This window comes from Kitasatospora sp. NPDC088742, assembly GCF_055584905.1.
In genome coordinates, this window is sequence record NZ_JBVJLD010000012.1 from 1 (window position 1) to 57671 (window position 57671).

Below are 57671 nucleotides of genomic sequence, written 5' to 3' on the forward strand. Positions count from 1 at the left end.
GGCGGTCGAGGTCGGCGGTCGGCTCGTGGCGGGTGAGGGTGACGCTGTCCGTGGTCACGCGGGAGAACAGGTTCACGAGCTGGTCGCCGTCGGCGAGGGGGTGTGGTGGGGCGGGGAGGTGGTCGGCCGTGTCGGCGCCGGGCATCTGGGTGATGGCGACGACGGGGATCTGTGCGGCGTAGCTGGCGGCGATGCCGTTGATGGCGGTGAGGTTGCCGGCGCCGAAGGTGATGGCCAGGGCGGCGGCTCCGCGGATGCGGGCGTAGCCGTCGGCGGCGTGCGCGGCGTCCAGTTCGTTGCAGGTGCCGACCCATGTCATGTCGGGGTGCTGGTGGACCTGGGCGAGGAAGCCAAGGGTGTGGTCGCCGGGGTCGCCGAAGACGTGGGTCACGCCGAGTTCGTTCAGCCGGGCCAGCAGGTAGGTACCGAGGGTGACGAGGGACATGGGGAGTGGAGCCTTCCGCGGGGAGCGAGTTCGGGTGGGTGCGGTGGGTGGCCGTCAGGGCCGGCCGGGGATCCGGACGGGCCGGGCAGCGGGACCGCGGTGGTCGTGCTCGGCGTCGTGCGGCGTCGGCCCGGTCCGGGCGGGCTCGTGGTCGGCGGGTGGCGGGGGCAGCGGTGGGCGGCCGAGTGCGGCCAGGGCGGACTGGACGACGGCCGAGGCGATCATCGGCAGGACAGGCGTCACCGAGAGGCCAGGCAGGGCGGGGCGGTGACCGGTCGCGTCGGTGACGTGGAGCGCGACGGAGTGCGCGGGCCCGCAGAGGGTGGCCAGGTGCTCCAGGCAGGCACCGCTGGGCCGCAGGTGCGGGGTGATGACGTCCAGGCCGATCCTCGGCGCCCGGGCGCGGATCGCCTCGGCGATGGCCCGCAGGATCGCGCTGTCGGTGACGAGGTCGGCCACGATCACCGCGCGGCCCGCCTCGGGCAGTGTCGGTCGGCCGGGATCCAGCGACACCGTGACCCGGTTGCCACCGAGCCGGGTGCCGGTGGCGGCCACGGTCGGGATGCCCAGCGGCTTCGCCAGGGAGCGCACGTGAGAGGTGGAGGTGCGATCGACGGCCACCAGCAGGTCGGGGGGCATCGCGCTCCGGCGAAGGAGCTCCGACTGCACCGGGCGCAGCGGCAGGAGGGTGAGGGAGGACGGGGCGAACGCCGAGTCCAGTTCGTCGCGTCGGTCGCAGGCGAGCGTCGTGAGGTGGCCGATGCCTGCCGTGGCCATCAGGTCGGCGAGCAGGGCCGGCGCCGAGAGGTGCTGTCGGCCCGGCGTCCGGTGGTCCTGCTGGGTGTAGGAGAGGTGGGGGACGAAGGCCGCGACCGGGCCGGCGCCGCGCTCCCGGTAGGTGCGGGCGGTGGCGAGCAGGGCCATCAGGGCCTTGTCGGGATGGGCGCTCGGACCGGCGAGGGACTGGACCACCAGTACAGCGCGGCCGTCCGGGTCCTCCGGCACGTTGACGCCCAATTCGCCGTCGGGGAAGCGCCAGTCGACGCCGGCGTGAAGCTCCGGTGTGCCGCCGGCCCGGCGGACGGCGGCCAGCAGGTGCACGGACTGGTCGGGGAAGTCCTGCTCGAAGGCCTGGCAGGTGGCGATGATGATGCTGGTCATGGTGTCGTCTCTCTGCCGCCGCGCTGCGTCGGCGGGGTGGGGAGGCCGCGGCGGGACGTGCCGTCCGCGCTGCGGTGGGCGCCGTCCGCGGAGGCTCCGGGCGTCGGTGTGTGGGTTCGGTCAGGCGGTGGGGCCGGGCCTGCTCCGTCCGCGGACCGCCTGTTCGGTGTCGGCTCGGCTGCTCACAGCGGGTGCGCCGCCGGGTGGTCGGTGCGCGGCCACAGCAGGTGGGCGAAGACGACGGCGAGCAGGCAGCCGAGCGCGGTGTCGTAGAGCCGGGCGAGGACCAGGGCGCCGTCGGCGGCGGCCGCGGGGGTGGCCAGCACCAGGACGATGACGGTGGCGAGTGCGGTGTGCAGGGCGTAGGAACGGTCGGTCAGGACCGGGGTGAGCGCGCCGACCAAGGCGGCCACCACGATCCGGGCCGCCTCGGTGGGCGCCGTGCCGAGGATGACGCAGGACAGGGCCAGCCCCAGCAGGGTGCCGAGGGCGCGGTCGCGCACGCGCGGCCAGATCGAGGCGTCGTCCACGCGCAGCACCAGGGCCGTGGTGAGCGGCAGCCAGAAGGCGTGCGCGGGGTGCAGCGCGACCGCCAGGGCGGCGGCCAGGCCGATCCCGCCCGCCTGCCGCGCGCTGCTCACCAGCCGGTGGCGGAAGCCGGTCCGACGCCACCACGGCCCGCGGCCCGGCAGGGCGGGCCGTGGGCCCGAGCGGATCCGGTGGACCAGGCGGCCCAGCCCGGTCAGGGCGAGCATGGGTGCGCACCCCGTCAGGAAGAGCAGCGCGCACCGTCCGGGCGCCGCGGCGCCGGCGGTGCCGATGCCGATGGCGGTCATGACGGTGAGGGCCAGGCCCGCGTGCCGTCCGGTCGGGCCGAAGCCGCCGAGCAGGCCGGCCGCCAGCCCCGCAGCGCTCAGGGCGAGGACCTGCCCCCAGCCCAGCGGGTGGACCAGGCGGCCGAGCACCACCCCGCAGGCGCCGGCGGCCATCACCGCCGCGAGTCGCAGGGCGCGGTCGCGGTGCGGGCCGTCGTGGTCGGCGATGATGCCCCACAGCCCGCCCACCACCAGGATCCCGATGCTGCCACCGGTGTGTGGGGCGGCGGCCAGGGCGCAGACCAGCGAGAAGGCCCCCCGCGTGGTGCGGCCCCACAACAGCCGACTCTCCACGGGAATCACCTCATCTGTGTCGATTGCAGTACATCGACCGTACATCATGCATCTAAGCTTGCATCTATCATTGCTGACGAGATGCCCCCGGGCGGGACACAATGGCCCCATGACACGGGGAACACCGGCCGCCGACCGCGCGTACCAGCACGTCAGGACCCAGTTGCTGGACGGCACCCACCCAGGTGGCACCCTGCTCTCCGAAGGCACCGTCGCCGCCGACCTGGGCATCTCGCGCACGCCCGTCCGCGAGGCGTTCCTCCGCCTCCAGGCCGAGGGGTTCCTGCGGCTCTACCCCAAGCGCGGGGCCCTGGTCGTCCCGGTCAGCCTGAGCGCCGGACGGGAGATCATGGAGACCCGGCTGCTCCTGGAGACCTTCGCGCTCGACACCGTCGCCGCCCGCGGCGACACCGCCGTCCGTGAGCTCGGCGACGCCCTGGCCGCCGAGACCACGACACCGCACCCGGAGGAGACCCGGGCCCTCGAAGTGGGCCGCGCCTTCCACACCCGCCTGCTGGCCGCCGCCGGCAACTCGGTGATCAGCGGCATGTACGCCTCGCTCTGGGACCAGCAGCAGCGCCTCTCCGAAGCCTCCGTCAACACACCCGCCCACGCGGCCGAGGACCTCGCCGAGCACGCCGAGATCGCCCAGGTCCTGCAGCACGGCGACGCGCCCGCCGCCCGCGACCTGATCGAGCGTCACATCGTCGCGATCCTGCGCCGCCTCGGGCTCAGCGGCGACGGCCTGCGCCTGCCTCACCCGCCGCGCTGAGGTCCGGTCGTCCCGCCTCTGGCGGGTCGTGGCAGTCGGTACGCGCCGAAGCGCCGCTCGCGAGGGGTGGAGCGGACCTCGGTCGCCGTCCCGCTTGCTGTGCGGTGGCCGTCGCATGGGGGCCTTGGTCCCACGCGGGAGCCGGCCCTCGATCGAATCCCGGACGAGCCGGTGGCCGGCGGGCGGCGGGACGCACCGGGCGCCACAGCCGCCGGGGAGCGCAGTCGGCACTCAGGGTGATGGCATACTCACGCACCGTCATCAATCGCCTGCATGCAAAGGGCTTCGCCATGTCACAGGACCCCCGCCCCAGCCGTCTCCACGAGCGGGCGGCGGCGCTGACCGTCGCCGCCCTGGCGCTCGCCTCGCTGGCCGGGCCGGCCTCCACCGTCGCGAACGCGGCGCCCGCCGCCGCCCCGACGGCCCGCACCCAGGCCGCCGCGCCGAGCGAGAGCCCGCTGACCGGCCCCGGTCTGAGCATCGACCTGGAGCGCGCGCTCGGCCTGGAGGACCAGGGCGTCGCGACGACCGCGGTCAACGGCGCGGCGATGGAGCAGGACGAGGTCCAGCTCAAGGTCGGCAAGGGCAGCAAGCTCACCTACGAGCACGGCAAGCGGGGCGTCGCCGGCAAGATCGTCCTGGCGGGCGGTGTGCAGCTGGCCAAGGGTGGCAAGAAGATCGTGATCTCCAAGGTGACGGTCGACGTCAGGAGCGGTGCCATCACGGCCCAGGTCGGTGCCACGGCCAACGTCAGGATCGGCACGGTCAACGAGCCCGGCACCGCCGAGATCGTCAAGCCCCAGGGCACCACGCTCGCCACCCTCAAGCTCGGCCAGCACGGTGTCCGGCTCAGCCCCGGGCTGCTCGACCGGATCGACTCCGCTCTCGGCACCAACCTCGACCCCGACAACGCCGGCGCCGAGGCCACCTCCAGCCTGGAGGTGGACGTCGACCTGGTCCGGGGCGACAGGGTCGACACCGACCTGGTCTTCGCGCTCGACCTGGACTCCAGCATCGACGCCGACATGGACGCGGACGCCGTACGGGACACCGAGATCTGACGCACCACCAGGGATCGCCCCCTGCTCCCTCGACCCGGCCTCACATCGTGACGCCGGGTCGAAGGGCGTCACGACGGCGATGGTGAGCCGGGCCGGCCCGACTCACCGCCCGCGCGGGGATCCGAGTTGCGGGGCCATCCGGCGGAACTTCCCGACGGATCGTCAACGAACCGGCGATTCCCCGCCCGTCCCCGACGTGGCGTGTGCCCATGCTCTGAGGACACCCCCCTTCGCCGCCGGAGCCACCATGTCCTCGCCCACCAGCCCCGCCCGCGCCGGCCGGCGGCCGTCGCGGATCGTCGCGGCGGTGCTCGTCGTGATCCTCTTCGCCCTCGCCGCGGTCGCCGCGCTCGGGATCGACGAGCCGGTGAACGAGGTGATGCAGCACGGCGGCCGCCTGGCCGTCGTGCTGGTCTGCTCGGTGGTCGGACTCGCCCTGGTGGCCTGGCTGTTGCTGCGCCCGCGCCCCGGCAAGCCGTCCACCCTGGGCTGGTTCAGCGCGAGCGTCAGCCTGCTCTGCCTGCTCGCCACCGTTTTCGTCTGGGGTGTCGTGGCCGCCGACGACACCCTCACCGGCGTCCCCGGCACCGTGGTCACCAGCCAGGAAGCAGCCACCTCCTACCTGCGCGACGAAGGCCACGACGGGATGCGGCAGATCCCCACCGGGATGACGATCCAGACCGCCCAGTTCACCGACGCCAACAACATCCGCCTCACCGGCTACCTCTGGCAACGCCTCCCCGCCGACGCCGACCCCAAGACCGCCGGCGTCGAACTCCCCGCCGCCATCGACGGCGGAGCCACCGAACAGGTCTACCTCCACGCCAACAGCGACAACACCCGGACCGTCGGCTGGAAGCTGCGCACCACCCTGCGCGAACAGTTCGACTACAGCAACTACCCCCTAGACCGGCAGGTCATCTGGTCGACGATGTGGCCCAAGACCCCCGGCACCGTCCTCGTCCCGGACTTCGCCGCCTACCCGCCGTGGGAGCCCGAGCAGAACCTCGGCCTATACGCCGGCATGGTCACCGGTGAGTGGCGCACCCACTTCAGCGCCTTCTCCATGGGCGAATCCACCACCCGCTCCACCCTCGGCCGCACCGACGCCACCACCGACACCACCATCCCCACCCTGCACTTCTCCACCGGCGTCACCCGCGAGTACCTCAGCCCCCTGCTCGACCGACTCGTCCCACTGATCGTCATCACCCTGCTGGTGTTCACCTCACTCTTCGTCGTCACCACCGACAACGACCGCCGCTCCCTGGCCGGCTTCTCCACCTGGACCGTGATCGGCTTCTGCGGCGCCATGATGCTCGTCGTCGCCGTCCAACACAGCTCGCTGCGCTCCACGACCGGCTCCACCGGTGTCGTGTACGCCGAGTACTTCTACTTCATCCTCTACCTGATGATCGCCCTGGTCGCTCTCAACGTCGTCGAGTACACCTCCACCCGCCGCTTCGCCCTCCTCGACTGGAACGGCAACATGGCCGCCCGGCTGCTCTACTGGCCCCTCGTCACCACGTTGCTGCTCGGCACCACGGTCGCCGTCTTCCTGCTGTGACCTGCCGTCAGGCTGGTGGGCCGAGCGCTCGCCCCACCTGACGATCGGTCTCCTCCCAGTAGCAGTACGTCAGTTGTGCTGCGGGGGAGCGGCGCTCCGGGAGGAGTCGAACGGGTGCGCCGGGCCCCGCCCACGATCCGGTGAATGCGGGTGGACTCCACCGGCCGGGGTGTTGGCTGGGGCGGACGCGCCGCCCGTCCGGGCGGCCGGCACCTCCGACGGCCTGCGGGATCCTGCGGGCCGCGGATCGGCGGAAGGGGCTCCCCGTGGGGATTCTGGACAACATGAAGGACCTGCTCAAGGGGCACGAGGACAAGGCCGGCCAGGGCATCGACAAGGCCGGGGACTTCGTCGACGAGAAGACCCAGGGCAAGTACGGCGAGCAGGTCGACGCCGCTCAGCAGAAGCTCAAGGACCAGCTGTCCGAGAAGGCGCCGGAAGCCGGCGAGGACACCCCGCCGCAGGCGTAGGCCCGGCGCCGCCGCAGCGCGACCGCCTGCCGGCCACCTTCCGGACCGGGTGCGCGGTGCCGCGGCACCGCGCACCCGGTCCGGAAGGTTCGCCGGCCGGGTGTTCAGGGGGCGCAGGATCAGCTGGATCCGATCGCGGCGACGCCTGCGGCCATCGGGCACGGCGCGACGCCGCCGTTTCGGGCGAATCGCACGCGAATCCGAGATCCAGGGAGGGGCCGTGCTAGCCACTGCCCGCGTCGCCCGCCCGGAGGCGGCGAGGCCCGTGCCCGCCCGCTGGAGCAGGCTCGACCTCGCCCGGCCGCGCGGTTCAGCGGGTGAGGTTGAAGCGGGCGTTGCGGGAGGTGGCGAGGAGGGTGGCCCCGGAGCCGGGGGGCAGTGCGGTGACGGGGGTCGTGCGGCTCTGGGTGGTGCCGTCGCCGAGCTGGCCGGCGCCGTTGTCGCCCCAGGCCAGGACGGCGCCGTTCTCGGTCAGGGCCGTCGAGTGGCGGTTGCCCGCGGCGAGCGCGCGGACCCGGGCCAGGCCCTGGACGGTGACGGTGACGGGGGCGGCGCGGTCCTCGGTGGTGCCGTCGCCGAGCTGGCCGGCGCCGTTGCCGCCCCAGGCGCGGACGGTGCCGTCAGCAAGGAGGGCCAGGCTGTGGCTGTTGCCTGCAGCCAGGGCGGTGACGCCGGTGAGCGCGGGCCCGGCCACGGGGCTGGTGCGGTTGTCGGTGCTGCCGTCGCCGAGCTGCCCGGCGAGGTTGTAGCCCCAGGCCCTGAGTGTGCCGTCGCCCAGGAGCGCGAGGCAGTGCGCGCCGCCCGCGGTGATGGCCCGCACGTCGGTCAGCCCCGTGACGGTGGCCGGGCTGGAGCGGTCGGTGGTGGTGCCGTTGCCGAGCTGGGCGAGCTGGTTGCGGCCCCAGGACTTGACGGTGCCGTCCCCCAGGAGCGCGTAGGAGCTGCGGCAGCCGGCCGCGACGGCCCGCACGTCGGCAAGCTGCCCGATCACGACGGGGGTGGAGCGGTTGGTGGTGGTGCCGTCGCCGAGTTGGCCGAAGGCGTTGTCGCCCCAGGCGGTCACGGTGCCGTCGGTGTGCAGGGCCAGGGCGTGGTAGCAACCGGCCGCCACCGCACTGACGCCGCTGGTGCCGGCCACGGCGCCCGCGACGGCCTGGCGGGTGGTGGTGCCGTCGCCGAGCTGGCCGAAGGTGTTGTCGCCCCACGCCTCGACGGTGCCCTCGCTGGTCAGCGCGAGCCCGAACCCGTCGGCGGCGAGGCCGCCCGCCTCCAGGGCGGTGATCTCCACCCCCGTCAGGCCCGGCACCGTGCCGGGCGTGCTGCGGTCGGAGCCGGACTGTCCGAGCTGCCAGGTGCCGTTCGCCCCCCACGCTTTGACCCGCAGGTCGATCGCGGTGGCCGTCTGCGGGAACCCGAGCACGCCGACCGTTGCCACGACCACCGAAGCCGCCAGCACACCGAGCCCGACCCGCCCACCGTGAAGCCGTCCCATCGCCTCTCCACCCTCTCCCACGAGGGCGCGGGCGCCCACGGCACGGGCCCGCCCGGGCCCCGTTCAGGGCCCATTCAGACACGGCCCCTGGGGCTGCGCACGACGGCGACCGCCCAATCGGGCGTACACGTAGCTGTTCGGCCGTCCGGCCCTCCTCCCTCCGGGGAGCAGCGCCTTTGCCGGTCCGCGGTTCCTGACGTGTCGTCACCGGTCCCGGTGCACCGCCCCGCACCGCACCGATGCGGCGCGGGGCGCCAGGGCCGGGGCCCGGTCAGGCGGGGATGATGTTCTCGGCCTGGAGGCCCCGCTGGCCCTGGACGACGTCGAAGGACACCTTCTGGCCCTCGTGAAGCTCGCGGAAGCCCTGGGCGGCGATGTTGCTGAAGTGGGCGAAGACGTCGTCGCCCCCGCCGTCCTGCTCGATGAATCCGAAGCCCTTCTCGGCGTTGAACCACTTCACCGTGCCAGTCGCCACAGCGTCTCCTTCTGACTCGCACTCACCCGGGGTGGGGAGCGACGCGAACGGTCGGCCGACGGCCGACCGAGGGCATGCCCACGGCCCCTCGAGGCCGACCCGGACAGCCAAGACGGACGCTAGGCGACCGCACCCTCCACCCGGTGCGAGCATCGCCGCCCGTCACCCGAACGGAGAAGCGCACCGCGGGCCCGGCGCCGTACGTTCCCGGTGTCGGGCCGGTCCCGCGGCCGCCGTGGCCTACTTGCTGTGGTCGACGACGTTGCCGTTGGAGCAGTTGTTGACGTGGTCGCCGACCCAGTCGCCCAGGACGGGGACGACGGCCACCTCCATCAGGCAGACGGCGGCGGCGGTGAAGTTCCAGTTGTTCGCGGCGTTGATGCCGCCGCCGAAGTTGGAGTCGTTGTCGGCGTGCGCGGGAACGGACATGGCGGTTGCGGCGAGGGCCATGACGGCCACGCTGATGATCTTCTTCATGTCGGTGGCAACGAGCCGGGCGCGAGGAGGACACACCGGAGTCGGCCTGTTGGCCGACTCCGTGCCCGTCGGCGTCACCCCTGGGTGGTAGCGGGCCGGTGGCGCCTCACCGCCAGGGGCGGTGTCTGACGTCGATGACGTGCATGCCGGCGGCGGTGGCAGCGGTGACGCCTTCGTCGGTGTCCTCGTGGGCCAGGCACCGGCCCGGTTCGGCGCCTAGCAGCTCGGCGGCGCGCAGGTAGGCGTCGGGGGCGGGTTTGGGGTGGGTGACGTGGTCGCGGGCGACGATGGTCCAGGGGAGGTCGTCGAGTCCGACGACGGCCAGGCCGTGGCGGACGATGTCGCTGTAGTTGGCGGAGACGACGGCGATGGCGGCGTGTTCGGCGGCGGCGCGTGCGGCGGTGGCGGCCGTGGCGATCGGTCGGATCCGGTCGGTGTTCGCGAACCAGTAGGCACGTGCGGCCCGGGCGAAGCTGTCCTCGGGCAGCGCGGCCGCCGGGAGGGCGAGGCGCCGGCGTAACTGCCGGGCGGTGAAGACGGGTTCGGCGGCCACCCAGTCGAGGGTGACGGTGATTCCGTGGGCGGCGAGGGACGCCTGTACGGAGCCGTGGTTGACGTCGGTGGTGTCGGCGAGGGTCCCGTCGAAGTCGAAGGCGTAGGCGGCGTAGCGGACCCGGCCCTCGGCGGGGGCGCTGTGCTGACGGTCGGTCATGGGGTGAAGTCCACGGGGAGGCGGGCCGGGCCGTGGACCACCCGGTGCTGGTGGGTGGGGATCTCGTCCGGGTCGGCGGCCAGGCGCAGATCGGGGAAGCGGCGCAGCGTCGTGGTGAGGACGGTGCGCAGTTCAATGCGGGCGAGTTGGTCGCCGATGCAGTGGTGGGGGCCGTGGCCGAAGCTGAGGTGCTTGGCGGCGTCGGGGCGCCCCGGGTCGAAGTGGTCGGGGTCGGTGAACCGGCCGGGGTCGCGGTTGGCGGCGGGCAGGTGGAGGACGACCCGCTCCCCGGCCGCGATCGGCTGCCCGGCGACGGTGAGGGGTTCGCGGGCCACCCGCAGCAGGCCGAACTGCAGGACGGTGGCGTAGCGCAGGGTCTCCTCGATGACGCCGTCGACGAGTTCGGGCCGTTGGCGCACGGTGTCCCACAGGCGGGGCCGGCGCAGCAGGAGGAGGTGGGCGAGGCCGATGACGTTGGCGGTGGTCTCGTGGCCGGCGATCAGGATGAGCTGCGCCAGGGCGGCGATCTCGTCGTCGGTCAGCGTGGGGTCCGCCGTCTGCGCCTGGAGGAGGCCGGAGAGCAGGTCGTCGGCCGGCTCGGCCCGGCGGAGGCCGATCAGGTGCAGCAGGTAGGACTTCATCTCGGCCTTGCTGGCCAGGAGTTGGTCCCGGGTGCGGTCGAGCGAGAGCAGTTCGGCGGTGAGCCGCTGGTAGCGGTCGCGGTCGGTGAAGGGGACGCCGAGGAGTTCGCTGATCACCAGGGACGGGACGGGCAGTGCGACGGCCGTCATCAGGTCGGCCGGGCGGGGCGCGCCGGCCAGCGCGTCCAGGTGCTGGTCGACGATCGCCTGGATCCGCGCGGTGAGGTGGTTGATCCGCCGGGCGGTGAACTGGCCGGCGACCAGGCGGCGCAGCCGGGTGTGTTCGGGTGGGTCGCTGGTGAGCAGGTCGCTCGGGCGCAGCGTGGCCATCTCCTCGGTGGTGATGAGGCTGGCCCGCACGTGCGAGTTGAGGTGGGGGCGGCGCGAGCTGAGCCGGGGGTCGGCGAGGGCAGCTCGGACGTCCTCGTACCGGGTGACCAGCCAGCCGGGCGGGCCGTCCGGGAAGGCGAGCGGGGCGACGGGCTGGTCGGTGCGCAGGAGTTGGAACTCGACGGGCGGCTCCAGCAGGGAGGGCCGCTCGACGGGCAGCGGCCGCGGCGTGCGGTCGGTGCTCGCCTGCGCCTGAGGCGCGCTCACCGGATCTCGTCACGGTCGAAGCCGGTCAGGGCCAGCAGGACCCAGATGTCGGTGAAGATCGGTGCGTCGAACAGCAGGGGGCGGGGCGCGACCTGGTCGGGCAGCGCGACGAACGAGCCATCCGGCTCCTGACGGGACAGCAGGTGCACCAGGCCCGCCCGCACCACGTCGTCGTCCTGCGGACGCCGGCCCATGGCGGCCAGGGCCATCAGCGAGTAGCAGGTGCTGGCGGTGTCGCTGGCGTCGCCCGGCCGGTAGCCCCAGCCGCCGTCCTCGTTCTGCGCCCCGGCCAGGAACCCGTGGGCGGCGGCGTCCGCGTCGGCGATGCGGGCCTTGAGCGCGGTACGGGTCTCCTCCGGCATCGAGTGCAGCGCCCAGATCGCCCGCCAGATGGTGTTCGCCTCGCTCAGGCTCCAACTGCGCTCGAAGGTACCGTCGTTGTGCTGGGCATCCAGCAGCCAGCGGGCCGCCGCGTCCAGCAGGTCGCCGTGGTCGTTGCCGTTCCACGCCAGCGCGCTGACCGCGCCGCCGGTCATGCCGACCTCGGACGGGTCGCCCTTCATGTAGGTGGGGAAGCCGCCGTCCTGGCCGGCGATTCCCCGGAAGTACCTGCCGGCCCGCAGCAGGGCCTCGCGGTGGCGGACGGGGTCGACGGCGGCCAGGCACGCGGCGGCGTAGGAACTGGCGTCCACGTCGGTGTGCCGCATGTCCTCGCCGAACGCCCAGCCGCCGTCCGGCATCTGCTGGTCGATCAGGTAGTCGCACATGCGGTGCAGCAGCGCGTGGTCCGCGCCCGCCCGGACCAGCGCGAGCCCCGCCGGGCCGGTGCTGAACACGTCCAGGTTCGACATGCTCGGCACCCCGCCGTCCGGGTTGCGGCAGGCCAGCACCGCGGCCACACCGGCATCGACCAACGGGTGGGCGGGGGCGAACTCCTGGACGGCCAGCAGCGCCAGCAGATGGGCAGCGGTGTAGTTCTCCCACACCGGCGCCCGGCTGGAGCCCAGCAGCTCCAGCAGCCGCTCGCGCTCCCCGTCGCCGACCTGCTCGGCCACGCCGAGGCCGTGCGCGACCAGGACCCGCACGCTCAGCAGGATCATCTCGATCCAGGTGACCGTGTTGTCCGCACCGGGATCCGCCGCGTGGGGCGGGCGCAGCATCGACGCCTCGAACGGCACCGCGCCCGCCACGGCCAGGTACACGTCGAACAGGTGCCGCTTGCGCGCCAGCGAGAAGTGGTCGAACCCGGCCAGCAACTCACCGCCGACCACATCCCTGCCGAGCCGGCGGCCGTTCAGGACCGCCTCGGCCAGCGCCGTGTCGAAACCGTCGGTCTGCGCCTGCGGGGTCGCCAGGTACCTCGCGAGCTCGTGCTCCTCCCGGCCATGACCCCCGTGGCGGCGCAGCAGGACGAGCAGCAGCGCCGACTCCAACGCCCGGCTGGTACACGGCCTGCGCACCGCGCCGTCCGGACCGACGGCCGCGCTCAGACCCTCCCGCACCCGCTCCCGGACGGCCGCGAGCCCGTCGGCTATCGGCTCCAGCTCGCGGCGGGGCGCACCCGGGCAGGTCATCTCGATCTCGCCTGTGGTCACCATCAGCTCCTCGTCATCCCCGGCCCGCACGGCTCAGCCCATGCCGAACCGCCGCTCTCCGACAGCCGCAGACCAGCGGCTGTCAGGACCGTGCCAATGAGACCGAGCGAAACCCACACCGGTGCCGGGAGCCCGTGGATCTTCGGAGGTGGCCCCCAGGAGATCAAACGGTATGACCGGCTGAATGAATCGCGACCACCCGCTGCCAGTACATGCCCCACCGCGACCACAGACCGTCCCCGCGGGCGGCCCGTGCCGTGAGGAGCCCCGCGGGATGACCGCACCGCCGGTCTCCCTTTTTCACAAGCGGATCGTCGCAGTTCAGGGCAGCGGCGACGCGATAGGTGGTCGGGTTGTCGCCAGAGCTTGCGGCGTCGACTGTCCGCGCACCCACGCACCGAGCACCTGACGCTCGTGAACCGACAACACCAGCTCGGCCAGCTTCGGCCCCGGACGTCCCGTGCGCCGATCAACGACGGACCAAGGACTCAGGACACTAGGCGCCGGCACCCGCGGACGCTCCGCCACGTGCTCACACACCGTAACCACGGCGGATTTCGCCAACCTCGGCGATGCGTCACTCTCGGTAGCCGTCGGCGTGGGGCTCCGGTGACCCGACCGGCTCCCTGCGCAGCGCAGATGCTGCCAGGGGGCCCGCACTTGAGCGAAGGTCAAGGGATCACCCCAGGCCAGGGCGGGTTTTGGGGGAGTGGTGGTCGGGTTGTGGTCGTCGTCTCTTGGATCACCGCAGCCGGCGGTGCAGGATGCAGGTTGCCGTTCACCGCGCCCGTTGCCTGAAGGTGATCGTCATGCGTGCCCACCTGAGTGTGGGACGTGTCTACCGCCGCTGTGGCTGCCGCGACCAGCAGCGCCACCAGCTCGGCTCGCACTGCCCCCGCCTGAACACCGAGCCCTCCCACGGCACCTGGACGTTCGCCCTCGACCTCTCGCCCGCCACCCACGGCGGTCACAACCGCACCGCGCGCCGCGGCGGCTTCCCCACCGAAGGCGACGCCCGCGACGCCCTGCGCCGCTAGCAGGCCGGCCGCCGCCTCGGCGTCAGCGCGGACCCGAACCAGACGGTGGCCGACTACCTCACCACCTGGCTCGCCGCGAAGAAGCTCACCCTCAAGCCCACCACCTGGGTCCGCAACCGCGACTACGTCACCAAGGACCTCATCCCCGCCCTCGGAGACCTACGCCTGGACGACCTCGCCCACGAACACCTCCTCGCCTACGTCCGCGCCCAACTCGCCGCAGGGAGAGGCCGGTCCACCGTCTGGCACATCCTCGCCACCCTCTCCTCCGCCCTCGGAGAGGCCAAGCGCGCCCACCGCCTGCCGGCGAATGTCGCCCGGCCCACGATCATCCCCCGGCCCCGCTCCGAGGAGCGCGTCATCTGGACGGTGGCCCAGGTCGTCACCTTCCTGCGCTTCTGCCGGGCCGTCGACCCGGAGTTCGCGGACCTGATCGAGCTGATCGTCTGCACCGGCCTGCGCAAGGGCGAAGCCCTCGCCCTCCACTGGAACGACGTCCTCCTCAGGCCCGGGCTCATCTACGTCTGCTGGACCCTGTCCGCGATCGACAACGACCAGCTCTGCATGACCACTCCGAAGACGGCGGCCAGCCGCCAGTGGGTCGCCCTCTCACCCAGGGCCCGCCGTCTCCTGCTCCGGCTGCGCAAGGAAACCGACCGCGCCGCCCCTGACGACTTCGTCTTCCACCACGCCGACGGAACTCCGCTGCACCCCGAGTTCGCCATCAAGCACTTCCACCAACTCGCCCGCGCCGCAGGGCTTCCGGACTGCACGGTCCACGACCTGCGCCACTTCGCCGTCACCACCGCTCTCGACGAGGGCGTTGAGATGACCATCGTCTCCAAGACCGCCCGGCACTCCACCCTGTCCACCACCGCGAACGTCTACGCCCACCTCACCCGCAGGGCCGCCCACCAAGCCGTCGACGCCATCGCCCACGCCCTCGCCCGAGAAGAACACCGCCGTGCCCGCAAGCCGGCCAAGAGAGCGGAGGGCCCGAAACCGACGCAGCATCAGACCGGATACCGGCGAGCGGCATGAACACCCATCAGATCCACCCGACGCGGCCGGCGCCTGAGTACGACCACCAGACGACCACCAACGAGAAAAGGCCGCCCTCGCATTTCTGCGAGAACGACCTCCGACCTGCGTAAACGCTGGTCGGGACGACAGGATTTGAACCTGCGACCCCTTGACCTCCAGGGCGATCTGCGAGGCGGATCGACCGCGTCCAAGTCCTGCTTGCTGCGTGAAAGTTGAGCGTTCGACATGCTGGCCTTCCAGTGTGGTAGCTGACGGAGGCCCAGCTGTTACATTGTCCCATTTTGCGCCCACTCGACGCGACAGGCGGGCCGCAGGCATCCGCCACCAGACAGGAAAGCCGAAACGGCCCGTCGGATGAACCGACGGACCGTCACGAAAGATCGAGGTTAGTACCTCAGCTCACCTGCCAAGATTGTCTGAGATTCGCCTCGACACGATTTCCAGCCATTGCTTGTAGGTCAGGCCGACCGAGGGAGGGTCGAACATCACCGTTCCGTTCTGCTGCCAAAGGGCCCCCATCTCGTCCTCATTGGCATTGTCGGCCTCCAGTAGCTCGACGTCCGCGATAAATCCGGCCAGCGTATCCTCTGTCTCGCGCATCAGGTATTCATCAATTGCTGAGTAGGGCCATCCTTCATCTCGCTCGAGGTCTTGGTGAAAATAAGCCTGAGCAAAGTAGGTGATTTCCGGAAACTCTGACATCACGGCACGAGTGCAGGATAGGAAGTTTCGACGCGGAATCCGTCTGGCATCGTTGGATCCTTTCGGAGCCAGGTTACAACATATTCAGTCTGAACGAACTGCCTAGTGGAATGCTGATAGGCTCGCGATCCGTAAACCGGGCCAGTTTGGGAAACCAGCTTGGTCTTAAATTTTCCACCCGCCAAGAACGCTTCTACCTGTTCGCGATTCTTGCGTATGTTCATCTCGGTTGCAAGTTCGGCGGACTCCCAGTCCGCGAAGGTCGATGCGACAGGGATTTCGGTTCTCGCCCGGAGTTGGTCGTCAGTTTGACCTGCGTGCTTCCTGAGGGTGTGGCCCTCGTCGCCGAGCTCGTGATCGCGAATCTTGAGGTACCAGCAGTCGAAGGAGGCAAGGAATCCGCCGGGGCCGGAATTGTGTACCAGGATGGGCGTCTCGCCAGCCAGCACGTGATATGTATGGAGATCATCTATTGTTAGATTGTAAGCGGGTTGGAGAGATCGTCTGTGCTCGGCCCCAATGATCCTCGCCGTACTCCCTGTCTCAGTGAGGAGGAAGTCGCCTATGGTGAGATCAGCTGCGTTCAGCCACAGCTTCTTGTTCTCAGCCCAGATGGGATGTCCGTCGGTGACGGTGACGGACCCTGTGCCGCCCGTGCTCTGAAGCCTGATTTCGGTGAAATTGTAGTCGTCTGGGGTATAAATGGTGGCGGTCACGGCTCGGGGGCCCTTTGTGCCAGTGAGTGGATCTGCCGCGAAAACCCTGTCGCCGGTGCGTATGGACTCTATGGGGCGGGTGCTTCCGTCTCCCATGAGCACCCTTGTGCCCGCCGGAAAGCTGTTGGCCGCGGTTGGGCAGCCTGCGCGACTTGCGGCAGACCGCCACTTCTCCTTTTCCAACTGATCCGCCATCCCCGGCGGGGTGGCAGGGTCCTTACGCAATGCCTCCAGGACCTCGTCGGTTCCGACGCCGTCCTTGAGGGTCAGGCGGAACTTGGCGATGAGGTCTCCAGTGCCTTTAAGGCCTGCGACAAGCGCCTTGTTTGTCGCTCCTAGCGCCGTTTCAAGTGCAATGGCCGCCTCGGCGACCCCAAGTCCGGTGAGAGTGGCTGCACGAAAGGCTACTATTGCCTCCGCGCTCTTGGTGAGAACGGATGCGGGGAGGAAATTGGCCACCGCGAACGCGCATGCCTCGCTGAGCTTTGGGTGGTCCATGCATTCGATCGTGTCGCCCAATAGGATGTCGGCCAAGGCAACGCCGACGCGTCCTGGAAAGCAGACGAAGAATATGCAGGTGGGAGAGTAGCCGGTGCTCGAATACTCAGCCTCAGTGAGTTCGACCTTGGACTTGATCTCCTTGTGGTCGAGGACCGTGCTGCTGAGCACGACCTTGTCCCAGACGGTGTATTTGCCCTTGCACTGCTCGGCCGTCAGGCCTGCCTCCGGGCAGGTCCACATGACGTAGTCGATGGTGCCGGTGTACTTGGCGGTGACGGAGACTTCGCAGACCTGGCGGCCCGCCTCGTTCCTGTGCCAGTTGCCGCCGCTTCCGATGCCGTGGTCCCAGCCCTTGGAGCACCGGCCGAGGTCGTTGTCGCCCGTCTCCCGGGCCAGGCCGGGCCGTTCGACGACCTCGACGTAGTAGTAGCGCTCGCCTGCGGTTCCGCTGGCAGCAGGGGCAGTGCCGGTAACGACTGCGGCCCGCGCGGCGGCTTCGGCCTGCTCCTTCGCGGCCACGATCGTCTTGGCGTCCCGGGCGGCTTGTGCGGCTTCGTCGCGGCTCTTTCCGGCTGCTACCGCCGCAGCGGCGGCCCGGTAGGCGGCGTCCTTGGCGGTAGCGGCGTACCGGCTGGCCTGCCGGGCGGAGCCGGTGGCCTGGACGGCGAAGGTGGTGGCGGTGTTGGCCGCTCTCTTCGCATTGGTGGCCGCCGTGCGTGCCTGCTTGGCCTGCTCTGCGGCCAGGCCGGCGGATGCCTGGGCCTGGTCGGCGGCGGCCGCAGCCTTGGCGGCCCAGCCGTTTGCTTCGTCGGCGGATGCTTGGGCGCGGCCGGCGGCGGCTGCCGCTTCGTCTGCCAGGTTGCGGGCGGTGGCGTAGGACTCGGCCGCCTGGGCGGCGGACTGGCGGGCCCGGGCGACGTCCGCGTCGATGCCGGCTAGGTAGGAGTCGACGGTGGCGACGTGGGCGGCGGTGACAGCGTCGCGCTCGCGGGCCATCGGCAGCCCGATCGCCAGGAACGCCTCCAGGGCGGCCGATGGTCCGGCCATCGCCGCCTGGGTGGCGGCCTTCACCTCCGGACCGCCGGAGGACATGGCCTGGGTGACCAGGAGCCGCTGATCGGCTTCGCGCGCCGCGTACTGACCCGTCGCCAGGAAGGCGCGCACGTCGGTGTGGCTGCCGAGCATGGCCTTGCCCGCGGTGTCCTTCACGGTCGGGCCACCGGCCGACATGATCTGCGTCAGCAGGAGCCGGTCGTCGCCCTCCTGCCCGGGGTAGGCGCCGGTGGCCAGGAACTCCCGGACCTGCTCCGCGCTTCCGGCGGACGCGGTCTGGGCGGCGAGGCGCTGCTCCAGCTTGGAGCTGCTCTCCGAGATGGCCATCGCGCTGACCCGGTCGTCGTGTGCCCTGGCGAGGGCGAGGTCGCCGCTCAGGAACGCCAGCACGGCGCCGTCGCTGCCCTCCAGGGCCTCCTCGGCCGCGGCCTGGGCCCAGGGGCCGCCGGCGTCCAGCAGCCGGACGGCGGCCTGGCGGCCCTTGGCCACCGCGACCGTCTGGTCCACCCCGGCTGCGGTGGCCTCGGTCAGGAGGCGCTCGGTGTCGGTGGCCAGCTCGCTCTTGTGCCCCGCCTCCCAGGCGCTCTGGCGCTTCTTCAGTTCTTCCTCGCGCCAGGCCTGCTGCGCGGCCGTCACCTCGGCGGCCCGCTGCGCGTCCAGGCGCTCCTGGTCGGAGGCCCGGGCGATGTCTGCCACGTGGTGGGCCTGGGAGGCTGCGTCCGCCGCCGTGGCGGCGGCGCGGTCGGCGCCCTCGGCCGCGGCCTGCGCGAGCTGCGCCGCATTGGCGGCGTGCCCGGCGTGCGCGGCGGCGTCGGCGGCTGCGGCCGCGGCCGCTTCGGCGTGGGCGGCGGCCGACAGTGCGGCCTGGCGGGCATCGCGGGCCGCCGCCGCGGCTTCGTCGGCGATCCTGCCGGTCGCGGTCGCCGCGCGGTCTGCTTCCGCCGCCGCGGCCTGGGCCTTGGCAGCGGCTTGGCGAGCCCGATCGGCGGCAGCGTTGGACACCTTCGTCTGCGAGGCCGCGACGGCCGAGGCCTGGGCGGCGGCAGCGGCGTTGGCGCTCGCGGACTTTGCGGCGGTCGCCGCCTCCTTGGCCCGGTCGCCGGCCTCCTTGGCCCGGTCGCTGGCATCCGCGGCGGTGAGGGCCTGCGCGGCGGCCGTCTTCGCCGCCACCGCCAGACGGGCGGCCTCGGCGCCCTGTCGCTCGTCGGTCGCCGCCCGGCTCGCCGCGCTGAGCGCCTGGCTGGCGGCCTTGCCGGCCTTGGCAGCAGCTGCTGCCGCGTTGGCGGCGGCGGTCGCGGCCTGCCGGGCGGCCTCGTTCGCGGCCTTGCCCGCCGCCGAGGCGGTCTGCGCGGCGGTGGCAGAGCGCTCGGCCGCGTCCGCCGCGCGCCCTGCGGCGTTGGTCGCCGTCGCCGTGTCGGCCTCGGCCGCCCGCGTTTCGTCGGCGGCCCTCTCGGCGGCCTGCTTGGCGAGGTTGGTGGCGTCCAGTGCCTGCGCGGCGGCGTCCTGGGCGGCCTTTGCCTGCTCGCCGGCCTGGTCTGCCGCGTTGCGGGTCAGGTCCGCGAGCCGTGCAATGTCCAGGATCTCCTGGTCGTGGGCGGCAGCGGTCTGGTAGCCGTAGCGCAGGAAGGCCCGGACGTCCTCGGCCGAGCCGAGCATCGCGGTGCCGGCGGCCTTCTTCACCTCCGGTCCGCCGGCTGACATCAGCTGGGTGAGCTTGAGCCGGTCATCTCCCTCTCGGGCCGTGTGCTGGCCCTCGTCGAGGAACTTGTCGACGTCGGCAAGGGAGCCGAGCATCGCCTTGCCCGCGGCTTCCTTCACCGTGGGGCCGCCCGCCGACATGATCTGGGTCAGCAGCAGGCGCCGGTCACCCTCATAGGCCCACTTGAGGGTGTTGTCGACGAAGTTCTTCACGTCGCCTGCGGAGCCGGCCAGAGCGGCCCTCGCGTGCTCACGGACCGTCGGCCCCGAGGTGACGATCAGCTCTTCCAGCTGTGCGCGCAGGTCCTGTTCGGCGGCCGCTGCCTGGCCCGACGTCACGAAGTCGCTCACGTCGGTGTCGGAGCCGGTGAGCGCGGTCTCCGCCGCGCGGCGCAGGGCCGGGCCGCCGTCCTTCCAGGCGGCGACCGCCTTGACCCGGTTCTCGACCGGGCCGGTGGCCGGTGGCGCTTCGGCGGCCACCGCGGGTATCGCCAGCAGCCCGGTGAGCAGGCTGCCGGTCACGACGCCGATGGCTGCCCGCCACCGTGTCGTGCGTGTTGTTCGACTGATCCGCATAGGGGATCTGATGTCCTTTTTAAGTCGGGCGCCGATATGGTGTCGGCGGCATGAGGTGATGGGGCGCGCGCAGTCACGCGCTTGCGACAATCACGTGCGGACCCGCTGGGACGGGGCCGTGCCGTGCGGCGGTACCAAGGCCGGTGTCTGGGCACCGCCGCACTGCGTGTCGGACCGGGCACGTCAAGTGAGCCGAGGCCTGCCCGCGGCTGGGCCGGGTCGGTCCGTCAGGGGGTCACAGGGTGCCGGCGATGACGCTGCCGGTGTGGTCGCCGGGGATGCCGGCCAGGTCGGCCGCCTGTGGCTGGGCCCAGTTCCCGTCGGCGTGACGGGAGGTGACGAGGACTCGGTTGTCACCGGTGGTGACCGCGAACTGGGCGTCCCCGTCGAGCGTCGTGGCGCTGACCGAGGTGGCGCTGACCTGGCCCAGCACACCAGTGAGCGGGCTAACGGGCTGCCAGGTCCCGTCCTGGTGGCGGACGGTGTGGAGCTGGGCACCGGTGTCGTTGACGAGAACGAGGTTCATGTCGCTGCCCTGGCCGGCCATGGCGAGCGAGGTGACGGTACCCATGGCACCGGCGCCCTCGTCGACGGCGCCCCAGGTGCCCCAGTTGCCGTCGGCGTAGCGGGCGGTGTGGTGGACGCGGCCGTTCGCGGTGACGGCGACCTGCAGGTCAGCGCCGGAGCCGGCGGCGGTGACGGCGGTGACGCCGTCCAGGCTGCCGGTGGCGGCGAAGACCGGGCCGAATCCGGTCCAGTTGCCGTCGGCATGGCGGGTGGTGTGGAAGAGCTGCCCGTCGGCGAGGACGACGACCTGGAGGTCGGCTCCGGTGGAGGCGACGGCCACCTGGGTGATCTGGCCGAGGGCGGCGTTCAGGTCACCGAAGTTCTCCCAACTGCCGTCAGGGTGGCGGATGGTGTGGTGCAGGTGGCCGTCACCGCCCAGGGCCACGACGTGCGCGTTGCCGTCGATGCCGGCCGAGCCCACCGCCTTCACGCCGCCGATGTTGCCGACGGCGGCCTGGACGTCCCCGGCCGGGGTCCAGGTTCCGTCGTAGAGCCGGACCGCGTGGAACAGGCCGGTGCCGGACTTCACCAGTGCCTGCGTCTTCCACCCGAAGGCGCGGGACCTTATCTGCTGGATCCAGCCGTTGACGTTGTCGGTGCGGGTGCTGGTCGCCCCGGTGCGGGTCTCATTCTCACCGCGGCAGCCGCCCTGCCAGGAGCGGGAGGCGACGGCGACCAGTTCGGTCCGGCCGGTGCCCGTGCGCAGCAGGGGCGCACCCGAGTCGCCGGCACACAGCGCGGCGGCCCCGGCCAGGGGGGTGGTGTCGAAGGTGGTGGCCGAGACGGTACCGGCGGTGTGGGTCGTGGCGTGGGGCTTGGCAGAGATCCACTCGGTCGAGGTACGGCCGCTGCCGACCGCCAGCAGACTTTCCCCGGCCGACGGCGCGCTGGTGGCGAGCTTGACCGGGTCGAGGTCGGTGACCGGGGTGGCCAGGCGGACCATGGCGAGGTCACGGTCGGCGCGCGGGACGATCTCCGCGACCTCGGCACTCCTGCCGTCGGCCCGGAACGTGGTGCTCACCGCAGGTGCCCCGGCGGTGAGGGTGGTGGGGTTGTCGGTGAAGCAACTTGCGGTGGTGAGTGCCCAGTTGCGGTCGACCAGGGTCGCGGTGCAGGCCCGGCCGTCGGCACGGCCGGGCGTACCCACGGTGAGGCTGCCGACCGGGGGGTAGTCACTGGCCGCCTGCGGATGGGCGGGGCCGCCACCGGCGGTCAGCTCCAGCAGCACGGTGGGAGTGTTGTTGGTGCCCGCGCCGACCGGGGTGAAGTCGTTCCTCGCGATGTCGACGGTGCTGGTGGTGCCACCCGAGGTGAGGGTGGCCTGCACCGTGTGGTCGTCACCCTTGAAGTTGAAGACCTTGGGGATCTCCATCGACAGGTAACCGGTGGGGCCGGTGATCCGGAAGCACGTCCCGTTCGGCGTCGTCGCCGTGCTCCAGACCATGAGCAGGTTCTCCTGCGAGGTGCAGTCCGCGAGCTGGATGTTGCCGTCACCCGACTTCAAGGTCACCTTCTGGTCCGCAAGGATCTTCGCGGCACCGGGATACGCGAAAGTCTCCACCACGAACGGCGACACACCCACCTCCGCAGAGGCCGGAGCAGCTGTAGATACACCGGGAACGGCCAGCATGGCGCCTAGCAACCATATTGGTCGTCGTCGCATTAATTCCTCCAGAAAGTGGCAGGCCGGAGGAGTGTGGGCCCCCCGGACTAGCGAGTCGTGGGTGGGCAGAGCCGCCGACGTCGCGCACTGTGGCACCCATCGACAGTGGCGCACCGTTCACTTGCGTGAGATCGGAACGTGTATGTGCCTGGTGAGGCTATCCAGCGCATTCGATCATGACAACCTCAGACCTGCACGATTCCCTCATATCAGGTATCACGGATGCACGGTCATTTGACTTGACGATCTGTCAGATGCGTTACCGGTCGGCAGGCGGCCCTGATCATCTGGTTGCGGTCATGAATAGACGTGCTGGCCTTCCGTCCCGGGCGGGATCGGCTCAGTGTCGAGCGGCCAGCGATGGCCGGTGTCATGCAACTTGCTCAACGCCGAGTGGTCATTGGCCACCAGCACCTGGGCCAGTCGGGGCGACTACAGCAGACCAGCCAGGCGAGTCCAGGTGTGCCTCGTCCCGAGCCGCGACGCCGACCGAATCCTGTACCGCGCCGTAGGCAGTACCGAGACGTGCCATCAGCTCGACTTCCTCCTCGCTGCGAAGGCACTGCCCAAGCCAAGGCCAAGGGTTGTTCGCATCGCAGAAGTCGTCGAAGAGCACGTGGACGGTGTAGTCGAGGTCCTCGAACTGATCCGGATCGAACCGCACCTCTCGCTGCCATGTCGGGCTGGCCAATGCCATAACCGCGGCACCCAGTTCGCCCACCCTGCTGTGCTGCCCACACCACCTGTCGGTGCGTCAGACTCTCTTGTCGTGCCGACCGAGTGGCACGCCGAGACAGCGCTGCGACGCTTCCTCGAAGGGCGCCGGCTCGGCTTCGACGCCGACCCGCACGAGACGGTGGCCGCCTATCTGACCCGGTGGCTCAGGTCGATGGAGTTCCTGCTCAAGCCCACCACCTACGCCCGCTACCGCACCTACGCACTGGGCGAGTTGATCCCCGTGTTTGGTGAGATCCGGCTGGAGGAGATCGCCCACGACCACATTGCCGCCTACACCCACCAGCAGCTCGCGGCCGGCCGCGGTCGCCAGGCCCTCTACCACTGCCTCGCCACCCTCTCCAGCGCCCTGGGCTCCGCCGTCCGCACCCACCGCCTCTCGCACAACGCCGCTCAGCCCATGCCCCTGCGCAGGCCCCGACCCGACGAGCGGGTGCCCTGGAGCGCCGAACAGGCGGTTGAGTTCCTCACCCACTGCCGGGGCGTTGACCCCGCGTTCGCCGACCTCTTCGAGGTCATCGTCGGCACTGGCCTGCGCAAGGGCGAGGCACTCGGCCTCCAACGCCGGTGTGTCCGGATCGAGGACCGCGTCATGTTCATCCGCCACACGCTGTCCGCGATCGACAACCACGAACTCGTCCTGACCGCCCCCAAGACGAAGAAGAGCCGCAACTGGGTACCCCTGTCCGACCGCGTCGCAGCAGCCCTTGAGCGCGCCATCGCCAGGAACACCTCCACCGACAACGACCACGTCTTCCAGGACGCTGACGGCAACCCGTACCACCCGGCAGCGGTCCGCCGGCGCTTCCACGAACTGCGCAAGCAAGCCGGGCTGCCCCACGTCACCATCCACGACCTGCGGCACCTGGCGGCCACCCTCGCGCTGGAGGGCAACGTCTCCATGGCCGTCATCTCCAAGACCCTGCGCCACTCCACGCTTTCGACCACCGCGAACATCTACAGCCACCTGACCTGGGATGTCGCCATGGCCGCAGTGCACACCATCGAAGCCAGACTTCACCTCGTCGAAGCCCGAGCCTGCTCCAGTGCCGGCGTCCTCGCCCTCGGCGGGCCACCACCGAACCCCCTCTTCAGCCACGCGGCCTGACGGCCGAACAGCTGACGCCGGCTCGGTGCACCGGACCGTTCACACGGACGGGACCGAGCAGCCGGCCTCTCGGCTCGTAGCCGGGCCCGATAAGCGTGCGGCCAATCGATCCAGATGACACCGCAGGTTCCTTCGGAATGCCCGCTTCCCGCAAACCTGAGCCATTTCAGCACCGAAGAGGCGATCAGTCCGCGACCGACGGCGCGGGGATTCCGAATTGGATGAACTGACGCGCCGTCATGACCGCGTCGGAGGGGCTGGAGCTGCGGAGATGTCCCCGGCGAGGCGACGTGAACGAGCGTTCACGACCACATTGCGACCACCAATGGAAAAGGCCGTTCTCATCATTCCGATAAGAACGGCCTCCGACCTGCGAAAACGCTGGTCGGGACGACAGGATTTGAACCTGCGACCCCTTGACCCCCAGTCAAGCGGGTTACGTAGGATGCTTGTTGAGAGGCCACCTGCTAGGCGTATCGTCCGCGCTCAAGTCCTTTTTGCTGCATGCAAGTTGAGTGTTCGACATGCCGACCTTCCAGTGTGGTGGCTGACGGAGGCCCAGCTGTTACATTGTCCCACTTTGTCCAGATCGGCTCAACCGTGCGGAATCCTCACGCGGCGGCGTGGTCCCAAAGTGGTCCCAGGGCTTGTAGCAGGGCGATGTCACTACCAGCGACGACGTCTCGTGCAGGCTCTTGCAGCGGCCCTTCGGGTCCCAAAGCGGAGAGGGCAGTGGCGTGTTGGGTGCCTCCCGACCCCGGATGCTTGACCTGCTGGGGCGGCCGCGTCACGACCCGACACGCGCCTTAGCAGCCGGCACTGACAGTCGCGACCTGCCGGGGTGTCCTTCCAGCCCGTCTCCCGGCCCGCTTCCCGACGGGGTCGGGTGGGGGCGATCGCGGGGTGACGGTCGGTCAGGCCGTGTACGAGGGACCGGCCGTCCTCCCGGATTCGACGGGATTTCGCCGGTCGTGGTCAGCTGGTCCCCACCGGGGGGCCAGGATCTGCACCGGTAGGGGCACAGGGAAGGGGAGGCGTGCGGACGCCAATGATGCACTCGCGGCGGCGGTGGGGGTACTCCTCACCGATCCGAGGCGGGATCCGGGGTTCGAGGTCCGGGACGCTGAGCAGGCGGCCAGAGCGGTGGCCCTGCTCGACGAGGGGCTGCGCTACGGGCTCGGCGTGTTCCGGCTGATGGCCGAGGGCGGGCAGCAGGGGGCCGAGACGCTCTCCTCGGACGGCCTGCAGATCCTGTCCGAGATGGTGCAGAACGCCGACGACACCGGAGCGCGGGAGATCCGCTTCGTCTGGCGGCCGTCCGAACTGCTGATCGCACACGACGGCCATGGTGTACGGCTGGCGGACCTCCTGCTCCTGGGGATGCCCTGGCTGAGCGGCAAGACCCGCGATGCCGAGGCGACCGGACGCTTCGGCGTCGGGCTGGCGACGCTGCGTGCGTTGTCCAGATCCTGGGAGGTGCACTGCCACCCGTTCCACGTCCGCTTCACCGACCTCGAACTCGCAGTGGCGGAGCCGCTGGAGCTGCCGGCCGAGATCGCCGACGAGCGGTGGACGGTGTTCAGGATTCCGCTGGTGGACGACGTCCTCCCGTCGGCCGGACTCGTCCGATGGTTTGAGGGCTGGAGCGACGGTTCGCTGCTCTTCCTCCGTCACCTGGAGCGGATCACCGTGGCGGCGGACGGTGCCGAGGCCGACGGCGGACGGTCGAGCACGGTGCTCCGCCTGTCCTGGCGCGAGCTCAGGCGCAAGCGGCTCGTGGTCGGCGGCGCCGGAGCGGAGGTCGGCGTCCGGGAGGCCGTGACGACCGATGGTTCGGTGTGGCGGGTCTACGACACCCGGGTCGACTCGCCCGCCGGGACTGCTCGCCGGAACAAGGCCTCTGGAGCGACCATGCCGGTCGCCGTGGCACTTCCGCTCCGTCCTGGGACGGAGGGCAGCGTGCACGCGGGCCTGCCGGTCGCGTCGCTGGACGTCGCGGCGCGGGTGCACGCCCAGTTCGACCCCGTTGCCAACCGGGAGGGATTCGCCGCCAGCCGGCTGAACGACGCCCTGGTCCCGCTGGTCGCCGACCTCTGGGAGGCGGCGGTGCTCGACGTCCTCGGCGGGGTGGCACCCTCGGCCTGGCACCTGATCCCGCTGCCCCCGCAGCCCGGGGACCTCGCGCCGGCAGGACTCCCACACACCCTGCGGGCCGAACTGCTGGACCGCGCTCGCGGCACCGTGGCCGGGGCACTCGTCCTGCCGCTCGGGACCGGGGAGTCCGTGCTGCTGACCGATCTGGCGGTGGAGGCCGCCGTCCTGTCGGGGGTGCTCGACTCGGCGGACGTCGCCCGGCTCGGCGGGCTGCCGCACCCGTATCCGGCCACCGCCCGTGACGGCGAAGGGCGTTGGCGGCGGGTACTCACCGACTGGCGGTCCCACGGCGGGGCCGCCCTGGGTGAGGAGGTGGACATCGCCCGGGCGGTCGGCCTGCTGAGCCGGCCGGAGTACGAGGTGGGGCGCACCATCCGACTGTCGGCGGTGGCGATCGACGCTGGCTTGGGCCGGCTGATCGCCCGCGAGCCGTGCATCGTCACCGCCGACGGCCGCCGCCTGGCGCCGCAGAGCCACGCGCACGCGTTCGCGGCGTTCGAGGGCAGCGGTCCGCTGGACGTGCTGGGCATCGTGGCAGACCTCCACCCGGCGTACCGGGCGGAGGACCGCTGGGCCCGGTCGGTGGTCGGCTGGCTCAGGCAGTCCGGCGCCCTGCTGCGGCGGGACGACACCCGGGCGGTACTGCGCCGGGTCGCCGAGCTGGGCGACGCCGGGGCCCGGCTGCAGGGCGATGGCGACCGGTTGGTCGAGCAACTGGTCGCGCTGCAGAAGGCGTTGGGGGAGGTTTCGAAGAAGGACCAGGAGGAGTTCGGTCGACGGATCGGGCGGGCGGTGGTGCTGAACTGCTTCGGTTACGGTCCGGACGGGAAGGAGAAGCACAGGCAGAAGCCGCCCGGTGAGGTGTACCTCTCCAAGCCGTTGGAGACCACGGAGGGGGATCGGTTCGCCGTCGCCGCAGGAAGGGCGCCGGGCCTCACCTGGGTGGACCGCTCCTACGCGCGCTCACTGGTGCCGTCCACCCGGAACAACGGGCTCGGCCCGGGAGGCTTCCTACGCCTGCTGGGCGTGGCCGACACGCCGCGTCTGACGCCGGTCCGGCGGGGGCGGCACACGAAGGAGTACTCGGGAGACCACCGGGTCGGTACCGCCCGTGAGTTCGCGCCCTCGCTGGAGGGCCGCGGGACGGAACTGGGGAGGCTGAATGCCACCCATACCCTGGACGACCTGGAGAGCCCCGCTCTCCAGGTCGTCGTCCACCACATCGTCGCCGAGCCGGACCCGCGCGAGCGCCTGCGCCGTACTGCGGCCCTGCTGGCGACCCTGGGCAAACCCGGCATGCTCACCTCGCCCGGCCACGCCCGGGTCAAGGCGGCGTGGGCGTACCACAGGTGGGAGGTGAAGGGCAGCACGCCGGCGCTCTGGGTCTGGCAGCTGCGGAAGACCGCCTGGCTGGAGGACGCGCGGGGGCATCTGCGCACCCCCGCCGCACTGCGGTTGCGGACAAGGGACTCGGAGGCTCTCTACGGCCACGACGACCCGGGCTACCTGCACCCCGAGATCCAGCGCCTGACGACCTCCTGGAGGGAGGTGCTGGCCGCGCTCGGCGTGGCCGCCGACCCCGACGTGCCCGAGCTGGTCGCGCGACTGCGGCAGCTGCGGCGCCGGCCGACGAACGGGCCCGAGGGAGAGGCGCTGGAGGCCGAAGTCCTGCTCGTCTACCGGGCGTTGGCCGGGCGGTTGGCGGACGGGTCGGCCGATCCGGCCCGGACGGCAGCAGAGAAGGAGATCAGGACCGCGTTCCTCGGCCGGGTGGACCTGGTGCTGCCCGACCGAGGCTGGCAGCGGCCGGCTGCCTGTCTGCGGGGAAGGTCAGTGCTCCGGGGATTCCGGCCTTACGTCCTCGCCGGGCCCGAGCTCGCCCCGCTGTGGACCGCACTCGGCATCCGGGAGCCGGGTGCCGATGACCTGGTGGACGTGCTCCGGGAGATCGCCGAGGACGACGCCCGGCCCACCGGGGCACGGCAACAGGTGATGCTGGAGGCGCTGCGCTCTCTGTCCGGCCAGGTCGGCGGCACCGGCTCGACGGTGCCGATCGCGTTGCGCAACAGGCTGCGGGCACTGCCGCTGTGGACCGGCGCCGGGTGGACGAGGAAGCGCCCGGTCCACGCGGTGGACCACCCGGGCATCGCGCGCGCCCTCGCCGACCGTATCCCGATCTGGCAACCGGGCGGCGAGGTAAGCCAGTTCACCGCCCTGCTGGGCCCGCTCAAGGTCACCCGGCTGGAGGCGGCCGGGGCGCGGGTCCTCGACCCGGACGGGGCGGTGCCCGATCCGGAGCTCACCCACGCGTACCGGCGGGCCGTCGCGGGGCTGCAGGACATCCTGGTGCGGGACGAGCCGGCCGCGGCGGACGCCTTCACCGGCTGGGGCTGGCTGCCCGAGCTGGAGGTACGGATCCTGCCGGGGCTCCGGATCCGGCTCGACCTGGACGGTGACGGGGAGGGGTTCGAGGTGCCGGTCGAGGCGCAGATCGACCGGGAGGCCAAGGCGCTGTTCGTGGCGAACCGTGAGGCGCTGCGGACCACGCACGGCGGTGGCACGGCCGTGGCGAGCCTCTTCGACGGCGAGCGGACCCGGGTCGGTCACCGCTGGCGGGACTTCTGGGAGGCGGACCTCCTCGACCGACCGTCGGGCGCGGAGCCGCTGGTGTCCGCACGTCAGCAGGACCACGAGCAGGAGCAGCGGCTGCGCGAACTGCTGGAGCACCGTGAACGGCAGCTCCCCGCCGCGCCACCGGCGCCTGCGCCGGCACGCCGGGCGCCGGCTCCTCCGCTGCCGAGGCCCAGGAACGGCGCGGCCCCGGTGCCGCCCCCGGCGCCGCCCGTGCCGGCTCCGGTTCCGGTCCCCGCACCGGCCTCGACGGCCGGCCCACGCGAGCTGTACACCGTGGCCGAGCTGGCCCCCCGCCGACAGGAGCTCCGCCCCGGACCCTCGTCGGGCGCTCCTCGGTCCGTTGGTACGACCCGGCGGCGACGGGCGGTCTCGCTGCCGAAGCCCCGGCCTGGAGCGGGCGCGCCCCAGGAGCGGTCCGGGCCGCTCGGCTACGCCGACCGGGACAAGGAGAGGATCGTCATCGAGCTGCTCCGCGAAGCCCTGAAGGAGGACGGGATCATCCTCCACGACCAGCGCGGAGTCCACGGGCTGGGCGCGGACGCCATCGACTCGACCGGGCACTACTACGAGATCAAGACCCACGGTGGATCCTTGCCGGCCGAAGTCTCGCTCACCAGGCAGGAGTTCCTCCGGGCATTGAGCGAGGGGGAGAATCTCTCGCTGGTCCTGGCCTCTCACCTGGAACGGGGGAAGGGAGTATCGACGCTGCGCATCGTGCCGGACCCGGTACGCCACTTCGAGGTAGGGCCGGTCGCGGAGATCCGGCTCAAGGTGACACCAGAGGTAGCGGAGGGCGAACGCGTGCTGCGGTATCCCGACGGAGGGGCCTGAGTGAGGCTCAGCAGCAAGGGGGTGCGGTGGGCCAGCAGTACCCGGGTTGCGCCACCGTATCAGTCAAGTCAGTTGTTCTGAGAGGCACTTGACGGTCCGTCTGTGACGTGGCGAAGATGTGCGGTCATCGGACCGTCAGGTGCCGGGCCGCGCCAGAGCCCTCCGGCAGCGCGAGGATCAGGTCTGGCCGAACGGATCCGCCATATTCACGCCGATTCCGGTGGCGCCTACGGCTCGCCAAGGGTGACTGCGGAACTGCGCGAGACCGGAGCGCCGCCCGCCGTTGCCCGCACCGATGTCCAGGTACGGCTCGACCCCGCTGCCAGGACCCAGGCGCGGAGCCGTTCGCGCGAACGGTCGTCTCTGGAGTATGGAGCCAGTGTGTTCACGAGGCGGGGGTTGCCCCGTGCGCGGAACGGCAGTGCGTGACGGGCCGCAGCTACTGCGCTGATCGGGTGTTGTACGACTTGGACTTCCGCACGTCCATTCGTCGATCGACTCGATTGTCAGCGGGGCACATGATGATAGGACAGACTGCGGGGCATACAGGGGAAGGAGCTCCCGCGTGTATCTGAGCCGGGTGAGGGTCAAGGGGCTGCGCGCCAGCGCCAACTCGGAGATCGACTGTGAACTACCCAGCCGTTTCAGTGTGGTGATCGGCGCGAACGGCGCCGGGAAGACCACGGTGACCGATGCACTTTACCTGGCCCATCCCAGCCGCTTCCCCTATCTGCCGCGTATGGGTGCCAGCGCCCTGGGCAGCGGGGAGCGTGAGATCACCGTCGAGTACACGTTGGACGACGACCCGGCCGTGGAAGGCGCCCTCGGACGGCAGCTCCGCGATATCCACAACGGCCAGCCCGGCGCGGTCGTGCAGCGATGGAGCTCCTCGCTGAACCGAAACCTGGGCGCTATCAGTGCGCAGACCACACAAAGGTTCGGCCCCCTCGACAAGCTCGACCCGTTCAAGCTCATGTACCTGCCCGCCTGGCGGAACCCGCTGGACGAGCTCGCCCGGCGGGAAGTGCGGATACTCATCGAACTGCTGCGGGCCCAGCAGGAGCGCCTGGACGGCAGCCGCAGTCTGGTACCGCTGCGGGCCCAAGCTTCGAGGCTGCTGGAGAACCTCGCCAAGGACGGCATCATCGCAGCCGTCGAGGAACGCATCGGCGCGCACCTGTCAGCGCTGTCCGCCGGAGTCAGCCACCAATGGCCCTACGTTCGCGGCCAGGTCGTCGACGACACCTACCTGGCGCGCGTGCTCGAACTTATGCTGGCGGTGATCCAGGGGCGTGGCAACGCTCGCCCACTGGAGGTTTCGGGCCTGGGGTACGTCAACCTCCTGCACATCGCCGTGACCCTGGCTGCTATCCCAGACCCCGCCAAGCGCGCCACTGGTGCCCCGGACACCGACACCGCATTGGCCGAACTTGACGGCACCGGCGAACCCGCGGATGAGGAAGCCGCCGCCCGTCAGGCCCGCGACCAGCTTCTGCAGGCCCAGGCCGAAGCGGAATCCGCAGATGACTCGTTCTTCCCCCCGGACCCCTTCCACGCCACCGTGGTCATCGAGGAACCCGAGGCTCACCTGCACCCGCAACTGCAGCACGCCCTGGTCCGCTACCTGCGCACCGTCAGCGCACAGCGGCCCGAGCTGCAGATCGTGCTCTCCAGCCACGCCACCGACGTCATCACCTCCGCCCGCCCCGAAGAGATCGTTGTGCTGCGCCGGATGGCGGACGGACGCCGGGTCTGCCGATCCGTCGCCACTCTGGCCATGGCCGATCGGTCCAAGACACTACGCATGGCCCGCCTGCACCTGGACACCAGCCGCTCCGCCGCCCTGTTCGCAGAACGCTTGGTGCTGGTAGAAGGCGTCACCGAAGTCGCCGTCCTGCGCGAGTTTGCCCGCGCATGGGCGGGGACCGACCAGGACAAGCTGGCCTTCGTCGACGCGCTGAGCATCGTCGCCATGGGCACCAAGGTCGGCCACTGGGCCGTGCGGCTGCTCGCGACCCGCGGCCAGGAACTGTGCACCAAACTCGCCGTCCTGCGCGACAGCGACCAGGACTTCGACGCCACCCCCACCCCGCCGTCGTGGATCACAGCGCATGACCCCGACGTCGCCGCGGCCTTCATTAGCCACCCCACCCTCGAGCCAGCCATCACCAGCGGCAACGAGAAGCTGATCGCCGCCGCCCTGGACGACGCAGGCATCGCGGCACCCGGCACGATCACCCCCGAGACCATTCATGTTCTGTTCCGCAGCGCACGCACAGCCAAGGGCACCTTCCCTGCCACGCCAGCCGGCGCTGGGGCCAAGCGCAAAGCGGACTTCGCCCTCGCCCTCGCCCAGCAGCTCGCTGATGCCAACGTCGGCGTGACGCCACCGGTGGTCCCGGAGCACCTGCGCAACCTGTTCGAATTCCTGTACCCAACGCCCCCAGCAGACCCACAGGACCCGGACCTTGACCCGGCCTTTGACGACCCGGACCTGGCCCCGGAGCCGCACCCATGGGGGAGCAATGTCGGCGAGATGCCGGACATAGACTTCGATTCCTGGGATCCGCCCCGCAAGTCGTCCGGAGACTCCTGCGGTACTCCGCAGTCCGGCTGGCCGCTCAGTCCAGGCGACAGCCGTGGTTGACGCGGGCTTGGACGCGCTGACCCGTGAACAGCTCATCGCCGCGGGTACCCCCCTTCCGCGCATCTACATCGAAGCCGCCCCTGGATCCGGCAAGACCACCGTGTCCGCCTACCGCTTCGGCAGGCTGCGCTTCAACGTCACCAGGGACCCGCGGGCGGTGATCGCGGTCAGCTTCACCCGCTCCGCCACTGCGGAACTGCGTGGCCGGGTCCTGACCACCTGGGGCCGGGCTGCAGTCAACCCCCCGCACCGCATCGTGACCCTCGACACCCTGGTCTACGACCTGCTCGCCCACCTCCTGCGCACCAAGACGCTGCACTGGCCCTCGGGCCACACCGACCTGGAGGTCCTAGACACCTGGAAGGCCCACTACCCCACCCGATACACCACCCGGGAGCCGATCCTCGAGCTCGACGGCACCCATGTGGTCACCACCCGCACCTATCGGCCGGGCCGCGGCAACCACCCGACCCAGGAGGACTTCGACACCGCCGTGCAGCAGGGGCGGTGCACCCACGACAACGTGCGCGCGATCCTCGCCTCCGCCCTCGAAGCACCGACCGCCGCCGACCGCCTGGTTGAGTACTTCGCCGCCACCACCCGGGCAGTGATCGTTGACGAGATCTTCGACGCCAACAGCCTGGACCTGGCCGTCGTGAACCTGGTCGCCCGGGCCGGCCTACACATCACCGTCGTCGGCGATCCTTGGCAGGCGCTCTATGGCTTCCGCGGGGCACGCCCCGACCTGGTCCCCACTCTCATCGAGACAGCTGACCTGACCCCCCTTAAGCTCACCACCTCCTTCCGGTGGCGCACGGCCGAGCAGAAACACCTGGCCACCCAGCTACGCAGGGGCTCCCCCATCTCCGTGCCCAGCGGGCCGCTGGACGGCGTGGATGCTGTCTTGGCCCGCCAATGGAAGCCTCTATGGGAGACCGCTACCCGCGTGCTGCCCCTAGCCTTCCGTTCGGCCAGCGGCAACCCCCAGGAAGCCGCGTGCACCCTGCTGCTCAACCAGCTCACCCGCAGCGCCTTCGGTGAACACGCCACCTACGCCAACGACGCCGCCGCGACCCTGCGACTGGACGACGACGCCCGCGCCCGCCTGGAGCCGAGACTTGACAATGTTCTGTCCGTGCTTGCTGACAGCGATGACCTGATCGGTGCCCTGAGGGAGCTCACGGCTGCCGTCGCCACGCAATCGCCGATGATCATGCCTCGCAGGCATTCCGATCACATTGACCGCTTGCGGAAACTGCGCGCACGCCTGCTCCACCCGTCCAGTGAGCTCATCCCAGGCTTGACTACCCATCAGGCAAAGGGCCGCGAATGGGATGCCGTCGCTGTCCGTCTGGACGGTAGCGACGTCCGGGCCCTTGAAGGTGGTCTGGAGCATAACCACGAAGAGCACCGCAAGCTCTACGTTGCTCTCACGCGCGCCCGCCGTCGCACCCTTGCCGTGTGACTGCCTGTGGCCGCCGCATGCGCCACACGTACCGCGAGTGCATCCAGTCCGAGACCCGGCCGCAGCGTCTCGCCATTGATGGCGACAGTCCCGCCGTAGGCTGCACGGGCGCGGGTGGGACAGCAGGCCCCGGCGCCGTATCCGCCAGATGAGTGATCGTCAGCATAAGGGGTGGGGGCGCCGCCACCTCGAGGGGCCTGCGTACTCGGCCTAGGCTTGATACGGCGAAGGCGCCAGCCTCCAACCTGACTATGGCCGTGGCCGCACCACGGAGCGTGACCGCCTGAGCCTGCGGACTCCTTCCTGGCACTCATGCGAACGCGTGCTCCCAGTTGGGCAGAAGCAGAGCCGTACGGCACCCCGTTGCCCGATACTTCCTTTGATACGCCCGGGGCAGATGCGAGTCGCACACTGTCGGGTGATGGCCTGGCCGAACTGTGGGGTGCGCAGTGTTGCTAGCGAGTGTCGTGATCACCAACTTCCGTGCGTTGGAGCAGGAGGTGGAGGTACGACTGGACGAGCTCGCGACCTTGATTGTCGGGCGGAACAACAGCGGCAAGACGTCCTTCGTCAACCTCTTCGAGAAGTTCTTCGGCGACGACGCGAAGTTCGTTTTGGAAGACTTCTCGACGCCTCGGATCGCGGACATCAAGACAGCTCTTCGCACCTTCGGTGACTCCGAGGCGCGACGTGACGCCGGCGAGAACGAGGAAGCCGAAACCTTGCTGGCGGAGGCCATGGGACTGCTGCCGGAAATCCGGCTCACGGCAACCATCAGGTACAGCGACGACGAAGACCTGGCGCCGATCGCCGACCTGATCATCGACCTGGACGAGGACTGCTTCGAGGTCAAGATCGAATCGACTGTTTCGGTGGCCAGCCCTCAAGGCTTCCTCGCAGACCTGTATGCGGCCAGCAAAAACGCGGGCTTCGACCTGGACAGGTTCCTACGCAGGAACTTTGGCAAGTACTTCGTCATCAGCTACTGGGCCGTGAGCGCGGTCGAAGCGTCCGAGCAGCGCCTATCGATTCCGCGCGCCGTCGCCGTGAGCATCATGTCCGTCAAGTTCATCTATGCGCAGAACAAGTTCGACGACACCCCTGCCGACAACACGCGGAACCTCTCAAGGACCTTCGAAGCGTTTTACAGAGCCAACAGTGACATTGACGGTCAGAACCTCAGCATTGCGAAGATCGAGGCTGCTCTCGCCACGGCATCCAAGGAGCTCGACGACAACTACGAGGAGCTCTTCGAGCCCCTCTTCGCCTCCCTCCAGACGTTCGGTGTCGACACCATCGCACCGGTGCAGCGTCCGCGAGTCGTGTCGTTGATCGAGGGCGCCGGACTGATGAGGGGGAGTACACGGATCCAGTACCCATCGGGGGAGCACGGGATCCACCTTCCTGAGGGTCACAACGGCTTGGGGTACAGCAAGCTCATCTTCACGATCTTGCAGATCGTCGGCTTCCATCAAGCGTACTTGCGCGAGAGCCCGAGGCCGGCCTTGCAGATCCTGTTCATCGAGGAGCCGGAGGCGCACCTGCATCCGCAGATGCAGGAGACGTTCATCAGGAACATCCGGGCCTTTATCAAGGAACGCCTGGCCTGGAACGTTCAGGTGGTTATCACCACTCACTCGTCACACATCGTTGCCAGCGGTGGGTTCTCCTGCGTGCGGTACTTCGACTCGACCGCCGCGAGCGTCACCATCAAGGACCTGTCCGAGTTCCGGCACCGTGTGCAAGCTGAACCTGACGGCGAGGGAACTCTCCGCTTCCTGCAGCAGTACATGATGCTCCAGCGCTGTGACATGTTTTTCGCCGACAAGGTCATCTTGATCGAAGGTACTGCTGAGCGGCTGCTCCTTCCCGAGATGATCCGGCGCTGCGCGCCAGCGCTCTTGAGCACGTACATATCCGTGGTCGAAGTTGGCGATGCCTACGCGGTCCGCTTCCGCGAGTTGCTTGCCTTCCTTGGCGTGCCCACGCTGATCGTGACCGACCTCGATTCCGTCGACCCCAACGACAGGGGGCGTGCATGCCCGACCGATGTGGCCGATGCTGAGACATCCAACAGCACACTCAAGCAGTGGCTGCCAGGAGAGAAGAGCGTCAGAACACTGCTCGAACTCGACGCCGTGAGCAAGTCACGCGACCACGTGCGTGTGGCCTATCAAGTGCCTGAGCGCGACGACGGCCCGTGCGGACGTAGCTTCGAGGACGCCTTCATCCTTGCCAACGCCGAGGTTCTGGCCAGGAACGGCAGCAGTCTCGAACTGGCTTACGTCTTCACCGATAAGCGCGGCAACGGGCTGCCTGCGGCCGACATCGAGGCCGGCGCCTTGGCCATCGCAAAGAAGCTCGGCAGAAAGAAGACTGACTTTGCCTTCGACGTGATGCTCCTGGAGGACTGGACCGTGCCCCGCTACATTCGGGAGGGGCTCCAGTGGCTGAGCTGACCACTCACGCACAGATCGAGGCAGCCCTCGATGCCAACCAGAGCTTCCTCGTCGAGGCTGGCGCCGGATCCGGCAAAACGACCGCCCTGGTGCACGGGCTCCGCCACCTGCTGAGTACACGCCGAACGGGGCTGGCGCAGAACCGCAGCCGTATCGCCTGCATCACGTACACCAATGTGGCCAAGCGGCAGATCAGTGAACGCATCGCTGATGACCCGCTTGTCTACGTCGGTACGATCCACGAGTTCCTCTGGAGCGTGATCCAGAGCTTCCAGCACCAGCTACGCATCGAACTCCTTGCCCATAACAAGACGTTGCGCACGCCAACTCCCGGACTCGACGATCTTCTCGCCCTCGATGTGAAGATCACCTACAGAGACCGCGGGCGCCGGTTCGGTGAGGGCGAGATCAGTCACGACGACGTGCTGGCTCTGGCATACCGGATGGTCTCCTCCTACCCGAAGCTGGCCCGGGTCATCACCGACCGATTTCCGGTGATCTTTGTCGACGAGTACCAGGACACCGCACAGACGACCATCAAGATCCTCCTCGATCATCTGGTCGGCCTCCGTAGGCAGGCCTGCGTTGTCGGCCTGTTCGGGGACTCCATGCAGAAGATCTACCGAACGGGTATCGGGAAGGTTGAAGACCAGCGGCTGACGCGCATCACCAAGTTTGAGAACTACCGGTGCTCTCAGCCCGTCATCACCGTGCTCAACCACATCAGACCAGAGCTGCAACAGCACGTCGCCGAACCACCGCGCGACGGCGAGGTCTACCTTTTCGTGAACAGCACAATTCCCACTGCAGCCGAACGGCTGGCCATAGTCCGCACCACCCTGGCCGCGAAGGGGTGGACGGAGCAGAACACCAAGTACCTCCAGCTGACACATCGCGGAATCGCCGGAACCCTGGACTATGCGAATCTCCTCGAGACGTACGCCACGCGCGGCTCCTTCGGCCGCGACGACCTGATGGAGGCCAGCGAGCCCTACGCGCAGTACACCCGCGACATCGAGGAAGTCTCACATGCCTACGAGGAGAAGGACTTTGGCGAACTGAACCGGCTCCTGGGCTTGGCCGGCACGCGCGTGACACGACATGTGCAGAAGGCCGAGATGACGGCCACACTCCGAGAGCTCGACCAGCTACGAGACGCTGGCACCATCGGGGACGTTGTCGACTTCGTGGCGGACAGACACCTCCTCCGCAAGCCTGCGAAGATCCGTGTGATTGAGCGCAACCTTGACCGCGGCAACCTCGACGAAGCCGACCAAAAGCGAGCTGACTTTGCTCGCCGCCTACGCTCGGTCAGCTATCAGGAGATGATCTCGCTTTGCCGCTTCCGGGACGAGCGTACCCCGTTCTCAACCCAGCACGGAGTCAAGGGCGATGAGTTCCCCAACGCCGTCGTCCTCGTCGAAGACGGTGCCTGGACGCAGTACAGCATCGGCAAGATGATGGCTGGCACCGACAAGCCCGAACGCACCGAACGCTCCCGCAACCTGTTCTACGTCTGTTGTTCGCGAGCCGTAAACAATCTCGCCGTCGTCTTCCTGTCAGACCTACCCTCTGAAGCCGCCGCCGTTGCTGAGAAGTGGTTTGCGGGGGCGACGATCATCCCGTAGCTGGCCTCAAACGTCGACTCGAAGCGCACGTTCGGGGATGAGCGCAGTCAACCGCCTGTGTGCTGGCCATTCACTTCTTGTGCGGTAGCTCTCACACGGGCGCTCTGCCGGTTGTGAGCACTTGCGGGTGTTCACCGAAAGTCGCAGGTCAGAGCGGTGATTCCGTGTTGGTGATCGCATGGTGGTCGCGGCAAGCCATCCGGACGCGGGATCTGTAGCCTCGCGGGCTGATCGAGGAGCAGGACCGCAGGAGGCAGAAGAAAGTGCGCAGTTCAGGACGGCGGCGGGGCCGGGTCTACCGTCGGTGCGGATGCCGTGACACGGATCGGCGCCAGCTCGGGGCCGGGTGTCCGCGCCTTGCCGACGAGGGGCACGGCACGTGGTCCTTCGCCGTCGACATCCCCTCGCTCAGCGGTCGCAGGCGCACAGTGCGCCGCGGTGGCTTCGAGGACGACTTCGCCGCCGAGAGCGCGCTGCGCCGCTTCCTCGAAGGGCGCCTGCTGGGCTTCGACGCCGACCCGCACGAAACGGTGGCCGCCTACCTGACCAAGTGGTTGAAGTCGATGGAGTTCCTGCTTAAGCCAACTACGTACGCCCGCCACCGCACCTACGTGCTCTGCGAGTTGATCCCCGTGTTCGGCAAGCTGCGCCTGGAGGAGCTCGCCCACGACCACATCGCCGCCTACACGTACCAACAGCTCGAGGCCGGCCGCGGCCGCCAAGCCGTCTATCACTGCCTGGCCACGCTCTCCAGCGCCCTGGGTACCGCCGTGCGCACCCACCGGCTCCCCTTCAACGCGGCCCAGCCCCTGCCCATGCGCCGGCCCCGCGCCCAGGGCTTCGGCAAAGTGACGGATCGTCCGATTGGTCACGGTCTGCGGCGGGTGGACCAGTTCGGACGTGAAGCAGGCACGGACTTCCAAGATCATGGAGTTCTCGACGCCCCGTGATCCCGATGGAAGACCGTGCCTGCCGCCACATCATCACCGATCCCGCCTGCTCTTGACCAACTCCGCGACCAGCTGTCGGCCGGACTCGACGAACTCCCCGGCCTGCTGGAACGCCTCGCCGAAGTCCCCGACCCGCGCGACCCCCGCGGGGTCCGGCACGCCCTGGTCCACGTGCTCGCCCTGGCCGCAGCCGCTGTACTGGCCGGCGCGACCTCGCTGTTGGCGATCAGCGAGTGGGCCGCCGATGCTCCGCGCGACGTACTCCTCGCGCTGGGAGCCCGGCACGATCCGCTGATCACGCGTCACAAGGTGCCCGGCGAGGCGACCATCCGCCGGGTCCTGGTCCGGATCGACGCTGATGCGCTCGATCGCGCCGTAGGCAGCTGGCTCACCGACCGTCAGCTGAAGGAACCGCAGGCCACAGCCCTGCGGGCGATCGCAGTGGACGGCAAGAGCCTGCGCGGCGCCGCCCGCGCACACGGCCGAAAGATCCACCTGCTCGCCGCCCTCGACCACACCGCCAGCACTGTCCTCGCCCAACTCGACGTCGGCGAGAAGACGAACGAGATCACCTGTTTCCAGCCGCTCCTGGACACCGTCGCCGGTCTCGCCGGCGCCGTGGTGACCAGCGACGCGATGCACACCCAGCGCGAGCACGCCGACTACCTGGTCGCCGGCCGGTCCGCGCACTACATCGTGATCGTCAAGGGCAACCAGAAGAAGCTCCGCAAACAGCTCAAGTCCCTTCCCTGGAACGCGATCCCGCTCCAGGACCGCACCCGGGAGACAGGACACGGCCGCGGCGAGATCCGCCGCATCAAGGCGGCCACCGTGAGCAACCTGCTCTTCCCGCACGCGGCACAGGCAGTCCAGCTCAAGCGCCGCCGAACGAACCGCAAAACCGGCAAGGTCACCATCAAGACGATCTACGCGGTCACCAGCCTGACCGCCGACCGGGCCACCCCCGCCCAGCTCGCCGCCCTCATCCGCGGCCACTGGACCATCGAAGCCCTCCACCACATCCGGGACGTGACCTTCGCCGAGGACGCCTCCCAACTCCGCACCGGCAACGCGCCCCGAGCCATGGCCACCTGGCGCAACCTCGCCATCGGCGCCCTCCGACTCGCAGGAGTCCGCAACATCGCCACCGCCCTCCGATGCAACGCAAGAGAACCGAAGCGACCGCTTGCCCTCCTCGGGCTCACATGATCACGAACCGGACATCCCGCAACTTTGCCGAAGCCCTGGCCCCGCGCCGACGAACGCGTGCCCTGGAGCGCCGAGCAGGCCGTCACCTTCCTCACCCACTGTCGGGGCGTAGACCCCGCCTTCGCCGACCTCTTCGAGGTCATCATCGGCACCGGCCTGCGCAAGGGAGAGGCACTCGGCCTCCAACGCCGGTGCGTGCGGATCGACGACCGGGTCATGTACATCCGCCACACCCTCTCCGCGATCGACAACCACGAACTCGTCCTCACCGCACCCAAGACCATGAAGAGCCGCAACTGGGTGCCCCTGTCGGAGCGCGTCGCCGCCGCCCTCCAGCGCGCAATGGCCAGGAGCACCTCCACCGACAACGACCACGTCTTCCAGAGCGCAGACGGCAAGCCCCTTCACCCGGCCGCGGTCCGCCGTCGCTTCCACGAGCTGCGCGAGCAGGCCGGCCTGCCCCACGTGACCGTCCACGACCTGCGACACCTCGCCGCGACCTTCGCCCTGGAGGGCAACGTCTCCATGGCTGTCATCTCCAAGACGCTGCGGCACTCCACCTTGTCGACCACCGCGAACATCTACAGCCACCTGACCTGGGAAGTGGCGATGGCAGCGGTTCACACCATCGAAGCCAGGATTCGCCTCGTCGAAGCCCGCACGCACGGCATTGACGCCCTCGCCCTCGGCGGCCCCGCACCGAACCCGCTCTTCAGCCACGCCGCCTGACGGATACGCAGCCGCACTCCCCGGGCAAGGGCGCACGGAACACCGGGTAGCCGGACAACAGCTGACGTCCACTCAAGCAACCACTCGCAAGCAGATGCCGCAGGTCTCACAGGCATGCCCGCCCACAGAGAAATCAAAGTCGCTCCGACGCTGACCGCGTCCGATCGGCCTGTCAGCCGCGCTCAACTCGCTGACCGAGGAGGGAGTACTCACCCCAAGGCGCTCTCTCGAGCACAGGACGCGCCCTCAGCGCGCCACGTGAACGAGCGTTCACGACCACACTACGACCACCAACCACGAAGGCCGTCTCCGCCATCCGGCGGAAACGGCCTCTGACCTGCAGTGATGCAAGTCGGGACGACAGGATTTGAACCTGCGACCCCTTGACCCCCAGCGCCAACGGCTACCAGGCCACCGCCCGCTACATCGCTGAAAGCCCACCGGCGGGAGTGAGGGCCCGGCCCGCAGCGGACTCCCATCGACGCACCCGCTACGGCCCTTGGCGCGGTACCGGGCACCCTGCGGGGTGGGGTTCAGCGCACAAACGCGGCCATGACCCGCTGGAGCATCTCCAGGGCCCGGCGGCCGAACAGCGTGACAGCGGCGATCAGCATGCCGACGCCCACGGTCTGGACCTGCACGTCACCGGTCAGGCCGACCGTGCTCGAGGTCCAGGTGAGTGCGGGGTAGGCCGCGGCGAGGGCGACCAGGCGCACGGTCTCGAAGCCCCGCACCGGCTCGACGCCCTTCAGGTCCGAGGTCGGCAGCAGTGCGCCCAGCCGCCCTTCGGCGTAGGCCTCCGCGATCGAGTGCAGCTTGGTCGCCAGGTCGCAGCGGGCGAGGTCAGGGTCGATGTCCAGCCCGGCCTCGGCCGCCCGAACCGCGGCGACCACCCGCCCCGCATGGTCGCGCAGAGCCCGCTGGCGGTGGGAGAAGCGCGGCACCGTGCCGCGCCGCGTCCGGGCCCGCCGCACGACCCCTTCCGCACGCCGCAGCAACTGGGGGAGGTCGTCGGTCCGTTCCGGCGCGGAACACGCGGCGAGTGCGCGAAGGAGCGGGTTCAGGGTTCGGTGGGAGTTCCACTTCCCGTCCAAGGTGCTCACCAGGGCATGGGAGAGCCGCCGGGTGAACCACACGGCCAGGAAGAGCATCCCGTACAGCAACGCCGCCGCCAAGACCGCGAACAGGCGGCTCTCCAACGCCAGGAGCCGTTCGAAGAGTCCGGATTCCTTCACCAGGCCAAGTTCGATCCGGAAGAGGCCAAGGCCCAGGAACATCGACCCGAAGGACAGGAACGCGAACCAGGGCAGGAGCGCGTGAGCGGTGCGGATCTCCTTGCGCAGCCGCCCCGAGATCCGCCGGCCCGGCGCCACCGCGTCCAGCGCCGCCTGCGCCTTAAGGGTGAGCTTGCGCGCGGCCGGTCCTCCGGGGGCCGACACCGCGACCCGCAACCATCGCCGTAGCCACCCGCGCGGTCGCCGCGTGCGTGCCGGCGCCGCCGTGGGCCTCAGGTCCTGCACCGCGCTCATGCGCCGACTCCGTCGGCCGGGCCATGCGGTGGGCGGCACGGGCAGGCGCGCCTTCGTGCCGCGATCCGCCCGATGGGCCGGCCCGTCCTCAGGCGCCGAAGGCAGGCCCGGCCCCCGGCCGGGTATGTCGGGTCGTATGTGTCCACTGGCTTCCCCCAGAGTCGGCGTGGTCGATGACCAAGAGTGCCGCAACCATGGGCCGGCGGCGGCCGAAACCGACGATGACGGCTGGCGGAGACATCAGCGCGGAACGCGGTGGGGGGAATGCGTGGATTTCGAACCTGACGGACCGCGAATCCCGGACCGTCAGGAACTCGCCACCCCGGCCTTCCGGCGGCGATGACCCCTCCACCCGCCTCGTATCGAACACCGATCTTCGATGCCAGCCCGGATACTAGGACCAGAGAGGTGGCAGGCTCTCGCAGCAGAATCGAACGGGAATGGCCCAGAGCGGAAAACGGGCAGCGGGGAGGGGGTGAGAATCAGCCTATGTACACGTTCCGCTTGTGCGACGTCATACATCGTTCGCATTCTTTCGGGGCGCGCCCAGTCGCGGGCCGCAGGAGCAGTGGGGGACGAAAGTGATCGACATCGATGTGACGGACTTGGCGACGCGTGCCTCGGAGGCACTGGCCGCGGAGGTGGCGGTGTCCGGCTGGGCGCTGGTCCGTGAGCGGATCGGCGCCTTCATGCGGCGTGACGACCCGGCCGACGTCGACCGGCGGCTGGCCGAGCTCGACGGAGCCATCGAGCAGGACGACCCGGACGACGAGAGCTCACAGGAGGCCCTGCGCCGCCGCTCCTTCTGGCAGCTCGGTGACTATCTCGCGCGTCATCAGGACTCGGCGGCCGAGCTCGAGGACCTTCTCGCCTCCTGGGGGGCGGGCGAGCGAGCGGGAACGGGGATGACCGCGAACAACAACACCTCCAGCGTGATCATCCAGGCTGGCGGGAACGTGCACACGGGCCAGGGCTCGATCACCGCCACAGGCGGGCCTCGGCTGTGACGCAGGAGCACTCACAACCGCTCTCCCTCGAACCGCAGGCACCGGCCGGCGACCTGAGCGCTTGTGGCAACGAGCACGCGGTGATCCTCCAAGCACAGGCAACCGGCAGTGCCAGCGTGGTCGCGGTGATCAACGTCCACAAGAAGGAACTCCTGCCCGACCGCGAGGCCGAGCCGGCCGTGGTGGCGGCGGTGCGCCAGGCCTGGGTGAGAACCGGCGTCGACGGCAAGGAGATCACCACAGCGGAAGACCTACTCAAGATCCTCCAGGCCGGCGGCGGCCTGGCGGTCGTCACCGGCCCGGATGGCAGTGGCCGCCACGCCGCCGCAGTGCGGGCCCTGGTCCTGCTGAACCGCCACGCCAAGCAGCAGCGCCTCCCACCGCTGCGGCTGCGCCAGATCACGCCGGACTGGGACCCGCCGGACGTGGGCCTGCTCCCCGTCGACGCCCACCGCGGCTACCTGCTCGACGTACGCGACGAGACTGCGGACTGGCCCAAGGACATGCCCGCCAAGCTCGCTGACCACGGCCGCCTCCTGGCGAAGGCCGGCTCCTGCCTGATCGTCATCGCCGACCAGGACGGCTGGCCCACCTCGGGGACCGGGGCGAACATCGTGGCCCGCGCCCGCCCCGCAGCGCCCCGAAGCCTGGTCGGCTCGCACCTGACCTTCCTCCACGAACGCGCGACCTTGGCCGAGCGCTTGCGGCCCGGATACGAGGTGAAGGAGGGCGAGCAGGACCTCGCGGCGCTGGTCACCGACGGCATGCAGCCCGAGGACGCCGCCGAACTGGCCAGGCTGGCGGCTGCTGCTGAAAACGAGGAGGAACTGGCGGCCGCGATCGAGCGCTTCACCGGGTGGCACGAGCGCATCGCCCGTTTCTTCGCCGACACCACCGAGCGGCCCGAAGATCGGGCCCTGCTGCTCGCCGCGATCATCGCGGAGGGCTCCACACCCGCGCAGGTGAACCAGGTGGCCCGCACCCTGCTCGGTGACAAGGCGGATACCAGCGTCCGCAACGCGCTGTCCGGTCTGGCCCTGGGCAGCCGGCTGCACGCCGCCGAAGCGAGCACCACCGATAACAGGGTCACCTTCGCCCACCGCCCAGGGTATGGATACGCGGCATTCCGCTATGTGTGGACCGAACTCGGCGAAGCACAGGAACCCATCCGCAAATGGATCGCCCGCATCACACGACCGGGACAGATCGGAGCGGAGCGGCTCGACGCCATCGCGGACCTGCTCGCCAAACTCGCCGCAGAGCACAACGACGGAACCATCCTCCCCAGCCCCAACACCCGCCTCAGCGGGGCGACGGCCGCTCTCAGCCGTGGCGAGCCGGCCGCCCGGATGCTGTCCACCGCAGCTCAGCACCCGGTCCTGGGAGCGGGAGTGCGCAAGCAACTGCGCGAAAGCTGGGCACCCAGCCATGACCCGGAAGTCGCCCGCGTGGCCGCCCTGGTATGCCGGGGAAGCTTCGCCGAGCGCTTTCCCAGCCAGGCCCTGGTGCGCCTTCGCCATGTTCTGGCCCGTGACACCGACGATGTGGCCAACGACGAGGCCGCCCGGGCACTTCGCGCACTGTTCACCGAACACGGAAAAGTAGCCCTGACCTGGAAGGCGGTCAACGACTGGATCAACTCACCCGACATCAAAACAGGGAACGGAGCGAGCCGGGCCAGAGCCGGCAGACGTGCCTTCCTCGCCCTCGCTGATGTCACCGCCGACCTCTATCCCGTCCAACTGCTGCTCGCCGCAGCTGAGCAGGACGAGTCCGTGACCGACGAACTGGTCACATGCTGGGCCGTGGCCGTGTCGGACCCGGCAATGGGCCGCACCTGTGAGAGCAGACTCACCGCGTGGGCGGAGGCTAGCGTCCAGGAACAGCTGCCGGCAGAGCAGGTCCTCGACCTGATCGAAAGAATCGTTAACGGCCGCATCAGTCTTGACCCGATCGCCGCCGTCGTCGTCGGCCGTGACCTCGAGACCGAATCCAAGGCCATGAACGCTTTCCGACGGAAGCTGATCGCCCGCCGCTTCTCCTCCGCGAGGCCGCAGCAGCCATGAGCCGAGACCGCACGACCCGCGCACAGCGACGGGCGCTGCGCAAAGAAGTGACCGCCTTCCCAGCGCTCCTGCCCAGCCGCCACCCCGGCATCTCCTTCACCGCACAGATCACCGCCACCACCTACCCGGACCACCTCACAGGGCTCGACCACCAAGCTCTGGCCCGGCTGATCAGGACAACACTGCGCCGGGCCGCGGCCGACACCTCCGCCCAGCTGGACCCGGTAGACCTTCCGGGAGCCCGGGACGCACTCGCCGATCACCTGGCCGGCCCGCGCCCGCTGCCCGGCCACCCGGATCACGACCTGCGCGCGGAGATCACCGTGACCCTGGACGGCGGCGCCGTCGAAGCCACCGCGCAGCTCGTCCAGGCCTGCCGCAAGCAAGACCTGGAAGACGCAGTGTTCCTGCGAGCGGCCCGATCGCGCGCCGGTACGCTGGCCGACCCAGCACTGCTGGCCGCGGCGATGACCATGCCCCAGGCCGGTCCATGGGCCGACCTGGTCAAGGACTTCAACCTGACCGAGGACAGCGCCAGAAGCAGCCTCACGGGCGCGCTCGCCCACCTGTCGCAACTCCTGTCGATGGCCCGCACACCTGCCGAGGAACCGTCAGACCGCCAAGTCCTCGAAATCCTCCGCACCTTTTTCACCCGGTTCGGCACCGCGCACCAACAGCGACTTCTGGTCACCTTCACCTCCGACTACATGCGGGCAGCAGGCCACCCGGACCTGGCCGACGTGCTGGAAGAGACCATCGAGCCCGTCCCCGGTAGACAGGGGACGGATGGCCTGGAATCGGCGCGGTGACCACCGTCCTGCGATGGCTGCTCGCACCCCACACCAGCTGGCTGGCCTGGCGCCTGGTCCGCAGAGCACCTCACCGGATCGACTTCGACACCGCCTGGCGCAACGCCCGGGTCTGGCTCCACCGGGACGAGGACGGATTCCGGGCACACGGCCACCAGGGGCCGCCGCAACCACCAGGCGCTACCAAGAACGGGCGCTGAAAAAGCATCCTTCCTGTGGGAGGTGGAGAGGTCAAGTCGCCGTTGCTGCACGAGAGTTGCCACTGATGTGGGGCATGGGGGAGTGGCTCGGTGTGACGGGGGCTCAGACGTCACGATGTCCAGGATTGTCCACATCCGCCCACTGGCGCCCATCCGCGCTCATGGCGTCTGGTCCCAGAGGTCTCGGGCCGCCCGCAGTCACTACCAGCGACGATGGTCTGACGGGCCTTCAACAGGGGCAACGGCCAGAGATGTCCAATTCCGTCCGTATGCGTCCACCAGCGACCAAAACAGCTGGTCCCAAAATGGTCCCAGAGCCGGGACTACTCGTCGTAACGGTGGAAGGGGACGGATTAGCCCTTCCACCGCTACGGCACGGACCGGTCAGCTTGTCCGGCGTCGGGTCGCCAAGCAGGCGCGGAGCTCGCGGACGATCTCACGCCAGCGCCACGACTCCGGGGCGTTCCAGTATTCCTCGCCCTCCGGGTGCCAGTCGGCCAGTGCGGTGAGGCGCTCTGCCAGGAGTTCTGGGTCCGTCCGGAGCGGCTTGTCCGGGTCGCGGCGGAGTTCCTCGGCGATGCCGTGGAGTTGGTGCGCGGCCCGGTAGTAGGAGAGCTGGGTGTCGGTGAAACGCCGGATCGCGTAGCCGTGGCACTTGCTGCACCAGTCGAAGTCGCTCCGTGCGAGCAGGTCCGCGACGCGCAGCAGGTCGTCGTCCTTCTGGACGCCGCGTTCCCTGGCGTGTTGGCAGAACGGGGAGTGGCCCTTGCGCTGCCACCCGGGGTCCGCGTCGGTCGTGTAGACCTGTACGTCGGCGAGGACGCCCAGGGGGATTCCGCTGCCGTCGCGCCAGCGATCGGTGCCGGGGGCGCGGAAGGGTTGGAGGCCGAGGCGCTCGGCGCCGGCGAGCAGGCCGTGCCACACCGTGGTGGAGACCGTCCGGCGGCGGCACTCGCGGTCACGGCCGCTGTCGAGTGTCCGCAGGTCTCCGGCTCCGCGGGCCATGGCCAGGCAGCGTAGGTCGGGTTCCTTGAAGCGCTCGTCGTACCCGAGCCAGGCCGTCATGCGGGCACCGTCGGCGTGGCCGAGGTCTGCACCGAACTGCGGGTCGTACGGGTTGTGGACCGCGGGCGGCCAGATGCGTTCGCCGTCGGTGGGCCGGGGACCGATCTCCTCGATCCACGGCTCGATGATGCTCTCGGGTAGGTCGGAGGCGCGGGCGACCACAGTCCCGTTCCATCCTGCGGCCGCTCGTGTCCCGAGCGTCGACAGGGGCAGTACTTCGGTTCCCGCTCCCGGGGAGAAGACCAGGCACAGTTCGTCCCCTCGCACTGGGGCTGCGTTAAGTGCGCGCAGGTGGTCCGTGTGGATCGGTAGCCGGTCGAACACCGGGGTGTCGTCGAAGACGCCAGGGGTAAGGCGGACGGCCGGCTTCCGGGGTTCGGCGCGGTCAGGACGCCAAAGGCCGCACTCGGTGAAGGGGGACCTGGAGGTGAGGAGCCGGTCCGCGACGAGCCGCGGGGCGTCCAGTGTGAGGGTGCGGCGGCCCCAGTCGGCGTCGGTGAGGTAGGTGACGAGTACGCCGGTGCTCCACTCGTCGAGGTCGGCGAGGAAGCCCCGCTCGTATCCTGCCGAGGAGTCGTCGACGGTTTCTGCCAGGCGAACGGTCACCCGGCGGGTCCGCTCCGCCCCGGCGTCATCGACGGCCGCCCGTGCCAGACCCTCCCAGGAGGCGACCAACTCCTCCACGGCGGAGCAGAGCTGGTCGTAGCCCTTGCGGTTGGAGCGCAGCCGCCCCGTGATCCCGTACACGACCCGCCAGCGTTCGTCCGCCGGGTCGCAGCTGCAAGAGGCCCGGTGCTGCCAGTCGGACCACAGGGAGTCGAGGGCCTTCGCGACTTCCGCACGGTTGCCGAGGGCAGCGAACACCGGTTCTTCGGACGGGAATTCGGGCTTCTCCAGGGAACTGGCTGCTGCTGCTTCCAGCAGGCCGCTCTCCGGCACGAAGAGCGCCGCCTGCGTGCGCAGGATCTCCAGGTACTGTCGCTTCGCGGCGAGTGCAGGCTCGGCCCATTCACCGAGCCAGTCGAACATCGAGAGGGCGGCCTCGGCCAGGTGCAGGCTTTTGGCAGCGCCGCTCCATGCCTCGCGCACCCTGATCCGGAGGTGTTCGGCGTCCTCGCGCGCCTGCGCGTCCTCCTCGTCCGGTTCCTCGTCCTCCGGGGCGGTCTCGGAGGCGAAACGCAGCAGGGCCGCGGCGGCCCGCACTTCGTCGTCCGCCCAATCCTCGTCCTGGTCGGGCCTAGTGTAGGTGCGGAGCTGGTACAGCAACCCCACGCCGCCGAGCGCGCGCAGGAAGATGCCGAGCCCGGTCCCGGGCCGGGCCCAACCGCTCCATCGATCGCACTGCGCGCACATCCGCCCGATCGTCTCTGCGTTCAGCGGCAGCTCGGTGGTGACGACCTCCCGGGTGCGCAGCATGCTGCACGACCGCGTGGCGTGGAACTTGGCGTTCTTGCTCGTGGCCGAATGAACGGCGACGGGCTTGCCCGCGAAGGGCCCGAGCGGAACATCTGCGGTCAGAGCGTTGTCGAGCACGTTACTCCCCTATCGGTCTCGGCCCGCGAGCGTAGCTGCGGGCACCGACAACCCACTCCTCACGACTGGAGTGGCTCGTCGCAACGACGTGTTCGAACATGGTCGACGCGCATTTCCACCCACGGTGGGCCGGCCCACACGTCGACTTGGGGGTCAGCGGCGGAAGCCCCGCCTGGGATCGCGGGCGTCGGCGTTGTCGAACGGCTCGAACCACGCGGCCGGGCGCAGCTCTCCGGGGCCCAGCCACTGGTTGGTGCCGGTGTTCGGGTCCTCGACGCCGTCGTATCGGGAGCTGTAGAGCATGAGCACGTCGGTGTCCTGGACGAACATGTCGGTGCAGGCGCCGAAGTCGTAGTCGTCCCGGTGGACGGGCAACTCGGCGTGGCCGGACGACTTGTCAGCGGCGAATTCGCCGCATCGGCGGCGGCCATCGTCGAGGGCGAGGTGCAGTGCCATTTCCTCGGCGGTGCAGGTCGGTTGGGGCCAGTGGCCGTGTTCCAGGTCGTTGGCGAGGTCGTCCACGGCGCGGGCGAAGCTGCGTCGCCATTGGTGATCCGTGGTGTAGGTGGGTTTCGGCAGTCGGGCGAACACGCCCCAGGTTCCCCCGTGCGCGTCCGGCACCAGCCGGCCGTCGCCGAGCTCCTCGGCGTCCTCGTACGCCTCGTCGGCGAGTTCGCACAGCACCCCGTGGAGGATGTCCGCGGTGCGCGGGGTCAGGCTCCACAGGCAGGATTCGTCCTCGCACTCGGGCTCGTCGCAGTGCACCGGCTCCGTTGCGAACAGCGAAGCGAAGTCGGGTACTTCGTCCTGGGTGGGCTCCTCGGGACGGCTGGCCATGAGCAAGGACGAGCCGGGACCGAAGTCGACGACGACGTTCCGGCTCCAACGGGCGACCTCGTCCCCCTTGTCTCGGCGCAGGAAGCCTCCCTGACCGCGGCCGGTGAGGGTGTCGGCGCCAGCGATTTCGATGTCCTCGTCGGTGAGCCACATGACGGCACCGACCACGTCATGCGGATCGTTGGCGTACAGCTCCTCGGCTGGTCCGGGCGTCCATCCTTGGGCGCGCGCCGCTTCCAGCACCGCGTGTCGGTTGCGGATGTGGTACTCCCGGAGCACGGCCGCCCTGACCACCTGGCCGGGAAGGCCCCGCAGACGCGGAACGGGCTCGAAGGCTGCACAGTCCGCCCCGTCGTCCCCATCGGGCTCGTCCGACGCGGCTGTGGCCTGGCTCTCCTGCTTCTCCGGCCAGGTGGCGAGCACACCCGGGCCGACTGGCCAGGCGCGGGAGAGCGCCCGGGTCACGGCCTGCCGGAGGGAAGCGGCCGGGGCGTCAGGAAGCTGCCCGCAGAGTTCGTCCACGCGGGTCGCCGCCCACCTGTCCGGGGCGGACTCCAATGCCTGGAGGAGCAACCGGGCCGCGCGGTCAGCCAGTTCCGCCTGGCGGCAGGTGAGGACGGCCTGCAGGGAGTCGGGGCCACGCCTGTGACCGACGCGCACCAGGACGCGGCTCTTGCTCGGGGTGTGTTCGCACAGGAAGTCGGTTGGCACAGCAGTGGGTTGGCGCTCAGGCATACGGAAACTCCGGAAAAAGCGGGCGCAATGTGCGCTCTGGACGGGGAGTTCCGCTGGTGGACTCGCTGCCGGCGAGTCCCCGGACGGGTGAAGTCGTTGCCGCGGCTGGTTCCACCGATGCTGTCGACGGCCCGGACCGGGTGCTGCTGAGTACCGTACATGACCTCGGCGCCTCAACCACCCGGATCAGTGAGCCGATCTTCCGGCCCGGGCGGATCGGGCCAGGGCCGCCGAAGTGTCCGAGCCGTGCAGCAGGATGGGGTGACAGTCCGCCTCGCAGAGGAGAGCAATGTCCGCCAGCGGCAACCGGTTGCCCGTGGAGTGCCTGATCGCCGTCACGGCCGACGCCAAGCCCGGTTCGGCCGCCGCGCTGATGGCGGCCGGGCAGGCGAAGGCCCGTTCTGGTGACCGGCAGATCGGGGAGTTGCTGGAGGCGCTCCTGCGCGGGCCCTTCCGCGGGAGCGCGCCGACCTGGATGCTGGCGGCCGCCGTGGCAGAGGGACTGCGGCAGGAGGAGTCCGACTACCTCGCCGGTACGAGCGTGGAACTGGCTGCCCTCGCCCTGGGGCACCCCGACTTCGACGGCAAGCTGCTGGCGGACGCCCTTCATGGCTGCTCCGCCTACCGGCTCGGCATGCTCGGCACCGCCGACCGTCCGTCGGCACTGATCGCCGCGGTAGCCGCCGAACTGCACCGGCGGGTACCCGAGCCGCCGCACTTCACGTCCACCATGTTGAAGGACCGCACCCCGGCGCAGGAGGTGCTCCGAACCGGGCACCTCGACGACCGAGTGTTCGACGCCGCAGTCGCACTGCTTCCCGATGTCCCCGACCGCGCACTCCTGAAAGGCGATGGCCCCAGCAAGGGGTTCGAACGGTTCTGGGCAGAGTACGACGCCTGGAAGCGCATGTGGCGGGCGGTGTTGGAGCAGCAACCGGAGCGCCATGCCCGGTTCGTGTCAGCCACGGACGGCACCAAGGCGAGCTCCGTCGTCAAGGAGCAGTTGCTCGGCGGTCTTCCGTGGCTGGTGGAGCCCGATCTGCTCCGCCTGATCGCACTGGCCGACCTGAGCACGTTCGACGATGCCGCACTGACGATGCGGATCTGTCGAGCCGTGGTCGACGGGGCCTCCGAGGAATCGGCCCGGGCGCGGTTCGCCACCGAGCTTCCAGCGCTCAGCGACAGGGGACGTAAGGGAATCGACCTCTACCTGGGAGAGGATGCCCTCCTCGATGCCAAGGATGGCTGTGACGTGGCGGTGTCCTGGGCGAAAAGCGCTGCGGACGATCGGTGGCGACTCATCCTCGATCCCGCCGAGGCGAAGCCCTCCTACGGCGACCCCTACCCATGGCGTACGCCGCCGGACGAGCTCGCCGACCTGGCACGCCGGTTCGCGCTGGTCGCAGAGCAGGCCCTGCACACCTGGCAGCCGGAGAAGCTCTACGGCATCAGCCGGGCCGCCGACCTCCGCTGGGTGCACGCCATGCTGGTGCACCTTCCCGAGGTGACGGCCGAGACGAGGGCTGCCGTACAGCGTGTGATCCGCGACGCCCGGCGCAACCCGAACCAGCCCCGTTCCTACAGCCACCAGGACTACAACGACCACCAGCAGTTCACGAAGCTGCTCACCGACATCTCCCATATCGTCACCGACCCGCTCTCCCTGCCGTCCGCGACCCGCCGCGCCGCCCTCGGCGACCCCGCCGAAGTGACGAACCGTCAGCTCGCTGCCGTCGAACCCGGCATCCTGACCGCGTACTTGGACCAGCACACCGGCAACGATCAGCTGACCGAGAAGACCCTGCTGTCCTGCGCCCAGCGAGGCGGCCTCCGGGACGAACCGGCCTTCGCCGACATCCTCGCCCGACACTCCGACCCGAAGTCGGCCCTGCACACCCTCACCCGCGAACTGCGCCGACGGCTTGGCGGCAACCCCTCCGATCGGGAGTCCTGGGCGCGATACGTCCTCGCGCTGCCCGACTGCGACCGCGAGACCGTCCTTGCCCTCCCCGCCTGGACGGCACTCACCGTCGGCGGCCACCGCTATCGGGGCAGCACCCACCCCACCGTCCTCGCCCTGGTGGAAGCCGCCCTCGGCGACGATCCCCAGGCCTGGCAGCGCTTCGCGGACAGTCCAATCAGCCACGCCGGCCCCACCGCCTGGCTCCGCCTCGGCGAAGTCCTCAACGCCGCCGCGCACGGAACCCCGTGGCCGAAACCGCCGGGGTCCCGCTGACCGATGTCGGCGAGAAGGCGAGCCGAGTGCATGCCTGGCTGGTCGGGCGCAGGCAGGTCCAGGGGCGTTCACGAGTGACGCCGACCAGGAGTGCAGCAGCATGCCTGGGGATCGGTCCCGAACGACGAGTGATCGCCTCTCGAAACCGGATCACTGTTGTCCTCCAGGGTGCGTGTCCGTACATCGGGATAGCAGAGCTCAAATAGCCGACTGGGGCCGCCGCAGGCACCGCCGCGCTGGTCAGATGGCTGAGGCCACCTCACACCCTGGGCGCCGACGGCACCGCCGAGACCATCATCGCTGGCATCTACCCGGCCATCCGCGCGTCGCGGGCCGCCCCGACCGACGCGCTCCGCTTGGTCTGTGAGCGGGCGCGACGGCGGGGCAGTGGGTCACAAGCCGCCTAGGATCGGGCCTTCCCAGACCGTACCGACCCGGGCCGAGGTCAGTGGGCGTAGGGGTCGTGGAGTGGGCGGGGTTCGCGTACGCCGCGGGTGATGGAGCCGGGCAGGTGGGGGCCGGCGGTGTAGTAGCGGCCCTGGGCCTCGCCGTGGGCGGTGAGCCAGCCGGCCTTCACCAACTCGCGGATGTCGCGCTGGGCCTGTTGCTCGCTCAGCTCCGCGTCGGCTTGGTACGTGGCGCGGCGCAGGCGGTTGCCCATGGCGGTGGGGTAGAGGGCGTAGAGCATTCGATCGGGCCAGCCGCGTTGCTCGACGGCTTCGTCGAGGGCTGACCAGACCTCTCGGGTGGTGTTGACCTGGCGTTCGACGGTCTGGGCCTGCTGGTGGTGGGCGCGCAGGCAGAAGCGGACCCAGGGACGGGTGTCCCGTTCGGGGGTCCAGACGGGGCCGCCGACCTCGGCGAGGATGTCGTAGTAGCGGTAGGTGTTGCGGGCGCGGCCGAGCCACTCCTCGATGCTGGAGAACTCGGGGGCCATGACGCCTTCGCGGGCCAGGACCAGCGTGTGCAGGGCACGCGACATCCGCCCGTTGCCGTCGGACCACGGGTGAATGGAGACGAGGTTCAGGTGGGCCATGGAGGCGCGCACGAGAGCGGGGGCCTCCAGATCGCCGCTGTTCAGCCAGGTCGTCAGCTCGGAGGTGAGCGCTGGGACTTCGTCGGCGCCGGGAGCGGTGTAGGCGGCGATGGTCGGGTCTTCGGCGGAGGTGACGTACACCGGGCCGGTGCGCCACCAGCCGGGCCGCTTGAGCAGGTGGTGACCTTGCATCATGAAGTGCAGTGCGTTGAGGAGTTCCTTGCTGTAGGCGAAGTCCTCGCCGGCGTCGGCCAGGCGCTGGATGTAGGTCATGGCCTGCCGGTAGCCCTCGATCTCGGCGGTGACGGCCTGGCTCGCGTCGACTGGGGTCTCGCCGACCATGATGTCCTCGACGTCGGGGACGGTGGCGGCGTATCCCTCGATGGTGTTCGAGCCGGCGATGGCCCGCGCGGTCAGGTTGCGGCGCAGTTGGCCCTCCCACCGGCGAGGGGAGCGCAGGTGCAGCCGCAGGCGGCCGCGCATCTCGTCGATCTCCGACAGGACCCGCAGGTCGGCCTCTTCCAGGACGGGCAGCGCATACAGCATGACGCAATGACACCATTGACACGTCATCCGATCAAGCGGGCGCTCCGGGCCGGGCACCACCCGGCTCCAACTCGCTGTGACGAGTTCGAACTCGGCCGCTGGATGGGTAGTCGCTCCCCATCGAGGACGGTCGAGATCTGCCCTTTTGTCATAGCTGTGGTGAGCGCGACGCTTGAGTATGGACATCCCTGCGCATCCAAGCCGACCGCCAAGAGTCCCCTCCACGAGGGCGGGGAGATGGGTCGGCGAAGCCCAGCCATCTTGGGCTGGCCGTGACGGCGATGCTGCACCGGCTCAGGTTCAGGCATGGGCTGCGTTCCTGGACACGGCGGTCCGGAACGGACTCGACCCGGCTCTGGTCACACAGTGGCTGACGCTCCTGGCCGATGCCACTGGGAGTCCGGTGCTTCCACGACTTGGGTCGATGTCGATCTCCGAGTACGTGGAGCTGCGTCTGCCAATGATCCTGGCCGGGCTGGAGAGCACCTCCCACGCGCCGTATCTCGCGGGCTGGCGGCTTCGGATAGAGCCTGACCTCGGCCACGTACCCGTCGACCTCGCCACCACCGGTGTGCTTCAGGACGTCACGTTCGCCTGGATCGCCGACGGATGCGGCCGTTCCACCATCAAGAACACGCTTGCGATGCTGTACCGCATCTTCGGCCAGGCGGTCATGGACGGGCTGATCCCGCATGCCCCGGCTCATGTCGTCGGATGGCAGAAGGCACTTCAGCAAGCGGAAGACGAACTCCTCGAGCCCCGGAGCCTGGCGCTGCGGGACTGGGATGCCCTCACTGAACTCGCCGGTGCCCTGGTCGAGGCGTCCTACGGCCGCTACGGGGGGTGGGGCGACGTCGTTGTCCACGCTACCTGCACCGCGAGCCGGATCGGAGAGGTCTCCGGCGTCCGCGCCGAGGACATCGACACCACCTCCTGGGTTCAGGCATGCCGCCATCAGACAACCCCTGCGCCGGGCGGTCTCGTCGACAAGCTGCCGAAGGGTGGTCGGACGCGGTACATACCGATCATCGAGCCGCTCCGGCCCCTGGTCCTCCGCCGCCTCCGCGCCGTCCGAGGCGACTCTCACGCCCGCCTCTACACCGGCCCCCGCGGAGGCAGGATCAGTACCGCCGTCCTGCGAGACGCCACCCACTGGGACGAGGTCATCCACGCACTCGGCTACGAACACCTACGTCGCCACGACCTACGGCACACCGGTCTGACCTGGATGGCAGATGCCGGGATCGACCCGCACGTCCTGCAGAAGATCGCCGGCCACCGGGACTACAGCACCACTCAGCGCTACCTTCACCCCGACCTCCGCGCCATCATCGAAGCCGGAGAGATGCTCACCCAGCACCTCGTGACACAGCTCCGCGAAGCCGGGCGGATCCCCCGCCGATGGTTACGTTGGGTGATCAGTATGAGGTCGGAGCCTCGGCAGTCCGCCGGACTCCTGAGCAAAGGCCAAGTGACGATTCGTCAGGGAGCGCGTGCTCGGCGGGAGTTGGGCTGTCGGGTCGTCAGAAGTCGGTCAAGGGGTTCAGGCGAGACCGCGTCTTCGAAATCTGTCGAAGATGGCATCTTGCGCGAAGGATTCCAAGGGGAAGCATCGGATTCCCAGGCGATTCCGAAAGTGACCCACTTGACCCGATGTCTGATATGTGTCGATTTTCCATGTCCGAAAACCGCCAAAGGCGGCTTTCCTGTTTCCAGGAAAACCGCCTCTGACCTGCGACGTTACCGTCGGGACGACAGGATTTGAACCTGCGACCCCTTGACCCCCAGTCAAGTGCGCTACCAAGCTGCGCCACGTCCCGTGGTCCGAATGCCTCGGCCTTGCGGCTTCGGCTCTCCGACCTTGCCCCCGGTGTCCCGGCGACGTGGAAAACAATACAGCACTGCGAGGGGTGCTCGCTGCCAGGTTTCCGGGCCCGGGGGTGGTGGCGCCGTGCAGGTCAGGGGGCGGGGTGGCGGGCGTCGTAGTGGAGGAAGGCGGGGCGGCGGGCGGCGAGGAGGAGGATGGCGGCGACGCAGGCGAGGCCGCCGATGAGGAGGGCGGTGGTGGGGGAGGTGAGGGTGGCGGTGGTGCCGGCGAAGAAGTCGCCGAGGCGGGGGCCGCCGGCCACGACGACGATGAAGACGCCCTGGAGGCGGCCGCGCATGTCGTCGGGGGCGCCCACCTGGAGGATGGTGTTGCGGAAGATCATGCTGACGGAGTCGGCGCAGCCGGCCACGCCGAGGGCGAGCAGGCCGAGCCAGAGTTGGCTGGAGAGGCCGAAGACGGCTATGGCGAGGCCCCAGGCGGCGACGCCGGCGACGATGGCGGTGCCGTGGCGGTGGACCCGGGAGATCCAGCCGGAGAAGAGGGCGCCGGCCAGGGCGCCGACGGCCGGGGCGGACATCAGCAGGCCGACGGTGCCGGGGCCGCCGTGGTAGACGGTGAGGGCGATGGCGGGGAAGAGGGCGCGGGGCGAGGCGAGCAGCATCGCTATCAGGTCGGCGACGAAGCTGGTGCGCAGGTTGGGGCGGCTGCGCAGGAAGCGGAGACCGTCGAGGACCGAGGCCCGCTTTCGAGTGGTGGAGGCGGAGCCGTCACCCGGCAGCATCGCCGGCAGCCGCCACATCGCGTACAGGATGCCGCTGAAGGCGACCGTGTCGATCAGGTACGCGGCCTGCACGCCGGAGGCGCCGATCAGCAGGCCGCCGATCATCGGGCCGACGGTGGTGCCGAGGTTCATGCTCATGCTGCCGAGGGCGTTGGCGGCCGGGAGCTGATGGGGCGGCACCAGACGGGGGATCATGGCCGAGCGGGCGGGGGTGCTGAGCGCGAAGAAGCCGGCCTGCACCGCGACCATGGCGTAGAGCAGCGGTACCGAGCGCAGGTCGAGCAGGGCCTGGACGGCGAGCACGGCCGAGGTGACGGCGAGTCCGGCGGAGCCGAGGAGCCCGAGCAGGCGGCGGTCCACGGTGTCGGCGACGGCACCGCCGAAGAGGCCGAGGACGACCAGCGGGACGAGCGAGAAGAGGCCCACCAGCCCGGTGGCGAAGCTCGATTCGGTGAGGCGGTACACCTGCACCGAGACGGCGACCGCGGTCATCTGCTGGCCGACGGCGGAGACCACCTGGCCGGTCCAGACCCGGCGGTAGTCGGGATGGTCGCGCAGCGGGCTGAGGTCGGCCAGGGCGAGCCGCCGCAGCCGCTGCCACCGCCCGGAGGGGCTGGGAGCGACGGGAGCGACGGGAGCGATAGGCGGAGCGCCGGGACCGGACGGTTCGTCAGGCGGCGGCGGGACGGACTGCGAGGAGGTGGGATGCGTCGACACGCGCCT

General features: G+C 69.9%; 39 protein-coding genes, 1 tRNA gene and 1 pseudogene (1 of these 41 running past the window's edge). 22 read left to right on the forward strand and 19 right to left on the reverse strand.

Features of this window, described 5'->3' with window-relative positions:
* From ACZ6ZR_RS12425 to ACZ6ZR_RS12435, 3 genes are all read right to left on the reverse strand, one after another.
* Positions 1-445, reverse strand: a 445-nt coding sequence (locus ACZ6ZR_RS12425) for a thiamine pyrophosphate-binding protein (protein ID WP_465642038.1), incomplete at its 3' end; no start/stop codon positions are given.
* Positions 446-499: 54 nt separating this feature from the next.
* On the reverse strand, positions 500-1606 hold the full coding sequence (locus ACZ6ZR_RS12430) for a ribose-phosphate pyrophosphokinase-like domain-containing protein (protein ID WP_465642039.1): 1107 nt from the start codon (positions 1604-1606) through the stop codon (positions 500-502).
* Between the two features lie 182 nt (positions 1607-1788).
* On the reverse strand, positions 1789-2775 hold the full coding sequence (locus ACZ6ZR_RS12435) for an FUSC family protein (RefSeq protein ID WP_465642040.1): 987 nt from the start codon (positions 2773-2775) through the stop codon (positions 1789-1791).
* A gap of 109 nt (positions 2776-2884) precedes the next feature.
* Here ACZ6ZR_RS12435 and ACZ6ZR_RS12440 point away from each other — a divergent pair, with 109 nt between their 5' ends.
* The 4 genes from ACZ6ZR_RS12440 to ACZ6ZR_RS12455 all read left to right on the forward strand — a co-directional run bounded on the left by ACZ6ZR_RS12440 (position 2885) and on the right by ACZ6ZR_RS12455 (position 6645).
* The gene (locus ACZ6ZR_RS12440) at positions 2885-3547 is read left to right on the forward strand and encodes a GntR family transcriptional regulator (protein WP_465642041.1); all 663 of its coding nucleotides are present in this window, start codon (positions 2885-2887) and stop codon (positions 3545-3547) included.
* A gap of 290 nt (positions 3548-3837) precedes the next feature.
* A complete protein-coding gene (locus ACZ6ZR_RS12445; RefSeq protein ID WP_465642042.1) occupies positions 3838-4608 on the forward strand; it encodes a hypothetical protein in 771 nt (256 codons plus the stop codon).
* A gap of 247 nt (positions 4609-4855) precedes the next feature.
* On the forward strand, positions 4856-6175 hold the full coding sequence (locus tag ACZ6ZR_RS12450; RefSeq protein ID WP_465642043.1) for a hypothetical protein: 1320 nt from the start codon (positions 4856-4858) through the stop codon (positions 6173-6175).
* A gap of 266 nt (positions 6176-6441) precedes the next feature.
* Positions 6442-6645 carry an antitoxin gene (locus ACZ6ZR_RS12455; RefSeq protein WP_465642044.1) on the forward strand — a complete coding sequence of 68 codons (204 nt, stop codon included), beginning with the start codon at positions 6442-6444 and terminating at the stop codon, positions 6643-6645.
* Positions 6646-6955: 310 nt separating this feature from the next.
* Here the strand turns inward: ACZ6ZR_RS12455 and ACZ6ZR_RS12460 are convergent, their stop codons facing one another.
* The 6 genes from ACZ6ZR_RS12460 to ACZ6ZR_RS12485 all read right to left on the reverse strand — a co-directional run bounded on the left by ACZ6ZR_RS12460 (position 6956) and on the right by ACZ6ZR_RS12485 (position 12637).
* Positions 6956-8137: an RCC1 domain-containing protein gene (locus ACZ6ZR_RS12460; protein ID WP_465642045.1), complete on the reverse strand. Its 1182-nt coding sequence runs from the start codon at positions 8135-8137 to the stop codon at positions 6956-6958.
* A gap of 271 nt (positions 8138-8408) precedes the next feature.
* Complete coding sequence (locus ACZ6ZR_RS12465) at positions 8409-8612, reverse strand: cold-shock protein (protein ID WP_465642046.1); 204 nt, start codon at positions 8610-8612, stop codon at positions 8409-8411.
* Between the two features lie 240 nt (positions 8613-8852).
* Positions 8853-9089 carry a hypothetical protein gene (locus ACZ6ZR_RS12470; protein WP_465642047.1) on the reverse strand — a complete coding sequence of 79 codons (237 nt, stop codon included), beginning with the start codon at positions 9087-9089 and terminating at the stop codon, positions 8853-8855.
* A 106-nt stretch (positions 9090-9195) separates the two neighbouring features.
* Positions 9196-9801: an HAD family hydrolase gene (locus ACZ6ZR_RS12475; RefSeq protein ID WP_465642048.1), complete on the reverse strand. Its 606-nt coding sequence runs from the start codon at positions 9799-9801 to the stop codon at positions 9196-9198.
* Complete coding sequence (locus ACZ6ZR_RS12480) at positions 9798-11039, reverse strand: cytochrome P450 (RefSeq protein WP_465642049.1); 1242 nt, start codon at positions 11037-11039, stop codon at positions 9798-9800. The genes ACZ6ZR_RS12475 and ACZ6ZR_RS12480 overlap by 4 nt, the downstream gene beginning before the upstream one ends.
* A complete protein-coding gene (locus ACZ6ZR_RS12485; protein ID WP_465642050.1) occupies positions 11036-12637 on the reverse strand; it encodes a prenyltransferase/squalene oxidase repeat-containing protein in 1602 nt (533 codons plus the stop codon). Before ACZ6ZR_RS12485 ends, ACZ6ZR_RS12480 begins: the two co-directional genes overlap by 4 nt.
* Before the next feature lie 806 nt (positions 12638-13443).
* Here ACZ6ZR_RS12485 and ACZ6ZR_RS12490 point away from each other — a divergent pair.
* Together ACZ6ZR_RS12490 and ACZ6ZR_RS12495 are read left to right on the forward strand one after the other, a co-directional pair.
* Positions 13444-13671 (forward strand): hypothetical protein, encoded by a 228-nt coding sequence (locus ACZ6ZR_RS12490; RefSeq protein ID WP_465642051.1) that lies wholly within the window; start codon positions 13444-13446, stop codon positions 13669-13671.
* Positions 13672-13716: 45 nt separating this feature from the next.
* Positions 13717-14712 (forward strand): tyrosine-type recombinase/integrase, encoded by a 996-nt coding sequence (locus ACZ6ZR_RS12495; RefSeq protein ID WP_465642052.1) that lies wholly within the window; start codon positions 13717-13719, stop codon positions 14710-14712.
* A 402-nt stretch (positions 14713-15114) separates the two neighbouring features.
* Here the strand turns inward: ACZ6ZR_RS12495 and ACZ6ZR_RS12500 are convergent, their stop codons facing one another.
* The 4 genes from ACZ6ZR_RS12500 to ACZ6ZR_RS12515 form a co-directional block, all read right to left on the reverse strand.
* Entirely contained in the window at positions 15115-15417 is a 303-nt protein-coding gene (locus ACZ6ZR_RS12500; protein WP_465642155.1) for a contact-dependent growth inhibition system immunity protein, read from the reverse strand.
* Positions 15417-19907 carry a polymorphic toxin-type HINT domain-containing protein gene (locus ACZ6ZR_RS12505; RefSeq protein WP_465642053.1) on the reverse strand — a complete coding sequence of 1497 codons (4491 nt, stop codon included), beginning with the start codon at positions 19905-19907 and terminating at the stop codon, positions 15417-15419. The genes ACZ6ZR_RS12500 and ACZ6ZR_RS12505 overlap by 1 nt, the downstream gene beginning before the upstream one ends.
* 289 nt (positions 19908-20196) lie before the next feature.
* Positions 20197-22038, reverse strand: coding sequence for a trypsin-like serine protease (locus ACZ6ZR_RS12510; RefSeq protein WP_465642054.1), 1842 nt, complete (start codon positions 22036-22038; stop codon positions 20197-20199).
* 550 nt (positions 22039-22588) lie between these two features.
* Positions 22589-22912 carry an SCO4402 family protein gene (locus ACZ6ZR_RS12515; RefSeq protein ID WP_465642055.1) on the reverse strand — a complete coding sequence of 108 codons (324 nt, stop codon included), beginning with the start codon at positions 22910-22912 and terminating at the stop codon, positions 22589-22591.
* Between the two features lie 48 nt (positions 22913-22960).
* Here ACZ6ZR_RS12515 and ACZ6ZR_RS12520 point away from each other — a divergent pair, with 48 nt between their 5' ends.
* The 10 genes and pseudogenes from ACZ6ZR_RS12520 (at position 22961) to ACZ6ZR_RS12565 (ending at position 40740) form a co-directional block, all read left to right on the forward strand.
* A complete protein-coding gene (locus ACZ6ZR_RS12520) occupies positions 22961-24034 on the forward strand; it encodes a tyrosine-type recombinase/integrase (protein WP_465642056.1) in 1074 nt (357 codons plus the stop codon).
* Positions 24035-25177: 1143 nt separating this feature from the next.
* Positions 25178-29653: a sacsin N-terminal ATP-binding-like domain-containing protein gene (locus ACZ6ZR_RS12525; protein ID WP_465642057.1), complete on the forward strand. Its 4476-nt coding sequence runs from the start codon at positions 25178-25180 to the stop codon at positions 29651-29653.
* A gap of 180 nt (positions 29654-29833) precedes the next feature.
* Positions 29834-29923: pseudogene (locus ACZ6ZR_RS12530) on the forward strand (transposase); the annotation flags it as partial.
* A 295-nt stretch (positions 29924-30218) separates the two neighbouring features.
* Positions 30219-32300 carry an ATP-dependent nuclease gene (locus ACZ6ZR_RS12535; protein WP_465642058.1) on the forward strand — a complete coding sequence of 694 codons (2082 nt, stop codon included), beginning with the start codon at positions 30219-30221 and terminating at the stop codon, positions 32298-32300.
* Between the two features lie 7 nt (positions 32301-32307).
* The gene (locus tag ACZ6ZR_RS12540; RefSeq protein WP_465642059.1) at positions 32308-33765 is read left to right on the forward strand and encodes a UvrD-helicase domain-containing protein; all 1458 of its coding nucleotides are present in this window, start codon (positions 32308-32310) and stop codon (positions 33763-33765) included.
* Positions 33766-34232: 467 nt separating this feature from the next.
* On the forward strand, positions 34233-36224 hold the full coding sequence (locus tag ACZ6ZR_RS12545) for an AAA family ATPase (RefSeq protein WP_465642060.1): 1992 nt from the start codon (positions 34233-34235) through the stop codon (positions 36222-36224).
* The gene (locus ACZ6ZR_RS12550; protein WP_465642061.1) at positions 36212-37852 is read left to right on the forward strand and encodes a UvrD-helicase domain-containing protein; all 1641 of its coding nucleotides are present in this window, start codon (positions 36212-36214) and stop codon (positions 37850-37852) included. The genes ACZ6ZR_RS12545 and ACZ6ZR_RS12550 overlap by 13 nt, the downstream gene beginning before the upstream one ends.
* A 428-nt stretch (positions 37853-38280) precedes the next feature.
* Complete coding sequence (locus ACZ6ZR_RS12555; RefSeq protein WP_465642062.1) at positions 38281-38802, forward strand: tyrosine-type recombinase/integrase; 522 nt, start codon at positions 38281-38283, stop codon at positions 38800-38802.
* A gap of 15 nt (positions 38803-38817) precedes the next feature.
* Positions 38818-40011, forward strand: a complete 1194-nt coding sequence (locus tag ACZ6ZR_RS12560) for an ISAs1 family transposase (RefSeq protein WP_465642063.1) — start codon at positions 38818-38820, stop codon at positions 40009-40011.
* Between the two features lie 24 nt (positions 40012-40035).
* Positions 40036-40740, forward strand: coding sequence for a tyrosine-type recombinase/integrase (locus tag ACZ6ZR_RS12565; RefSeq protein ID WP_465642064.1), 705 nt, complete (start codon positions 40036-40038; stop codon positions 40738-40740).
* Positions 40741-41273: 533 nt separating this feature from the next.
* Here the strand turns inward: ACZ6ZR_RS12565 and ACZ6ZR_RS12570 are convergent.
* The gene (locus ACZ6ZR_RS12570; protein WP_465642065.1) at positions 41274-42269 is read right to left on the reverse strand and encodes a hypothetical protein; all 996 of its coding nucleotides are present in this window, start codon (positions 42267-42269) and stop codon (positions 41274-41276) included.
* Positions 42270-42850: 581 nt separating this feature from the next.
* Here ACZ6ZR_RS12570 and ACZ6ZR_RS12575 point away from each other — a divergent pair.
* Genes ACZ6ZR_RS12575 through ACZ6ZR_RS12590 form a run of 4 tightly spaced genes read left to right on the forward strand, consistent with a single transcriptional unit; the run spans position 42851 to position 46351 of the window.
* A complete protein-coding gene (locus tag ACZ6ZR_RS12575; protein WP_465642066.1) occupies positions 42851-43276 on the forward strand; it encodes a hypothetical protein in 426 nt (141 codons plus the stop codon).
* On the forward strand, positions 43273-45342 hold the full coding sequence (locus tag ACZ6ZR_RS12580; RefSeq protein ID WP_465642067.1) for a hypothetical protein: 2070 nt from the start codon (positions 43273-43275) through the stop codon (positions 45340-45342). The genes ACZ6ZR_RS12575 and ACZ6ZR_RS12580 overlap by 4 nt, the downstream gene beginning before the upstream one ends.
* The gene (locus ACZ6ZR_RS12585; protein WP_465642068.1) at positions 45339-46151 is read left to right on the forward strand and encodes a hypothetical protein; all 813 of its coding nucleotides are present in this window, start codon (positions 45339-45341) and stop codon (positions 46149-46151) included. Before ACZ6ZR_RS12580 ends, ACZ6ZR_RS12585 begins: the two co-directional genes overlap by 4 nt.
* On the forward strand, positions 46148-46351 hold the full coding sequence (locus ACZ6ZR_RS12590) for a hypothetical protein (protein ID WP_465642069.1): 204 nt from the start codon (positions 46148-46150) through the stop codon (positions 46349-46351). The genes ACZ6ZR_RS12585 and ACZ6ZR_RS12590 overlap by 4 nt, the downstream gene beginning before the upstream one ends.
* Before the next feature lie 384 nt (positions 46352-46735).
* Here ACZ6ZR_RS12590 and ACZ6ZR_RS12595 read toward each other — a convergent pair whose 3' ends face one another.
* Both ACZ6ZR_RS12595 and ACZ6ZR_RS12600 read right to left on the reverse strand, forming a co-directional pair.
* Complete coding sequence (locus ACZ6ZR_RS12595) at positions 46736-48949, reverse strand: hypothetical protein (RefSeq protein ID WP_465642070.1); 2214 nt, start codon at positions 48947-48949, stop codon at positions 46736-46738.
* Between the two features lie 153 nt (positions 48950-49102).
* Positions 49103-50497: a hypothetical protein gene (locus ACZ6ZR_RS12600; RefSeq protein ID WP_465642071.1), complete on the reverse strand. Its 1395-nt coding sequence runs from the start codon at positions 50495-50497 to the stop codon at positions 49103-49105.
* Between the two features lie 313 nt (positions 50498-50810).
* Between ACZ6ZR_RS12600 and ACZ6ZR_RS12605 the strand changes: the two genes are divergently transcribed.
* A complete protein-coding gene (locus ACZ6ZR_RS12605) occupies positions 50811-52757 on the forward strand; it encodes a hypothetical protein (RefSeq protein ID WP_465642072.1) in 1947 nt (648 codons plus the stop codon).
* A 445-nt stretch (positions 52758-53202) separates the two neighbouring features.
* On the opposite strand, the gene ACZ6ZR_RS12610 is transcribed toward ACZ6ZR_RS12605, so the two are convergent.
* Positions 53203-54339, reverse strand: a complete 1137-nt coding sequence (locus ACZ6ZR_RS12610) for a Fic family protein (RefSeq protein ID WP_465642073.1) — start codon at positions 54337-54339, stop codon at positions 53203-53205.
* Positions 54340-54763: 424 nt separating this feature from the next.
* Between ACZ6ZR_RS12610 and ACZ6ZR_RS12615 the strand changes: the two genes are divergently transcribed.
* The gene (locus ACZ6ZR_RS12615) at positions 54764-56104 is read left to right on the forward strand and encodes a site-specific integrase (RefSeq protein ID WP_465642074.1); all 1341 of its coding nucleotides are present in this window, start codon (positions 54764-54766) and stop codon (positions 56102-56104) included.
* Here the strand turns inward: ACZ6ZR_RS12615 and ACZ6ZR_RS12620 are convergent.
* Both ACZ6ZR_RS12620 and ACZ6ZR_RS12625 read right to left on the reverse strand, forming a co-directional pair.
* Positions 56086-56159 (reverse strand) — tRNA-Pro (locus ACZ6ZR_RS12620). The two genes, ACZ6ZR_RS12615 and ACZ6ZR_RS12620, sit on opposite strands and share 19 nt — an antisense overlap.
* Before the next feature lie 138 nt (positions 56160-56297).
* On the reverse strand, positions 56298-57671 hold the 3' portion of the coding sequence (locus ACZ6ZR_RS12625) for an MFS transporter (RefSeq protein ID WP_465642075.1). The gene runs 3 nt beyond the window's last position; only the last 1374 of its 1377 coding nucleotides appear in the window; its start codon lies off the right edge, out of view — the gene reads right to left on this strand; its stop codon occupies positions 56298-56300.

Excerpts from the sequence above, each read along its gene's own strand:
- ACZ6ZR_RS12585 (WP_465642068.1), top strand. The coding sequence starts at position 45,339 with ATGAGCCGAGACCGCACGACCCGCGCACAGCGACGGGCGCTGCGCAAA.
- ACZ6ZR_RS12460 (WP_465642045.1), bottom strand. The coding sequence starts at position 8,137 with ATGGGACGGCTTCACGGTGGGCGGGTCGGGCTCGGTGTGCTGGCGGCT.
- ACZ6ZR_RS12500 (WP_465642155.1), bottom strand. The coding sequence starts at position 15,417 with ATGTCAGAGTTTCCGGAAATCACCTACTTTGCTCAGGCTTATTTTCAC.
- ACZ6ZR_RS12570 (WP_465642065.1), bottom strand. The coding sequence starts at position 42,269 with ATGAGCGCGGTGCAGGACCTGAGGCCCACGGCGGCGCCGGCACGCACG.
- ACZ6ZR_RS12450 (WP_465642043.1), top strand. The coding sequence starts at position 4,856 with ATGTCCTCGCCCACCAGCCCCGCCCGCGCCGGCCGGCGGCCGTCGCGG.
- ACZ6ZR_RS12475 (WP_465642048.1), bottom strand. The coding sequence starts at position 9,801 with ATGACCGACCGTCAGCACAGCGCCCCCGCCGAGGGCCGGGTCCGCTAC.
- ACZ6ZR_RS12605 (WP_465642072.1), top strand. The coding sequence starts at position 50,811 with ATGTCCGCCAGCGGCAACCGGTTGCCCGTGGAGTGCCTGATCGCCGTC.
- ACZ6ZR_RS12490 (WP_465642051.1), top strand. The coding sequence starts at position 13,444 with ATGCGTGCCCACCTGAGTGTGGGACGTGTCTACCGCCGCTGTGGCTGC.
- ACZ6ZR_RS12430 (WP_465642039.1), bottom strand. The coding sequence starts at position 1,606 with ATGACCAGCATCATCATCGCCACCTGCCAGGCCTTCGAGCAGGACTTC.
- ACZ6ZR_RS12440 (WP_465642041.1), top strand. The coding sequence starts at position 2,885 with ATGACACGGGGAACACCGGCCGCCGACCGCGCGTACCAGCACGTCAGG.
- ACZ6ZR_RS12615 (WP_465642074.1), top strand. The coding sequence starts at position 54,764 with ATGTCGATCTCCGAGTACGTGGAGCTGCGTCTGCCAATGATCCTGGCC.
- ACZ6ZR_RS12445 (WP_465642042.1), top strand. The coding sequence starts at position 3,838 with ATGTCACAGGACCCCCGCCCCAGCCGTCTCCACGAGCGGGCGGCGGCG.
- ACZ6ZR_RS12485 (WP_465642050.1), bottom strand. The coding sequence starts at position 12,637 with ATGGTGACCACAGGCGAGATCGAGATGACCTGCCCGGGTGCGCCCCGC.
- ACZ6ZR_RS12610 (WP_465642073.1), bottom strand. The coding sequence starts at position 54,339 with ATGCTGTATGCGCTGCCCGTCCTGGAAGAGGCCGACCTGCGGGTCCTG.
- ACZ6ZR_RS12470 (WP_465642047.1), bottom strand. The coding sequence starts at position 9,089 with ATGAAGAAGATCATCAGCGTGGCCGTCATGGCCCTCGCCGCAACCGCC.